The sequence below is a fragment of the Halomonas cupida genome (assembly GCF_900142755.1).
GTDB classification, from domain to species: Bacteria; Pseudomonadota; Gammaproteobacteria; order Pseudomonadales; family Halomonadaceae; genus Halomonas; species Halomonas cupida.
In genome coordinates this window covers 342,105-383,301 of sequence record NZ_FRCA01000005.1, presented here as the reverse complement: position 1 = coordinate 383,301, position 41,197 = coordinate 342,105, and the positions used below count along the sequence as shown (strand labels likewise).

Genomic DNA, 41,197 nt, shown 5'->3' with positions numbered 1-41,197 from the left:
CGGGCACGCGGCAGGCCGGATTCCAGCATGCCACGCTCGATCAATTCATCACCGATGGCCTCGATCTCGCTGGCCACGGTCTCGAGGAAGGTGGCGCGCTCCTCCAGGCCGGTTTCGCGATAGCGATCGAACGCCTGCCAGGCCAGTTCACAGGCCTGCTCGACCTCCGCCTGGCTGCCACTGGGGTAGCCCGGTTCCAGCGTCTCGCCGGTGGCCGGATTGATGCCGTGGATGGAGCGGCCAGAGGCCAGTACCGCCTGGCTGCCGATCAGTTGCTTGCCTTCAAGTTGCACGTTGTCGCTCCGCTTGCTTGTTGTTGAATTCGATGGTTGCTGAATTCGGTTATCGTGAAATCACAGGATATGTGAGGCGGGAACAGTCCCCGCCAGCCGATAGATGCGTACGGCGTTGTCATGCAGGATCGCCTGGCGAGCGTCCGGTGCAGCATCGGCGATGGCTTGTTCGACCATCGCCAGCCAAGTGGCGTAACTGACATTGAGGCCAGTCACCGGGAAGTTGCTGGCGAAGATGCAGCGCTCGGCACCGAAGATATCGATGGCCTCGGCCAGCACATCGATATTGCGCTGCTCATGCCAGGCGGCCATGGGGCTGCCCAGCTCCGAGAGTTTGACCGCGACATTGGGATTGGCAGCCAGCGCGCGCATGCCCTCGCGCCAGCGTGCCAGGCCAGGTTCGCTGCGATCCCAGGGCAGACCGGTATGGTTGAGGATCACCCGCAGCGCCGGTGTCCCCTCCAGCACTCTGGCGGCATCCGCGAGGTGCCAGGCAGGCACGCGCAGGTCCCAGCTCAAGTCGCGCTCCTCAAGCATGCGCAGGCCACGAATCCAGCCCGTATCCTGCAACGAGCCGCTGGCCCCCAGAGTACTTTGGTACTGATCTGGTCGAGCGGCGGTTACCGGCTTGGCACGTACACCACGAAACAACGCTGAGCGCATCTGGCGCTCGAGCTGCGCCTCGCAGGCCGGATCGGCGAAAGCCGCCCAGCCCACCAGTGCGCAGGGCAATTCCTGCTGCTGCGCCAGCCGAGTCAGCCATTCGGTCTCGACTTCCGGTTCGCCGCGCGCCGATTCGGCTTCACAGTGCACCGTGCCGGCCAGCCGATAACCGGCCGGAATCTGGTGACGTAGATCGGACGGCAGGAACGGCTGGCGAATCCGGCTGTAGTCACCGAGGAAGAAATGGCCATCCACGTCATCTTCCAGCCACGGATATTGCACACTGCCATCCAGCGCCCAGAAGTGATGATGGCTATCGATCAGCACTTGTTCACTCATCACGATGTCCTCAGCCCGCCAGCCAATAAAGCGGTGCGGTAATGATCTGTGGGAAGGCCACGAACAGCAGCAACAATACAAGATAGGCCAGCATGAACGGCATCACACCGGAGACGGCCTTCTCGAACTTGAGCTGGCCAACGCTGGTGATGACATTGAGCACATTGCCCACCGGCGGCGTGATCAGGCCGATCGCACAGTTGAGCACGAACATGATGCCGAAATAGACCGGATCGATACCGGCGATCTTCACAATGGGCATCAGGATCGGCGTCAGCACCAGGATGGTCGGCGTCAGATCCATGACCATGCCGACAATCAACACGATGGCCATGATCGCCAGCATCAGCAGGCGGGGGTTATCGGCCAGCGGTGCCAGCATGTCCGCCACCAGCATCGGCAACTGGGCAATGCTGATCAGCCAGGAGGCAACACTGGCCGCCGCCACCAGAAACATGACGATGGCCGTGTTGCGTGCCGCCTGCACGAGGACGTCATAGAGTCCGGAGAGGTCCAGCTCACGGTAGATCAGTGTGGAGATGATGATGGCATAGACCGCCGCGACCACACCGGCCTCGGTAGGAGTGAACACCCCGGTCTTGATCCCGCCGATGATGATCACCGGCAGCAGCATGGCCCAGAAGCTCTTGCGCAGTGCGCGCAGACGCTCGGCGCCGGTGGCCTTCTTCGCCACCACCAGATCTTCCTTACGGGTGATCAGCATCCAGATCACCACCAGGGTCACGCCCATGATCAGGCCCGGTACGATACCGGCAAGGAACAGCTTGCTGATCGAGATGCTGCCCGCGACACCGATGATGATCAGCGGAATCGAGGGTGGAATGATCGGCGCGATAATGCCGCCGGCGGCCATCAACCCCGCCGAGCGGCCCTGGGGATATCCCGCCTCACGCATCATCGGCAGCAGCATAGAGCCCAGCGCAGCGGTATCGGCCACCGCCGAGCCGGACAGGCTGGCCATGACGATGGCGGCGAAGATGGCGACAAAGCCCAACCCGCCCTTGCGATGCCCCACCAGACTCATGGCCAGCATGACGATGCGCTTCGACAACCCGCCCCGTGACATGACCTCCCCGGCGACAAGGAAGAACGGTATCGCCAGCAGGGTATAGCTGTCGGCGCCATTGACCAGGTTCTGGGCGAGGATCTGCGAATCGAACAACCCCAGATGCAGCATCAGCACCACGGCGCTGACCAGCAACGCAAAGGCAATCGGCAGACTCAGGCCAATCGAGGCCAGCAGTGAGGTAAGAAACAGACCAATGGTCATGACGAAACCTCCTGTGCTCGCTCTTGAGACGGATCTTGAGACCGGGGCTGCCTGAGCAGATGCCGTGGTGCCAGCAGGCGAAACACCAACAGGATCGACATCAGTACACCGGCGATCAGTCCGGCGAGATAGAACACGCCCACCGGCACACCACTGATCGGCGACAGATTATTCCAGTTGAGCAGGGTCTGAGCGTAGCTGCCCTTGACCAGCATCAGGCAGCAGCCCAGCATCACCAGCGTCACCAGGCGCCCCAGCAACGCCTGCACCGGGGCCGGTAGACGATCGGAAAAGGTGGTGACGCTGAGGTGCTCATGGCGCATCAACCCCACCACCGTGCCGATAAAGGTGACCCAGACAAACAGGAATCGCGATAGCTCGACACTGACCGAGATACCGCTGTTGAACCCGTAGCGCAGCACCACATTGGTGAAGACCAGCGCAATCATGGCAACCAACGCCAACACCATCAGCAGATTCAGGACTCGCTCGGTCTGGCGCGACAGACAGCCAAGGGCTGCCTGAATCGAACCTTTCCGCGGATGTGACGGGCTATGCGGCGAGCTGGACATGGAATTATCCTCCGGGGCGGATCAGCGGCTTTCGGCCAGCGCGGCATCAAAGGCACTCAGCGTCGCCTCGCTGATCTCGGCACGATGCTCCTCGATCACCGGCATCAGCCGCTCACGCATCAGCTGGCGTTCTTCCAGCGGTACCTCATTGATGCTCATCTGGTCCTGCAGACGGGCCAGCAGAGTATCGTTGAGTTCACGGCTGACCTGGCGCTGATAGAGCGCGGCCTCCCGCGATACGTCACGCACCAGTTGCTGCTGCTCCTCGCTGAGGCTATCGATGAAGCGCTTCGAGGCAATCAGTACCTGAGCGTCATAGGCGTGGCCAGTCTGGGACAGATAGCGCTGGACCTCGTAGAAGCGCTTGCTGTCGATCACCGTGAAGGGGTTTTCCTGACCATCCACGGTGCGGGTTTCCAGCGCGGTGAACAGTTCATTGACCGGCATCGGGATGGCGTTGGCCCCCAGGCCGTTGAACATGTCGATATACAGCTCGTTCTGCATGGTGCGAATCTTCAACCCGTCGATATCATCGGCGGTTTCCACTGGGTGACGGCTGTTGGTGATATGCCGGAAACCGTTGTCCCAGTAGTCCAGACCGACGATGCCCTTGTCGGCGAGGCTGTCGAGCAGTGTGCGACCCGCCAGGCCATCCAGCACAGCGTCAACCTGGGTTGCATTGTCGAACTGGAACGGCAGACTGATCACGCTGAAATCCGGGTTGAGACTGGCCAGGGTGGCGGTGGATGGCACATTGAATTCCAGGGTGCCGGCCTGCAGCATCGACGCCAGATTGACGTCGTTGCCGAGCACGCCATTGCCGAACACCTGGACCTCGATCTCGCCGTTGCTCTGCTCGGTCAGCAGCTCGGCAAACTTGCGTGCGCCCAGCGTCTGCGGATGGCTATCCGGCAGGCTGGTGGCGATCCGCGCAGTGATGGCGGCCAGCGCATCGGCACTGGCCAGCGCCAAACCCAGGGCCAGTACCGTTGCCGGTAGGGTACGAAATACGTTCATCAGGCATGACTCCTTATTCTTCTGATTATTCAGGTCCTGCGTTGAGACAACACCAGGGGAACCGTGGCACTTTCTCGGGTCATGGTGCTGCTCGTTGCCGACTCTTTTCATAGCGAGTAGCAGCGCATGGCGTTATCGCACAACAGCGCCAGACGCTCCTCCCGGGAGAGCCCTGCACTGAGCTCCTTGAAGGCGCTGAACAGCGCATCGAGATCGGTCACCAGGCTATCCACCGGAAAATTGCTGGCAAACATGCAACGCTCCGTGCCCATCACCTCGAAGGCGGTGTGAATCAGTGCACGGTTGTCTTCGATGCGCCAGGACTCACCCGCCATGCCGATTCCCGACAACTTGAGCATCAGTTGGGGAAAGGCCGCGACCCGGCGCAACTGAGCCTCCCAGCCACGCAGGGTTTCAGGGTCGCGATCTCCCGGCACACCGGCATGGTTGATCACCACCGGCACCTCGGGATGACGTTCGAGCAATGGCACCAGTTCATGCAGGTGCCACCAGGGCACCTGCAACTCGAAAATCAACCCATGGCGCGCCAGTGCCGCATAGCCCCGCTGGTAGTTCGGGCAACCCAGGGAGCCCGGTAGTGCCTCGGCCCGGTCGGGGCGATACTCGCTGCGCGGCAGGCTGGCGGGCTTGTGACGTACCCCCTTGACCATCGGCCACATACTCAGCCGTGCCAGTTGCGCCTCGACGTCCTGACGGTCCAGCCAGGCCTGAGCCACCATGGCGTTGGGCCAGCCATCCCGTTGGTGCAATTCATGAATCCAGCGCGCCTCGGCTATCGCCTCCCCGGTCTGCCACTCCGCTTCCATGTAGACACAGCCCATGACCCGGTGCTCACCACACAACTGCCGGTATTCTTCAGGCAGAAAAGGGCGACGAATCGCGCTGTAGTCTCCATAGCGAAAGGCGATCATCGGCTCATCGCACAACCAGGGATGGTAGTTGGCCACGGGATCCCAGAAATGCAGGTGTGCATCGATAATCGGTAGATCCCGATCATCACCGCTGTCGAGAAAGCGCTGACGCCACGACTCGAGTTCGAGTTCGAGTGCCATTGAAGATCCCTCCCTCCCGCCTATTGCGCCGCGGGCCGCGCCGCTTCGATGGCCTCGATCAACTCGGTGCCGTATTTCTCGGCGAAGCTGGCCTGAACCGGCTCGGCGACGATCTCGCGCATCGAGGCACGATCGGGGGCCTCAACCACCTGCATGCCCTGTTCCTTGAGGAACTCGAGATCACCGGTCAGACGGTCGGCGAGTTCCGTACGCTCGAACTGGGCGGCCTCGATGGCGGCATCCACCAGCAATTGCTGCTGCTCAGCGCTCAAGCTGTCGAACTTCGCCTTGTTCATCACCAGAGGCGCGGCCGTGTAGGCATGAGCGGTCAGCGACAGGTGATCCTGTACCTCGTAGAAATTGGCCGAACGAATCAGGCTGACCGGATTCTCCTGGCCATCGACGGTGCGGGTTTCCAGCGAGGTGAACAGCTCGGTGAATGGCATCGGTGTCGGGTTGGCGCCCAACGCCTCGAAGGCGGCGATATGCGCTGGATTGGGCGTGGTGCGCAACTTCAGGCCCTCGATATCGGCCGCGCTCTCGACGGGGTGGCGGGAGTTGGTCAGGTTACGGAAACCGATCTCCCAGAACGCCAGCCCCTTGAGCTCATGCTCACCGAGCCGGTCGAGCAGCGACTGGCCGATCTCGCCATCCAGCACGGCATAGGCGTGGTCGTAGTCATCGAACAGAAACGGCAGGTCCAGCACATTGAGCTCACCCACCAGGCCGGTGAAATAGGGATTGCCGGTCAGCACGATATCCACCTGGCCACCCCGAGCATTGGCCACCTGGGCGCTGTCGCTGCCCAACTGACCATTGGGGAACACTCGTACCTGCAACTCACCGTCGCTACGTTCGTTGACCAGCTCGGCAAAGTGCTCCGCCGCCAGGTGCTGGGCATCCTCCACCGGATGGGTATGGGCGAAATTCAGAGTGGTGGCCGCCATGGCCGTCAACGGCATGGCGGCCAGGACCGCGGTCAGGGCCGCGAAACGGGTTGCACGATTGATGACATCAAAGGGGATACCATTCAGACGGATTACCTCAAGGGGCTTTCTCATTGTTGTTACCTCGATCATCAGGGGTTCCCCGGCCGATCTGGCCGAGGAGATCATGGGTACACGGATTGTCCTTACAGCACCCCCATGGGGCGCTGCACTTTCACCTCTTCTTCCTGAATCAATGGATTACGTAATGCACGGCCCAGGGCCGGCAGTTCGATCTCGAAACGATCTCCGGGCTGCACCCGAACCTGATCGGCAAAGCTCAGCGTCGCCGTGCCGAAGAAATGTACGTGGACATCGCCCGGGCGGCAGAAACCGGCGTACTTGAAGTGATGGTGCTCGAGATTGGCGATGCTGTGGGACATGTTGTCCTCACCGGTCAGGAAAGGTTTCTCCCACAGCGTCTCGCCGTTGCGAGTAATGCGGCTGGTGCCTTCCAGGTGTGCGGGTAGATCGCCGATCAACAGTTCCGGGCCATAGCTGCACTGACGCAGTTTGGAGTGGGCCAGCCACAGGTAGTTCTGCCGCTCGATGACATGATCGGAGAACTCATTGCCTACGGCAAAACCCACCCGCCACGTCAGGCCATCCGCCCCTACCAGGTAGAGGCCCACCAGTTCCGGCTCCTCACCGGCATCCTCGGCAAAGGCAGGTGCCGACAGCGGAGCTTCTGGCGCCACGACCCAATCGCCATCGCCCTTGTAGAACCACTCGGGCTGCACCCCGGTCTCACCGGGGCCTGGCCGTCCCGCCTCGACGCCCATATTGAACATGCGCATCGAGTCGGTCAGCTCTGAGTCATCGGCCTTCTGAGGCTTGTCCTTCTGAACCCCAGCCTTCAGAGCCTTGGCATGCATCGCCGAACGGGTATCGGCACTGCCCAGATGGGTCAGCCCGGTTCCGGTGATCAGGCAATGCGCCGGATCGGGATGGGTAAGTGGCGGCAGCAAACGCCCTTCGTCGATCAGCGGCTGATAGTCGATCAACTCCTCATCGAGACGCACCTCGACCACCGCCGACAGCTTCTGGCCACTATCGATGGCAATCCGTGCCAGCGCATAGACACCGCCCTCGATACGAATGGGTCTGACCGCATCATTGCTCTCGACCAGAGCCGCCCGCAGCCGCCCTTCATCCAGGTATTGAATCAGTCGCATGGCCGCCTCACTCGATGATGTTGAACTGGTCGAAGTACTGCTCGTTGAGCTCGAGACCCAGCCCCGGCACATCGTCATCGAGGTCGAGGAAGCCATCCACCGGCTCCGGGTCGCCCTTGAACAGGTAGTAGAACAGCTCGTTGCCGATCTCGACGTCATGCACCGGGAAGAACTCGGACATCGGTGAGGCCAGCGAGGCCATGGTCAGATGATAGTTGTGCATCTGCCCGGCGTGGGGGATGACCGGCACGCTGAATGACTCGGCGATGGCATTGATCTTGCGCGCCGCCGTGATGCCACCGACCCGGTTGGTGTCGTACTGCACTACCGATACCGCGCGCTGCTCGAGCAACTGACGGAAACCGTAGTGGGTGAACTCGTGCTCGCCGCCGGAAATCGGGATGCTGGTCAGCTTGTTGAGCTCGACATAGCCATCGATGTCGTCGGCGATCACTGGCTCCTCCAGCCACCGCGGCTGGAAGCGCTCCAGTTTGGGCAGGATGCGTTTAGCGTATTCCAGGTTCCAGCCCATATAGCACTCGAGCATCAGGTCGATATCCTCGCCGATGACCTCACGCACTGCCGCCACGCTGTTGAGGTTCTCGCGGACGCCCTGGGCACCATCCCTGGGGCCGTAGCCGAAGCGCATCTTCATCGCCTTGAAGCCCTGGTCGAGGTAGGACTGAGCCTCGCGCTGCATCTCGTTCAGGTCGGTGCGATAGAGCTTGGAGGCGTAGCAGGGAATCTTCTCCTTGGTACGCCCGCCGAGCAGCTTGAATACCGGCTTGCCCAGTGCCTTGCCCATCACATCCCAGATCGCGATATCGACACCGGAGATCGCCGCCATGCCGATGCCCTTGCGGCCCCAGGCATGGGTCGAGCGATACATGCGCTGCCACAGATACTCGTAATCGAACGGGTCCTGACCAATCACCAGCGGCGCCAGATACTGATCGATGATCGCCTTGGCAATCCGTGGCGCCAGCGCCACATTACCCAACCCGACGATGCCGGTATCGGTCTCGACCTCCACCGTGGTCCAGCCGTGGAAACGGAAGGTTCCCATGGAGTCCCCTCGGTCCCACAGCTCATCCATGGCGTTGGAGCAGAAATGCGCCTGCGGTGCCACGGTGTGCCCCTTCCACTCGAAAACACGAGCGCGAACGTTGCTGATCTTCATTGCTGTCTTGTCCTTGTATGCCCGTTCAGATGCCTGAAATCAGAGGGAACGCTTTCCTCTGAGGGTGTCTACAAAATCAGCGAACGAAGGCAAGACAAGGCGAAATTGAGCGAAAGAGCGCAGTTTACATGGAGTAAATGAGCATCTTGAGCTCGAGTTCAACACCGTATTGCCAAGTGCAGGCATTTTGTAGACATCCCTCTTCAGTGAGAACACATGGCCTTGACCAGATTGAAGGCATTGCGTGTCGGCGTCAGGTTGGCCTTGTTCTGTCCGGCGATGTCATAGGCCGTGCCGTGGGCCGGAGACCCCACAGGTACCGGCAGGCCGCCGAGAATGGTGACGCCCTCATGGAAGCCGAGCATCTTGATCGCAATCTGCCCCTGGTCGTGGAACATGGTGACCACCGCGTCCAGCTCGCCGTCGCGGGCCTTGAGGAAGATGGTATCGGCGGGGAAGGGACCGACAATCGAATACCCCTGGGCACGACACTTCTCTACCGCCGGCGCGATGATGTCGATTTCCTCACGACCGCAGGTACCGCCCTCTCCGGCATGGGGGTTGAAACCCGCTACCGCCACCCGCGGCTCGGCAAAACCAGCCTTTCTCAGGGTGTCGTGGATCAGCGTGGCCGCGGAGATGATGCGCTCCTCAGTGATGTAGGTATGCGCGTCCTTGAGCGGCACATGCGATGAGATACGCGAGGTCCATAGGGTTCCCAGGGTGTTGAACTCACTGAAGAAGTCCGTCACTCCCAGCTTGTTGACGAACCAGTGCAGCTCATCCTCGTGGCCCAGCCCGCCCAGCTTCATGGCGTACTTGTTGAGTGGCCCGAAGCAGATACCATCAACCTCACCGGCCTTGTAGCCCTCGATGCAGCGATCCAGCACCGCCAGCACGGAAGCGCCGCCATGCTCGTTGGCCTCGGCATAGGCCGTCTGCTCACGGGCCACGGTATCCATCTCGAGGAATACCGGGGAGTCATGCTCACGCACCTCGGCAAAGCTGGTCACCTCGGGCAGGTCGAGGTTGACGCCGACCACACGCTGGCCTTCTTCCCACAGCCAGCGGTCGCCGATCAGTACGGTATGGGTATCGGCGAAGACCTCGTTCTCGGCGAACAGCTTGGCAATCAGTTCGGGCCCGATACCACCGGGGTCGCCCAGGGTAACCGCAATGACCGGCTTGTTCTGGCTCATTGAGTTTTCGCTCATCTTGTTGTTGCTCATGAAATTCTCCTTATCCGTAGAAGGCGTGGACCAGACTCATCGGGATCGCCGGCACATAGGTGACCAGCATCAGCACCAGGAACAGTACGAAGATCATCGGCAGGTTGACCTTGGTGACTTCCCACATATCGGTCTTGGCAATCGAGCAGGCAGTCGCCAGCACCGAGGCTACCGGCGGGGTCTGCTGGCCAATGGCCAGGTTGAGAGTCAGGATCAGGCCGAAGTGGATCGGGTCGATGCCGATCTGAGTAACCAGCGGCATGACGATCGGTACCACCAGGATGATGGCCGCTGCGCCATGCAGGAACATGCCCAGCAGCAACAGCAGGATGTTGAGCAGTGCCAGCACCGCAACCGGATCACTGGTGATGGCAGTGATTTCCTGCGCCAGTTGCTGTGGCAGTTGCATCTCGGTGAGGAATAGCCCCAACACCGCAGAAGTGGCCACCAGCAGCATGACCACTGCGGTCTGGATGACGCCTTCAATGACCGCGCGGTAGAGGATCTTTAGATTGAGCTCGCGATAGACCAGTCCACCGATGACCAGTGCGGCGAGGACCGCAATACCCGCCCCCTCAGTGGCAGTAACGAAGCCACCGAAGATCCCGCCGAGAATGATCACCGGCAGCAGCAGCGCCCACATGGCCTCGCGGAACGCCTTTCCGAGGCGTGACAGCGAGAAGGCTTCCTCACGCGGCAGGTTGTACTTCACCGCATAGTAGTAACAGGCACCGGCGAGACCCACACCGCCCAGAATGCCGGGGATGATGCCTGCCACGAACAGCTTGACGATGGAAGTATCAGCGATGGCGCCATACAGGATCATCGACAGCGACGGCGGAATGATGATCGCCAGCGAGGCCGACGATGAGGTGATCGCCGCCGAGAAGTTGGGGTTGTACTTGCGCCGTTTCATCTCCGGAATCAATACCGACCCGGTGGCTGCCACATCGGCCACCGCCGAACCAGAGATCTCGGCGAAGAACATCGATACCCCGACGTTGACCATTGCCAGGCCGCCGCGAACGAAGCCAACCATGGCGGAAACCAGGTTGATCAGGCGAATCGAGATCCCCGAGGTATTCATCAGCGCACCGGCGAAGATGAACAAGGGAATCGCAATCAACGGAAACTTGGTGGCACCGTTGAACAGTGTCAGCGGCACATTGACCAGGGCATCAGCCCCCATGTAGAAGAATGCCCCCACCACACCCACGGTACCGATGGCCACGGCGATAGGGACATTGATCAGTACCAGAGCAAAGAGCGCAGCAATTACGACCAGCAGTGTCATGAGCGATGCTCCTTGAGATCCGCTTCGGCGGTACGAATCGCCTCTTCGATGGCTTCTTCCTCGCTGTCGACACCCGCACGCATCTTGCGCCAGGCCATCGGCATGCTGAACAGCTCACAGAGGATGAACAGCACCGCGCTGATCGGGATCACCGACTGGGTAACGTCCAGCCCGATGGAAGGCAGCGCCACCAGAGAATCCCAGGCCAGTACCTCGAGAACCCTGTAGCCATACCAGGCAACCACGCTGAAGAAGCCGATGACAATGACTTCCGAGAACAGGAACAGCGCACTGCGGATGGCGGGAGGAGACTTGGCAACGATTCCCGGAAAACCCATATGGGCACGCTTGAGTGTTGCCAGACAGGCGCCGTAGAAGCTCAGCCAGGCCAGGTTGATCGACGCTACCTCGTCATACCAGGGCAGCGAACCACCAAAGGTCCGCATCGCTACTGCACCCAGCACGATGACTGTGAGCGCCAACAGCAGGCCTACGGTGAAGGTTTCCAGCAATCGTTCGAGGATTCGGCGCAATTGATCCATTGCCTTCATCACATCGCCCTCGGTATCGGTTGTCGCAGAGGGCGCCTGCGCGGCGCCCACGTGAGAAGCCATCTCGCCTTACTCCTCAGCCAACGACATCGCGAGGTCAATCAGATCCTGACCACCGTCGACCTGCTCGGCGTAGGCTTCATAGACCGGCCGGCTAGCCTCGACGAAGGCCGCACGATCCACCTCATTGACGACCATGCCACCTTCTTCAAGGGTGGAAACCAGCTCATTGTCCAGCTCCAGGCCCTTGGCCAGTGCCCACTGCTGGGTCTCGGCGGCGACTTCCTCGATGGCGGTGCGCACGTCTTCCGGCATGGATTCCCAGCCACTGGCACTGGCCGACAGCCAGATCGGTGAGTAGACGTGGTTGGATAGCGACAGGTAATCCTGTACTTCCTGGAACTTGGCGCCGTTGATATTGGACAGCGGGTTTTCCTGGCCATCGACCACCCCGGTCTGCAGGGCCACGAAAACCTCGGAGAACGCCATCGGTGTAGGGTTGGCGCCCCAGGTGTTGAACATCAGCGTGCGCCATTCGCTCTGCGGGGTGCGGATCTTGAGTCCATCAAGGTCCGCCGGGACGTTGACGGCACGCTCATTGTTGGTGATCTGGCGGAAGCCATTCTCCCAGGTAGACACCAGATGCAGCCCCTGCTCTTCGGCATCCTCAGCCAGATCGGTCTTGACGATCTGCTCATCGATACGCAGCAGGTGATCACGATCCTTGACCAGGAAAGGCAGATCGAACAGGGCAAAACTCGGCGATACCGACGACATGATCGAAGAGATGCCCGCCAGGTCGACGGTGCCCAGACGCAGTTTCTGCAACAGCTGGCGCTCATCACCGATCTGACCGCTGTGGTAATACTCTACCTGATGCTCGTCACCCAGCCGCTCCTGCAGCAGGTCGGCAAAATGCTGGGAAGTCTGACCCTGCAGACTGTTCGGTGCTCCACCAATGGCAAACACGATCTCATCAGCCTGTGCTGCGCCAGCAGCAAGGCTCATGACGAGGGCGGATAGAGCAAGAGTGTGGCGTTTCATCGGGTCTCTCCCGTGGCGTTGTTGTGTTGTTGCTTAACGCTTTTTTCTAATTGAGTCTCTGCATCTGCTAAACTGGTCTAGTGGTTGGCCTACCGGACCAGTTACGACATGAATCTAGAAACATATGGGAGACCTCGTCAACGACAAGCGTTAGAATTGCGACCTTTGTCTAAAAGATTTGATTAAACGCTAGGAACGCGACGACTTCTGGTCTAGCGTATAGACCAGTACGTAGAGGAACCCTGACATGGAATCCACGGCCTTTGCCTTCGAGAAGACTCTCCAGAACAAGACCAAGAAAGACATCCTGGCAGACCGGCTGGTAAGCATGATCACCGATGGCCTGCTGCGTGACGGCGACGTTCTGCCCAGTGAGCGCGACCTGGCACAGCTTTTCGGCGTCAGCCGAGAAACCGTCAGAGGCGCGATTTCACAGGTCAGCGGCTATGGCCTGATCAATGTTTCCCAAGGCGCAAAGAGCCGTATCTGCGCCACGGAAAGCGAGCTCGGTGCCTACCGCAAGCGCAACATGCAGGACGACAGCTGCTTCGCCAATCGCTTCGACATCGAGTCGGTATTCGAGAGCCGCTTCGTGGTTGAAGGTGCCATTGCACGGCGAGCGGCGATGAATATCGACGATGAAGGCATTCAAGCGCTGGAAAACATGCTGGAGGCCCAGGCCGGCATGTTCGACGCCCCGGTGCTCCACTTCCAGCTCTCGGATGAAAGCTTCCACAAGCTGATCTCGGAATACGCCCGCAACGATATCCTCGCCGGTTACTCAGAGGACCTCTTTGCCTTCGGGCTGAAGATTCGCCGTCTGATACTCCAGGAACCGGGCGGCGTCGAGCAGAGCTATCGCGAGCACTGCCATATTGTCGAGGCGCTCAAGCTGCGTGACCCCGATGCCGCCGAGCGCGCCATGCTGGCCCACCTCGACAGCATCTACCGCACCACCAGGGCCAGGCTCAGCCAGTCATGAGACCTGATCACGGCTAGCGGAGCGTGGATAAAGGCGGAAAGAACGGAAAGAACGGAAAGAAAAAGCGGGCCCCACTGGGGCCCGCTTTTCATCACTGATCCTCTGGTTACCGCTTATGGATCGTGTTGTCAGATAGCGCTCAAGGCTTACTCAGGAAGCGCATAGACCACCACCTGATCGCCGACCTGATCCTTGAGGATCGAGTTACCCCCGGCAACAAAGGCAACGTATTGACGGCCGTTGTACTCATACACCGCGGGATTGGACACCGCCGGTGCCTCGGCTTGATCCGACCACAGCTGCTCACCGGTCTCCAGCGAGTAGGCACGCAGCTTGGCATCCATCGAAGCACCGATGAACACAACACCACCTGCCGTGACCGCCGGACCACCGATAGTGGGCGACCCCCAGCTCTCGGGCATGAAGAAGCCATACTGCTGTGATGCACCGATCGGGCGACGCCACTTCACATCACCGGTATGCATGTCCAGCGCTACGATCTCGCCGAAGGGCGGCTCCCAGCAGGGCATGCCGAGCCAGTTCAATGCCACTTCCAGCTGCATGCCATAGGGGGCACCTTCCTGAGGCGCGAAGCCACTCTCGTTGCCTGAACCACTGTCGGCTTTATCGTAGTCCTCGCGGTTGTAGAGCTTGACGTACTGCACGATATGCGAGGTGTTGACGATCGCCGTCTGGCTCACGGGGTCAAAGGCCACACCACCCCACTGCACACCACCGGCACTATCGGGATAGGTCAGGGTTCCTGAGCCTTGAGTCGTGGGAGGCGTGTACATGCCCTCATAGACGAGATCGTCCATCAGCCTGGAGCACTGACCAAAGCTGGCCGCATCCGCCAGTCCCCAGACTTTCGGCTTTTCAGCCTGGTCCAGCAGCGGTGCGGGCCGCGTCGGGAACGGCTGGGTAGGCGCATAGACCTCGCCCTCAACCATGCCATCACCACCGGGTACCGGACGCTCCTCGATGGGCCACACATCCTCACCGGTCTCGCGGTTGACCACAAACAGGAAGCCCATCTTGGTCGCCTGAACCAGCGCCGGAATGTTCTCGCCATCCACGGTGATATCCATCAGTGTCGGCGCGGCGTTGATGTCATAGTCCCACACGTCATGGTGGACCCACTGACGCGACCACACCACTTCCCCAGTCTCGATATCCAGCGCGGTTGTCGAGGTCGCGTAGGGAGCTTCCTCGGTGCGGTTGCCGCCCCAGTAGTTCGGTGAGGGCGATGACACCGGCAGATAGACCAGGCCACGTTCCTCATCCGCCGACATATGCGTCCAGACGTTGGCGGTGCCACTCTTCTCGCGCAGCGATTCAGGCAGTGCATTGAAGGTCCACTCCAACTCGCCGGTACGTGCATTCAGCGAAAATACCGTCCCCGGAGTCGCCTGCTCGTAGGCCCAGTCCTTGCCCGCCCACCCCAGAATCAGGTGGTCGCCGACCACCGTGGGCGGCTGCAGCAGCGACAGGGGCCAGCGATTGTTGGTGGTATTCCATTGGTTGACGTCGAGCACTCCGCCATCCGCAAAACCCTCGCACAGTTCACCGCTATCCGCGTCCAGGGCAAAGAGCTGAGCATCCATGGTGCCCAGGTAGACGATCTTCTGGCAGGACTCACCCTCAATCGGCTCATCGGCGGCCCAGTAGGAGACACCGCGACTCTTCAACGCCGGTTGGGTCAGCGCCTCGAGGGTCGACTCGGTGTCGAAGCTCCACTTCTCCTCACCAGTGGCCGGATCCAGCGCCAGCACACGATAGAAGGGAGTACCAATGTACAGGGTGTCGTTGGCGAAGACCGGTGTCGCCGACCAGACCGAGGGTGGGAGATCCCCCGAGCCATCCGAGACATCACCGGTGTGGATTTCCCAGACCTTTTCCAGCTCGCCAACGTTATCGGCGTTGACCTGGTCGAGAGGGCTGTACTTCTGGGCATTGAGCTGACCGTGGAAGCTGTCCCAGGTCGGTGATTCAGGCACCAGGGGAATCGGCGGCCCGGCATTGCCCTGCCGTGAAGCGTCACTGGCCTGAGGAGCAGATTGATTCTGAGCCTCCGTCCGGTCCTGTGTCGCCGGCGAATCCTGGCTGGCGGGTTGATCCTGAGCCAACAGCGGAGCAGACGAAAGGGAAAGCACAAGCGCAGAAAGCGCACCGAGGCACGGCGCCATGGGGCGGCGAGTTGGCATGAGTCGGCTCCTCAAGAATAGCTGTGAAGTGAAGTGCGCCTGGCGCAGGCAATGTCGAGAATCCAGCCCACCAGGCCAAGTGCCATGGCGGCACTGATCCACCACTGATGGAGTAGCAGTCCGGCGAAGGCTGTGCCGAACAACCCCAGCAGAATCACGACACGCACGAGGTTTCGCGCCGCACCGCCCTGAAGCCGAGACAGGATCCAGGCCAACAGCGCCAGCACCAGACAGGCCACAATGGCCACCAGAGCACCGAGGGTGCCGGTCACCCCGGTCAACGGCGTGAACCAGGCATACAGTGCAACTCCTAGCCCCACAAGTGACGCGATGACGAGCAACAGCGCGCCCAATCGATTCGACCTACGTTGTGACATGACAATACTGACTCCCTGTAAGGCTGGATGAATACCATTCTTTCCTGATTTAGACTCAGGTCGAATAGCACGCTAAGCACTATTGTAGTAGCTCGCATGCCGAATATCAGCCACAAGTGCTACCCCGCCCCCGCATTGAGCGAAAAATCGACGGTGATGACCAATGGAGTCACCATCTGCGGATGGCAACTCTCGGATAACAGGGACAGGATGGGGTGGGAGCGCGGGTTATCGAGTCTCGCGGCTCGTCCATATGTCTGGACGGAAATATAAGCCCGGCAAGCTCTTGCGCTGGGTTAGCCGCAGCACAGAGATGTGCCGCCACCGGCCATCAGGCCGACGCGAGTCCGCGCCAATCAATTCGAACTGGATGGTCGATTTGATTGCCATGTAATGGGTTCAGCCAAGATCCCCGAAGCGGGCCTGCAACAGGCTGAGGACGACCACCGGAGCGGTTTCGGTGCGCAGGATTCGGGGACCGAGGGTCAGCGCGGCGAATCCGGATTGCTCGGCGGCGTCCACTTCCCGCACCGAGAGGCCGCCTTCCGAGCCTATCAGTACGCAGGCGTTCGACACCGCTTCGGCTCGCTCGAGTGCCCCGGGGGTCCCCGGGTGCAATACCAGACGCAGCGACTCGTCCCGATCGGCCAGCCAGTCATTGAGCGGCACTGGCTCGTGAATCACCGGAACGGTGGCTCGGCCACACTGCTCACAGGCACTGACCGCTACGGCCTGCCAGTGAGCCAGCTTCTTCTCCTCGCGATCGCCCTTCAGCCGCACGTCGCCGTGTTCGGTGTACAACGGCGTAATCGCCGCCACACCCAGCTCAACGGCCTTCTGGATGGCGTAATCCATGCGATCTCCCTTGGAGATCGCCTGACCGAGGTGCACTGCCAACGGTGACTCGCCCTGGCCAGCCCGCACCACCTGAACTCGAGCGACGACGCGCTTGCGATCCACTTCACTCAGGGTGGCGGCGGCTTCCTGGCCCTGGCCATCGAACAACACCAGAGAGTCATCAGGCCTGAGGCGCAGCACCCGCCCGACATGACGAGCCGGCCCCTCGGGCAGAACGACGTCGCCGCCAGCGACAAGCGCGGCGGCGACGTGGATGCGAGGCCCGCTGAAAATAGCGTCAGACATCAGAAATCAAGGCCTGTCATCAGTGAGAGGTCGGTGCCTGCTGTTGCTCGGACTCGGGCTGCTCGGCCCCTTCATTGCGCTTCTTCTGCAGGTACAGCGCCTCGAAATTGACCGGGGCCAGCATCAGCGGCGGGAAGCCACCACGGTTGACCAGGTTGTCGATGCACTCACGGGCATAGGGGAACAGCACATTGGGGCAGAACGCGCCCAGAGTGTGATCCAACTGGTTGCCTTCGATGCCAGAGATACGGAACAGGCCGGCCTGCTGAATCTCGGCGAGGAAGCAGGTGGTGCCGCTTTCGGCGTGGGTAACCTGAGCGGTGAGCTTGATCACCACTTCGTACAGGTCGTCTGCCACCTTGTTGCTGGAGGTATCGATGTCCAGGCCGACCTTGGGCTTGAAGGGCTGGCCAAAGACCGCCGGAGAGTTCGGTGCCTCGAAGGAGATATCCTTGACGTAGATACGCTGCACCGCGAACTGGAGCTGCGGCTTTTCCTGCTGACCTGCCGCCTGGCCTTCGGCGTTGCCGTTATTGTCTTCCGCCATGAGACGATTCCTTATGTTCCAATGAATGTTGGAGCGCGGCTCCAATTTATTCAGCGATTTCTTGATGATGATAAAGGCACTGACGCTCAGCGCCTTCGGCAAAAAGCTCGTCCCTGCATAAAGGACATCACTTCTTGACGATCGGCAAGCTATCAGCCTGCCACTGGGTCATGCCACCGCGCATCTTGAGAGCGCGCTCGAACCCCGCCTTCTTCAGTTTGGCCTGAACGGCCCCTGAACTCTGGCCATGCTTGCAGACCACGATGATCGGCGTCGACTTGAACTTGTCGAGCTCGGCCATACGGCTATCGAGGTTGCTCTGGGGAATGTTGCGTGCGCCAGCGATATGCCCGGCCTTGAAGTCATTCTTGTCGCGAATGTCGAGGACGACGGCATCTTCACGGTTGACCAGTTGGGTCGCCTCGCTGGTCGTCACACCCCCGGCATTGGCGTTGCGCAGCTCGTAAATGAGCCATGCTGTCAGCACGGCAGCGAAGGCTGCTACCAACACTGGGTGGTTCTGCACAAATTCGAATAGCTGATCGATCATGGGGTCGGCTAACTCTTGTCGGGTGCTGAAATGAGGTCCGGTCAATACACCTGGCACGGTGGGCGCCCAGTATACACGAGCTTCGCCCTGCCTCGTGTGACGGTGTCGGTCGAGGATGGTGGACAGGATTGACGGTACCGGGCATGACGCCTGGCGCCGCCCTGCGATATGATGCCGCAAGGACAAGCGACTCGCGACCCCTGAACGACCCAGAGTTCTGAACAGAGGTTGTCGGCTCGTTGTGCGCGCACCAGCGTTAATCCACGACATCCGGAAACATTCCCGCGCAATCAGCGCCACTGTAGCCCCGGCAGCGAACACTTCCGCGGCGGCAGAGAAGGATGCCGGGCGTCATTATGACTAGAGGCAATTTCCGCATGACGGACACCGCGACTGCACCGCGCCCGGTGGCGCTGATCATCCTTGACGGCTATGGCCACAACGAGGACCCCACCGCCAACGCCATCGCTGCCGCCGACACCCCGAACATGGACCGCCTGTGGCTGGAGCGCCCGCACACCCTGATTCACACCGATGGTGGCCATGTTGGACTGCCTGACGGTCAGATGGGCAACTCCGAGGTCGGCCACATGAACCTCGGTGCCGGCCGCATCGTCTATCAGGACTTCACGCGGATCACCAAGGCCATCAAGGATGGCGAGCTGGATACCAATGCAGCGCTGACCGCACCCATCGACGCCGCCGTGGCCGCCGACAAGGCCGTTCACCTGCTGGGCCTGCTGTCCCCTGGTGGTGTCCACAGCCATGAAGACCATCTGCTGGCCGTGGCCGAGCTGGCCGCTCACCGTGGCGCCAAACGCATCTATCTGCATGGATTCCTGGATGGCCGTGACACCGCCCCCAAAAGTGCACGTCCGTCCATCGAGCGAGCCAATGCCAAGCTGGCCGAACTGGTCGGTGCCGAGAACGGCCATGTCGCCTCGATCATCGGCCGCTACTTCGCCATGGACCGTGACAACCGCTGGGATCGTGTGGAAAAGGCCTACCGTCTGATCACCGAAGGGCATGGCGAACATGTCGCCAGCTCCGCGGAGGAGGGCCTCGACGCCGCCTACGAGCGTGGCGAAAGCGATGAATTCGTCGGCGCCACCAGCGTGCGAGCGGCCGGCGATGCCATCACGGTCGAGGACGGCGATGCCCTGCTGTTCCTCAACTTCCGCGCCGACCGTGCCCGCGAGCTGGCACGCGCCTTCGTACTCGAGGAGTTCGATGGCTTCCAGCGTAAGGTGCACCCGACCCTGGCCGCCGATGGTCTGGTGATGCTGACCCAGTATGCCGCGGATATTCCAGCACCTTCAGCCTTCCCGCCGGTGGCACTGACCAACACCCTCGGTGAAATCATGGAGAAGCGCGGGCTGACCCAACTGCGTATTGCCGAAACCGAGAAATATGCCCACGTGACCTTCTTCTTTTCCGGCGGCCGTGAGCAGGAATACGAGGGCGAGACTCGCCTGCTGGTGCCCTCTCCCCAGGACGTCAAGACCTACGACGAAAAGCCCGAGATGAGCGCCTTCGAGCTCACCGACAAGCTGGTGGATGCCATCGACGGCGGCAGCTTCGACCTGATCATCTGCAACTACGCCAATGGCGACATGGTGGGTCACACCGGTGACTTCAATGCCGCAAAGGCCGCCATCGAGGCCGTCGACAAGTGCGTAGGTCGAGTGGTCGAGGCCATCGAGCGAGCCGGAGGCTCCTGTCTGGTGACTGCCGACCACGGCAATGCCGAGCAGATGGTCCACCCGGTCACCGGCAACCCCCAGACCGCCCACACCACCTTCCCGGTGCCGCTGGTCTATGTCGGTGCGCAGAATGCCCAGCTGCGTGATGGCGGCCGCCTATGCGACCTGGCCCCCACGCTGCTGACCATGATGCACCAGGACGTGCCGGAAGAGATGACCGGCGAGGTATTGATCACCCTGTCGTGAGCCGTTCCAGCCAGCCCTCTCATGCCGCTCGACACTACTCCGTTCCGGCCTCGCGCCGGTGCGGAGTAGTGTTGCGTCAGGTATTCATCGCCGGGCTCGGGCTGAGCCTGTGGCTGGGCGGCGCCCCCCAGCCGGAATCACGACCTTCGCCGCTGGCCATGAGCCAGACGCTGGCCGCACCCAGTGAGAGTGAAGCCCGCGCCCAGCTCGATGCCATCGGCGAACGTATCGAGCAGGCCAACCGCAGGCTCGAGGCAACGGACACTGTCCGCGACAACACCAGCGACGAGCTGGAAGCCATCGAGACCCAACTGGCCGAGACCAACCAGCAACTGGATGGAATCCAGGCAGAGCGGCGTCAGTTGAGCGAGGACATCGCCGAGCTCGAGCGGCGCCGGCAACTGATGGAGGACGAGCGCGATGCCCAGCGCGAGGCGCTCGGCAGGCAGCTCAATGCCCTCTACCGCCTTGGTCGCACGCCGCAGCTCAAGCTGCTGCTCAATCAGGATGATCCCGCTCGACTGGATCGTCTGCAGTCCTATCTCAATCACCTGGCGCAGGCCCGCAATGAGCGTATTGATATGCTGGCGGAACTGGATCGCCGCTTGACCGAGAACCGTCGCGAGCTCGATGGCCGCCAGCAGCGCCTCGACGAACTAGCCGCCGAGTTGCAGAGCCGCAGCCAGCAACTGGCAGAACAGACCCGGCAGCGCCAGGCAGTGCTGGCCGAACTGGATCAGCGCTATGACACCGAGGCCTCACGCCTCGAGGCACTCGATCAGGATCGCGCCCATGCCGAGCGCGTGCTGCGTGAAGTTCAGGAATCCATGGCGAGCCTTGACCAGCCATTGCCCTCGACCAATATCGAGCGCACCCGAGGAGATCTCCCCTGGCCTGTGCAGGGCGCCATGCTGTCGCGCTTTCATCAGGGGCGCGGTGTGCACCGCAACGGCATCCTGATCCAGGCGCCTGCGGGCACAGCGGTCAAGGCCGTGCACGCGGGTCGGGTCGTCTTCGCCGACTGGATGCGTGGCTTCGGCAACCTGCTGATCATTGACCATGGCGACCATGTCATGACCCTGTACGCACATCTGCAGCAGTTCGATGTCGGGGTCGGCAGCCGCATCGAAACCGGGCAGTCGCTGGGACGCGTCGGTGATAGTGGTGGCCGCCCGAGCCCGGGGCTCTATTTCGAGGTGCGCCGCGGTGGCAAGCCCATCAACCCGCAGAGCTGGATTGCACGGCGCTGATACCCCCGTGTAGACACGGAACTGAATCAGCCATTTTCATCGTCGGCAACGGCGGGCTATGCTGATGATCTTGTCCAACGCGCCGCGGAGACAGCATGACCAACCCTTTCGCCGCTATTTCGAGCCCATTGCAACGCCTCGGCATCGCCCTGAGCCTCGCTCTCGTCACCGCTGTACCCGGTGCTGCCATGGCACAGAGTACGCCGGATAACGACCTTCCTGTGGCCGAAATCCAGGCATTCTCCGAAGTGTTCGAACGCATCAAGCGCGCCTATGTCGAGGATGTCGACGACGCTACCCTGCTCAAGAACGCCATGCGTGGCATGCTCAGCGAACTCGACCCGCACTCCGCCTATCTCGACAGCGACGCCTACGAGAACCTGCGCGAGACTACCCAGGGCGAGTTCGGCGGTATCGGCATTGAAGTCGGTATGCAGGATGGCCAGTTGGTGGTCATTACGCCCATCGACGATACCCCCGCGAAGCGTGCGGGCCTGCAGGCCCGCGATACCATCCTGCGGATCAACGAGACTCCGACGGACCGCATGACTCTGCAGGATGCCGTGGATATGATGCGCGGCGAGCCCGGCACCGACATTCAGATTACCGTGGTCAGCGCTGGAGGCGGCACACCGCGCACCGTCACCCTGGTACGTGAAATCATCCGCACCGAAAGCGTCAAGAGCGAGATACTGGCCCCGGGTTATGGCTACCTGCGGGTCAGTCAGTTCCAGTCACGCACTGGCCAACAGGTGCTTGATGCACTGGATGACCTCCATGAGGACGGCCCGCTGTCCGGCCTGATTCTCGATCTGCGCAACAATCCCGGTGGCGTACTGCAATCCGCCGTTGATGTGGCCGACGCCTTCCTCAGCAGCGGCCTGATCGTCTACACCGAGGGTCGACTACCGGACAGCCAGATGAGTTTCTCGGCCACACCACGTACCGCCGAGCCCAATGTCCCACTGGTGGTGTTGATCAATGGCGGCAGCGCGTCCGCCGCCGAGATCGTTGCCGGTGCCCTTCAGGATCAGCGCCGTGCCGTGGTCATGGGCACCGAGAGCTTCGGCAAGGGCTCGGTTCAGCAGATCATGCCGCTGGGCAACGGCGAAGGGCTCAAGCTCACTACCGCGCTCTACTTCACACCCAATGGCCACTCGATCCAGGCCCAGGGCGTACAACCGGACGTGGAGGTCGTGCGCGGTCGCCTTGAAGTGGCCGAATCCAGCGGCCTACGGGTACGCGAGTCCGACCTGGCAGGCCACCTTGGCGATGAGGAAGAGGAGGCCTCCGGCGCCAGCAGTGCCCGCCTGGCCGAAGACTATCAGTTGGGCGAGGCGCTGAATCTGCTCAAGGCGTTGAATGTGATTGGCGCTCGCTATTAACATGGCAATCAAATAGCTCATCCTGATCGATTTGATTGTCGTCCGCACCACACTGGCGCAGATGCGCGGGTCTGCTGGTGTGGTGCGGTCTCGCGTCGGCCTGATGGCCGACGGCGACACATCCCTGTGCCGCCATTAACCCAACATGAAAGCATGCCGAGTTAATAAAAACAGTCCAGTAAACACAGTGGCCCGAGTCTTGCGACTCGGGCCACTGTGTTTTACGCCTGGTGGTCGAGACACCCGACGAGATTACCGACAACTATGTGGCAGACGACCACGCTGACCAGTCGCCTGCTGCATGATCAGACGCTTGAGCGGTCCCAGACGGTCGACGCCGGAAAGCCCCAGGTTGCGGGCCAGGGTCAGGGCCGGGTGTCGCGCGCCAAACAACATCCGGAAACCATCCATCAGCGCCAGCATCGAGGCGTTGTCACCACGTCGCCTACGCTGGTAGCGCGCCAACTGCCACTCCTCTCCCAACTCGCAGCCACGCTTGCGTGCCTGCAGGAGCTCCTCTGCCAGCACGGCGGCATCCAGCAGCCCGAGGTTCACCCCCTGGCCCGCCAGCGGGTGGATGCTGTGAGCCGCATCACCGATCAGCGCCAACCCGGGTTGGTAATAGCGCTGCGCATGGCGCTGGCTGAGCGGAAAGCACCAGGCCCGGTCCAACACTTCCACCTCTCCCAGGCGATGATCGAAGGCTCCGGCCAATTCCCCGGCCAACGCCTCCCGCTCCAACGCCTCGAGGCGCTCGGCCTCCTGCGGTGATGTCGACCATACGATCGAGCAATAGTGGCTGTCGCCCTCGATGGTCAGCGGCAGAAAGGCCAGTGGGCCGGTAGCGAGAAACGCCTGGCGGGCTGTTGCACCATGAGGCAGAGCCGTACGCACCGTGGTGACCAACGCATGATGGCCGGTATCCCGCTCGCTGATCTCGATCCCCGCCATCTGACGCAACGGTGAGCGAGCACCATCGGCAGCGACCACCAGCGACGCTGCCAGTTTCTCACCGTTATCCAGCACCACTTGCGGTGCGCCGGGATCACCACTCAATGACGCCACACGCTGTCCATAGTGTCGCGTAACGTTGGGCATCCTCGCCAGGCAGTGCTCCAATGCGGCCAGCACCACGTCATTCTCGACGATATGCCCCAATACCGGGACACCGGCCTGATCGGCTCGAAAGCCGATATCTCCCGAGCCCTCGCCATCCCATACCTGCATGGCGGTGTAGGGAGTCACTCGTCGGTCGCGGATCAAGGGCCAGGCGCCAAGGCCCTCCAGCAGACGCTGGGAGACAGGGGTCAAGGCGCTGACCCTGGGGGCCGGTTGACCAACTCCCACGTCAGCCAGCTCCAGCGCCTCCGGTCGCGGATCGACCATGGCGACGTTCAACCCCGCACGACCCAGCAGGGCCGCAAGGGCCGCACCGACCATGCCGATGCCGACGATCACCACGTCATGGTGGAGACTGTCCTGAGTATGTTCTGCATCCTGCACATCTTGCCTCATCTGTTGTCCGCCTCTGTTCCAACGATCCACGCCTACAACCGCGCGTCAGCGCAGCAGCGCAGCAGCGCAGTCAGTTCCGGTGAAGTCCGGGAGGGGGCAAATTCGATGATCTCGACCTCCACCAGCTGATGGATGCAGAACGGATCCCTGGCCACGATCTCTTCCAACGCTTCACGGCTCTCGGCTACGGCGAGAATCACCCCGCCAGTGCGTGGCACCTTGCGCCCGGAGGCAACAAAGACCCCGGCCGCATAGTAATGGTCAATGTACTCCATGTGAGCCGCCATATGCGGCTCGACTTCACTGGTGTCCCGCTTGTAGGTCAACGAGATGATGAACATGTCGAGAATCCTGTTTGTCGATATCCAGCGCTGGATTAGAGCCTGCCGAGAGGCCCTGGGGTTTGTCTCAAAAGTTGGCGAGCGATGGTCAAGCAAGGCGAAATTGGGTGAAAAAGCGCAGTTTACTGATCGTAAATGAGCACTTTGAGGCCGATTTCAACACTGCATGACCGAGCGCAGACACTTTTCAGACAGAGCCTAACGCTCACTACCCATGGCGCGTCTCGCCAGAGTACGGCGCAGCGGCCCGATCAGATTCAGGCCGATCAATCCAGCAGCTCGTGCATGGGAGAGCCATGGTTGGTCAATCCTGAACAACCGGATCAACCCATCACTGAAGCGGATCACATTACGCCGGTCATCGTCACGACGTCGCTCGAAATCCTGCAGTGTTGCGGCACTCCCCGGTGACTCCCCTGTACGCAGTCCAGCCTCGATGGCTTCCACCAGATCCATCACACTGCGCAGTGCGAGATTGAAGCCCTGCCCGGCCACCGGGTGCAGGGCGTGGGCCGCATTACCGAGCACCGCCAGGCCCGGCCGCACCGATTCATGGGCTCGAACCAGCGACAGCGGATAGGCATGCCGACTGCCAACCTTGAGAAAGGCGCCCGCACGGTCACCAAATGCCTGCTGCAGTTCACCGAGGAAGGCCTTGTCCGGCAGGGCCAGGCGGCGTTGCTCATCTCCGGCGGGGTGCGTCCAGATCAACTCCATGGCTTGACCAGGCAACGGCAACAACGCGATCGGCCCCTGGGAAGTGAAGCGTTCGAAGGCCATGCCCTGATGCGGCCGACTGACACCGATATTGGCGATCAGTGCGACCTGGTCGTAGGGATTGGCCTCACTGGTGATCCCCAGCGCTTCCTTGAGTCCCGAGCGCCCCCCATCGGCAAGTACCGTCAAGCCAGCATCCAGCACCTCGCCGGTGGACAATGTCAGGCGGTGACCTCCAGCTATCGGGACGATGCCCTCGACGCTCGCTGGACAGTGCCACTCCAGGGGCAACGTCGCCAGATGTCGGTGGAGCACCTGCCCCATCCACGCATTGGGGATTACGTAACCCAGGGCATCTACCCCAAGCTCTTCCGCACGCAACCGAGTGGCTCCCAGCCGGCCACGCTCACTGACATGAATCAGCGAGATGGGGCTCGCTTCACGAGCCATCTCCGACCACACACCCAGCGCCTCGAAGTGTGCCGCCGAACCAGTGGCGATAGCGCTGGCCCGTGCATCGAAGCTCGGCTGCCAGGCTTGCGAAGCGGTTTGCTCGTCCAGCTCAGGGAGGTCCAATGCGGTCGCCTCGATAACGGCTACACTGAGCCCATGACCTGCGATCAATCGCGCCAGAGCTGCACCGAGGCTGGCACCGACCAGACCACCGCCAATGATCGCCACGTCCACAGGGCGCGCCCTGTGGATATCTGATGCTTCCGTCTGCGGCGCCGCACCTTGCTGCTGCCCCATTATCGTATCCTGTAAAATCTTTACGTAATGGAAGATTTATTAGCAAGCTAACAGATTGTTTGGTGAACAATCATGCTTCCAATATCTCCACCAGCTCTGAACACTGACCACCTTGAACACGAGGTGATCAGTGCACCGAGCCGGGGGGCTCTTCCACCTTTTCCACCTGAGGGTGACCCGGGTGTTGCTCGGTATACAGCAACATGGCTGCCATCCGGGCATGTTCGGTCAATGCGAACAGGTCATTCTCGTTCTCGGCGCTGTCATCGATATCCGTTTCCATTGCCGCCAACCCCGGCAAGTCGTCAATCGCTTCACGCAGTGCTGCCGACCATGCCTTGCGCGGCTCATCCCCGGCATCCTCGATGACCTCGAGAAAGCCCAGCGTCCACTCCTTGAGGCCCTGAGCATGCTCGGCAAGCGAAAACAGCTCATCCGGCAGCATGGGTTCGAAGTTCAGTTCACTGCTGGACAGAGCATCCAGCGTCTGACGGCGCCAGCCCAGCAGGCGTTCGGCACTCGCTTCATCACGGGGTTGCTCGACCCCAAGACTGATGCAGACCTCTTCCAGCCAGGCTTCGGCACTCAGGTCATGCAGCGCCAGGCCGGCACACAGGCGACCATCAAGAAAGGCTGGCGATTGCATACTGCCGTGCAGCAAAAATACGTCGGCAATGGAGGAAAAATCCTGGCGTTCACTGATCAGTGACATGGTATCTCTCGCTGGAGCCCCAGCACGGCGGGGCGGTATGACATTGACCACCTGCTCGGAGCTCTCTTATAGTGACTGGCATTCATTGAGGTTGATGGCAAACTATTGCGCTGACGTTTGTCAGCACCCTCGTTATAGTAAATGGTAACGCATTGCCAACCGCTCGCGCTGCGTTCCTGCTCTTGAGCCGTTGATTGATGTTTTCGCAGCCCGCCCCGGAGCCAGCCATGACCGATACCACTCGGCACAAGACAGAAATTTCCCTTCTCGAGCGCACCTATACCTTCGCCTGCTCGGCTGAGGAGAAGGACAAGCTGGAACGCGCCGGACGTTATCTGGATCGCGCATTGCAGGGCATTCAGGCCCAGGGCAAGGTCAGTGACCGCGAGAAGATCACCATCATGGCGGCACTCAACCTGGCCAACGAACTGCTCGAACTGCGCGATGAGAAACAGGCAGGAGAGCAGAGCGTCAACGCGTTGAGTGAACGTCTCGAGAAGGCGCTCTCCAACGCCCCACAGCGTAGCTGAGCCCCGACCAGCTCTATGTCCCCGGTTTTCCCTTGAGTTTGTCTTTGGGCCTGCCCGTCGGTCTGGTAGAATGCAGAGGTTCCCTGGGGTGTGCGCCAGTCGTTTATCGTCCCTCGAGCCTATGAGCATTACCCAGGGGGCCATATGCTAGCCAGGCCCGTGTGCAAGTCCGTGCGACGGAAAGCCTGACGGCCTGGCTGCGGCCACCCACCTTGAACCAATGGGTTCAAGGGCCAGAACGACAGCGGCATTCTGGGGAACTCCTGTCATGAGTAACACCTGCGCATCAGGCGAGATCGGAATAACCGATACCACCTTGACCCGTGCTCAGTTGCGTCGTCTGCTGCGCCAGCGTCGACGTCAGCTCAGTCCGGGTGAACAGCGCCAGGCCAGTCAGCGGCTGTGTCGTCAGCTGCGCGGCCTTCCCGAGATGCTCTCGGCCCGACATGTTGCGCTCTACCTCCCCAACGATGGTGAAATCGATCCCGTCCCTCTGCTTGACTGGCTTCGCCAGCGCAACGCCAACGCCTATCTTCCCGTACTGCGCCCTCTGGCCGACAATGCGCTCTGGTTCGTGCGCTATGACGCCCGCACTCCGATGATCCGCAACCGTTTCGGTATTCCCGAACCGGACAGCCGCTTCGGAGCCCTCCGGGCACGACGCATGCCGACCTGGGCATTGGATGTGATTCTACTGCCGCTGGTCGGCTTCGACGATCAGGGACAGCGCATCGGTATGGGAGGCGGCTTCTATGATCGCACTCTGGCCTTTACACATCCGCAGAATGGCCCGAGCAGGCCGCGCCCGAGACTGATCGGGCTCGCTCACGAAGTTCAACACGTCGAATCACTTCCCGTCGCCAGCTGGGATGTTCCACTCGACGCCATCGTGAGTGATGAGAGAGTTATCAGAGCTCGACGTTGAGGCCCAAATGCAATCCGGCCGTCACAAGGGACGACCGGATAATGTCATTGTCATGGAGAACACTGTTCGTAAATCGTCGTCGGATTTGCCGTCTTCCTTATCCGCGATAACCCTGCGATGTCGTGGTCTGCAAATGGTGTCAGCCACCATCTCAGCCCCTTCACCACTGGAGGCAGATCAGGACTAACCACCCACCAGAGCTTGTGCGTAACCGGTCGCTACAACGCCGATACCGAAGACCAGTACCAGTGCCGCAACAAGGTCAGGCTTGCGATTCATTTATTTGCTCCCTTGTATGGCTGAACAAGCCACGATGGCTTTATTCAGATTACCGACATTGAATTCATGACATTGCAATAACTGAGTCAGACTATAGGCAGACACCTGCTCTATGACAAATGCCACAATCGAAAACGGCAAGGCAAAACAGCGTCAGCTCAGGTGTTTCCATGTGAGTCAGTGCTTGCACGCGCAGGATACCCCCGTTCTCGACAAGATGCTACGCTCCGCAGCAGTCTCGCACTTTTTCTTCAGACATCTTCTTCAGACCTCCCGGCTGCGCAGCACTGCTGAAGATACTTCACCAATGCCTGATGAGCCTCTTTCTTCATCAACAGTCACGTATTTTATTAACATGGTAATCAAATAGCTCATCCTGATCGATTTGATTTTCGTCCGCAGTATAGGGCGCCGACACAGGATCCAATGCTTCCTGATAGGGAAAGCAATAGCTGCACGAAATGGCACAGAAATAACTGGCTTGACGTAAGGAAGAGCCGTGTCAGAAGTGGCACAACGACACAGCTCTATCGATCGGTCGGATTCAAGCCATGAACAGGCGATAGGCGGGATTATCGCTTTCCTTCCAGTAGCGGTAGCCAATCTCGTCGAAGTATTCCTCGACGTGACTGCGATCGCCATTGGGCAGCTGCATACCGACCAGTACACGGCCATAGGCCGCACCATGGTTTCGGTAGTGGAACAGGGAGATGTTCCAGTCCTGCGGCAGATGGGTCAGGAAGTTCATCAACGCGCCGGGGCGCTCAGGGAACTCGAAGCGATAGACCTCTTCGTCGAAGTGCGACTGCGGCCGGCCACCCCCAAGGTGGCGAATATGCAACTTGGCCAGCTCATTGTCGGTAAGGTCCTCCACCGGATAGCCGGCCTCGATCAGTTTCTCGATCACCGACTGACGGTCCTCGCCACCCGGCTTGACCTGGATACCGACGAAGATATGCGCCTGATCGGCATCGGCGTAGCGATAGTTGAACTCCGTTACCATCCGTTTACCGATGGTACGACAGAATTTCTTGAAGCTGCCGGGGCGCTCGGGAATGGTCACGGCGAGAATCGCCTCGCGCTGTTCGCCCAGTTCGGTACGTTCAGCGATGTGCTGCAGACGATCGAAATTGGTGTTGGCACCGGAATTGACACAGATGAGTGTCTGATTCTCCACGCCGGTCTGCTGAATATATTTCTTGAGGCCTGCCAGTGACAACGCACCAGAGGTTTCCGACACCGCACGGGTATCATCGAAGATGTCCTTTACTGCCGCACACATCTCGTCGGTGTTGACGGTGATGACATCATCGACCAGGTCGCGGCACAGCTTGAACGGCACCTTGCCGATCTGCGCCACCGCCACTCCTTCTGCGAACACACCCACCTGGTCCAGCACCACTCGCTTGCCGGCCTTCAACGCCGCCTTGAGACAGGCACTGTCTTCGGACTCGACACCGATGACCTTGATGTCCGGGCGCAGGTACTTGATGTAGGCCGCCATTCCGGCAATCAGTCCGCCGCCACCGACCGGGACGAACACCGCATCAATCGGGCCACTGTGTTGGCGCAGGATCTCCATCGCCACGGTGCCCTGACCCGCCACGACATCGATATCATCAAACGGCGGAATATAGGTGTAGCCGTGTTCCTTGACCAGTTCTTCGGCATGCTCGGCAGCAGCGGCAAAGGCATCTCCCTTGAGGATGACCCGGGCCCCCCAGCCACGTACCGCCGCCACCTTGATCTCGGGGGTGATGCGCGGCATGACGATGATTGCCTTGACGCCCATCTGCCTGGCCGCCATGGCCAGGCCCTGGGCATGGTTCCCCGCCGAAGCAGCGATCACGCCACGGCTTTTCTGCTCATCACTGAGCTGCGCCATCTTGTTGTAGGCGCCACGAATCTTGAACGAATGAACCGGTTGAAGATCCTCGCGCTTGATCAGAATCTGATTGTTGAAGCGACGGGACAACATGGGCGCCGGAGAGATCGGCGTTTCCCGGGCGGCATCATAGACCCGGGCCTGGAGAATCTTCTTGACGGTAGCTTCTAGCATTCGGGGCGTCCAGCGAGGTAGGAAGAGCAACAAAAGCCCCTATTGGTAGCATCGACTTACCCTGGTCGTCCAGCCATAACCCCCTGGGTTCGTCTATAATGGGCGCCCGCAACACCTGTTTGACTACCCATTTTCACTGCGAGCTCACCATGACCCAGGACGAACTCAAGGACGCCGTTGCCGCCGCCGCCATCGAAGAGGTCCGCCCCATGCTGGGCAAGGACATCGTGATCGGTATCGGTACCGGATCAACCGCCAACTTCTTCATCGACCGGCTGGCGGAACTGCGAGGTGATTTCCGCGGAGCTGTCGCCAGCAGTGAAGCCAGTGCCCAGCGCCTCAAGGGACACGGCATCGATGTATTCGAGCTCAATGAAGTCGGCACCATGCCTGTTTATATCGATGGCGCAGACGAAGTGAACGCTCACTTACATTTGATCAAGGGCGGAGGAGCTGCGCTGACCCGTGAAAAGATCGTGGCTGCCTGCTGCAAGACCTTCATCTGCATTGCCGACGCTTCCAAGCGAGTCGAGACACTGGGCGACTTCCCCTTGCCGATCGAGGTGATCCCCATGGCGCGCTCCTACGTGGCCAGAGAACTGGTCAAGCTCGGCGCTGATCCGGTCTACCGCCAGGGCGTCATCACCGACAACGGCAATCAGATTCTGGATTGCTATGAGTTCATGATCGAGGACCCGGAGGCCATGGAGGCGCGTCTCAACGCCATCGTCGGCGTTGTCACCAATGGTCTGTTTGCCGCACGCCCCGCCGATATCCTGCTGCTGGGTAGCGCGGAGGGTGTCAGCCGTCGCCTGCCGAAAAAGTGAGGGCCTCATCTGCAACGGAACCTTGCACGGCTGGCTCGACGCTTCTCATGAAACGTAAGGTCATCAACAGGAGTGCAGGAGACTGAGAGGTGAGCGAATGCTCACTCACCGTGGGGAATAGATCGTCTCGAGACCGAGAAGGGTGGCCGTCAACGCCCCCCGGTGGGTCTCGATGACGGCGAGTCCCGCCTCGCTCAGACGCAGGCATTGCTCCTTGTCTTCCAGCAAGGCAATCAGCCTCTCGGCCAGTTCGTCGCCATCGGCTACCTCAACCAGGGCGCCTGCATCGCGCAGCACCTCGGCAACATCCAGGAAATTGTCCAACGCTGGACCGGTCACCACCGGTATGCCCATGACGGCCGGCTCGAGTAGATTGTGGCCGCCGACCGGAACCAGACTGCCACCGACAAACGCCACATCCGCCGTGCCATAAAGCGCCTGGAGCTCGCCGATGGTATCGCCGAGATAAACCTCGGCACGCGCACTGGGAACCCGGCCGCGTGAGCGGCGTACTGTCGCCAGACCGGATGCCTCGCACAGCTCAGCGACCTCATCGAAGCGCTGCGGATGACGTGGCACCAGCACCAGCAAGGCATCCGCGAAGCGGTCACGAACCTGCCGGTGTGCCTGCAGCACCAATTCATCCTCTCCACCATGGGTGGAGCCCGCCACCCAGACCGGCCGATGGCCGATGGCCGCATGCAACTCTCGCCCCATGCGTCGCGACCCGTCATCCACGGCGATATCGAATTTCATCGACCCCACCACGCTGATGCGCTCGGCGGGCATACCCAGCTCACGGAAGCGCTCCGCATCGGCCTCGGATTTGGCCGCCAGCCAATCGACATGGGCCAGACTCTGTGCCATCAACCAACTGACACGCCGATAACCATGAAAGGCTCGAGGCGACAACCGGCCATTGACCACGGCGACAGGAACCCGGCGACGAGCGCAGGCATGCAGCAGGTTGGGCCACAGTTCCGTCTCGAAGAAGATGGCCATCCGTGGTGCCAGTCGTTCGATAAACCGCCGCGCCGCCCCCGGAAAATCGAGAGCCAGAAACACATGACTCAACGGTGCCGCGGCCTCGACCTCGGCAACATCGTCCATCAGTGCCGCCACCCGCTCCGCGCCCGTGGCAGTCATGGTCGATACCACCACTGCGTGATCGGAATACTTGAGCCGCAGCTCACGAATCAGTGGGCGTGCCGCCAGCACCTCACCCACTGAAGCGCAGTGCAGCCACAAGCGCGGCCGGTCATCCTCCGGCAGATTGAGACACCCAAGACGCTCGGCCCGGGAACGGCCCGGCAGGTGCTCACGCCATACCCGCTGCCAGATGAGCGGCGACAACACCATCACCGCTGCCGACCAGGCGTGCCGTGTCCATCCGTGTCGGGCCGTCATCAGCTCTCGCGATCAAGAATGGTGGAAATCATGGCGGTGGTGGATACGCCATCCTCGAAGCCCAGCACCTTCACCTCTCCGCCGGCCTTGATCACCGCTTCACCGCCGGCAATGTTCTCGGGAAGGTAATCGCCGCCCTTGACCAGTACATCAGGCAATACGGTCTCGATCAGGCGAGCCGGAGTGTCCTCGCTGAAGGGCACGACCCAGTCGACGGAGCCCAGTCCTGCCAGTACCTGCATACGACGCTGCACCGTGTTGATCGGGCGCTTTGGGCCCTTGAGGCGGCCGATCGAGGCATCGTCGTTGACCGCCACGATCAGGCGATCACCCAGCTTGCTCGCCTGTTCCAGATAAGCCACATGCCCGGCATGCAGGATGTCGAAACAGCCGTTGGTCATCACCACCTTTTCTCCTCGCGCCTGAGCGGCACGCACCGCCAGCGCCAGCGCCAGCGGATCCTCATCGATGATGCCGAACTCCGCCAGTTTGTCGCCATGCAGGGCGGTGTAGAGTTCAGCAATCGACAGGGTGGCAGTTCCCGGCTTGGCTACCACCAGCCCAGCCGCCAGATTGGACAGGGTCATCGCTTCAGCGAAGCCGTGTCCCGCTGCCAGCGCCAGACCAAGCACGGCGATCACGGTGTCGCCCGCCCCGGTCACATCATAGACTTCACGGGCACGGGTGGGCATGTGCAGAGGATCGTGCCCCTCACGGATCAATGTCATACCCTTCTCGCTGCGGGTGATCAGCAGCGCTTCAAGCTCCAGGTCCGCACGCAGCGCCTCGCCCTTGCGTGCCAACTCTTCGTCATTGGCACAATGGCCCACTACGGCCTCGAACTCGGCGAGGTTCGGCGTAATCACGCTTGCACCACGATAACGGCTGAAATCGGTGCCCTTGGGATCGACCAGCACACGTTTGCCGGTGCCACGGACATGTCCAATGACCCATTCGATATTGGCCAGAGTCCCCTTGCCGTAGTCCGAGAGAATGACCAGATCCGACTGACTGACGGCATCCGCCAGCTGTGGTGCCAGGCCACGGGTATCGATCTTGTCGAGCCCATCCTCGAAATCAAGCCGGATGAGCTGCTGGTTGCGGCTCATCACTCGAAGCTTGGTGATCGTCGGTATGCCGGGCGTACGGTGAAAGTAAGTACTTACCCCCACCTCATCAAGGCGCTGCTCGAGGCGGTCGGCGTTATCGTCATCTCCCACCAGTCCGGCCAGCGAAGCCCGGGCACCCAGCGAGGCAATGTTCAGCGCCACGTTGGCGGCACCACCCGGGCGATCCTCACACTCCTCGACCCGCACCACCGGAACCGGGGCCTCGGGCGAAATGCGCGAGGTACCGCCATGCCAGTAGCGGTCGAGCATGACATCGCCGACCGTCAGCACGCGAGAGCGCTCCAGCGCCGTGAAATCAAGCTTCATCAGGGGACTCCCTTTCGAGGTCGGAATGGGGATTGGCGGTGGACTCCAGCAATCGATCGAGATTGTCGATGACATCCTCGGCGCGAATCAATGACATGGCATCGGGGTGGCGCACACGCCGCCCCCAGCTGACGTCCGCAGGGTCCTCGTGCAGGTATTCACGCACCGCATCGGGATAGCGATTGACCACATGCTCGCGCCACAGGTAGGGCGCCGCACGGTCCGGATTGGTGGTGGAATACAGCCCCACCACCGGTGTGTTCATTGCATTGGCCATGTGCACCGGGCCGGAGTCAGGGCCAATCACTGCCCGCGCACCGTCGATCAGCGCCAGCAACCCCTTGAGTGACGTGCCGCCGATGGCATCGATCACCACGTCGGACTGGCACAGGAGGCGAATGCGCTCTCCCATTTCCCGCTCCTGAGTGCTACCTCCCCCAGTCATCACGGTCTTCAACCCATATTGGGTCCAGGCGTGCTCGACCACCGCCGCATAGCCTTCCGCCGACCAATTGCGGAAGTTACGCAGGCGGGGGTTGGCGCAGGGGCTGATCAGTACATAACCTGCGCCCTGCGTCACCCTCCCGGCCTCATCACGGGCAGCCTCGGGAATCGGCAGTTGCCAGTCCAGCGAGCAGTCCTTCACTCCCAATAGTCGGGCGAAGTCCATGAACGACTCCAGCACATGGGCGCGGGGACGGGGTTCGATCTGTCGGTGGGTAAACCAGTACTGACGGTCCTTGGCTCGCTGACGATCAAAACCGACGCGCACATCGGCCTTGAGCCCCAGTGACAAGACACTGGCGCGCAACGCCTGCTGCATGTGCAGCAGAACATCAAAGCGCTCATTGGCCAACTGACGCCAGAGTTCGCGCATCCCGGCCAGCCCGCTGGACTTGTCGTAGACGATGAACTCGACCCCTGAGAGGCCGGCCAGTAGACTGTGTTCGCCCTTGCCGATGATCCAGGTAATGCGGGCCTCGGGCCATTGGCGCTGCAGAGCGCGCACCGTGGGCACCAGATTGCAGACATCGCCCAGGGCGGAGAGCCGCAGCACACCAATGTGCTTGGGACGAGCGGGCAGAGGATGCTTCATGCGTTTGGCAACGTATCAATCCGGAAAGGTGAGCATTCTATACGATGCCACCAGTTTATGTGACGCCGAGCACGGGCCACAAATCGGCGCCGAGTTGCTCGACCCTGAGCACTGGCAACGCCAGGGCCTTGTTGTTGGCCAGGCCCCCGGTCGTGGACAGAGCCTGTTTCTCGATGCCGGCGAACATCAGTGGGTGCTGCGGCCCTATCGGCGTGGCGGGCTGATTGCTCGACTGTCGACGGACCACTATATCTGGATCGGGCTCCAGCGCACCCGTGCGTTCCGTGAGATGCGTCTGACGGCATCGCTCCACCAAGCCGGGCTGCCGGTACCACGCCCGATCCTGGCCGGCGTTGAGCACCACGGGCTGACCTACCGCGCCGCCCTGATCACCCAGCGCCTGCCACAGACCATCGCGCTGGCCGAGCATTTGACGAAAGAATACCTGACCAATGCTGACACAGGCAGTTCCCCGCTCGAGGATCCGCTGCTCAGGGAAGTCGGCCGCGTGATCCGCCGCTTCCACGATCATGGCCTCGACCATGTCGACCTCAATGCACGCAATCTGCTGGTCGATGATCAGCAGCGTATCTGGTTGATTGACCTCGACCGCTGCCGTCTACGCTCACCGGGCACCTGGCGCCAGGCCAACCTGGCACGCCTGTCACGCTCCTTCCAGCGGTTCTGCGAGAACACAGCAACAGCAGCGATGGCCATGCAGGCCGTCCAACTCGGATATGACAGCATCAGCAACGATAGTGACCATTCACTTACGACATGACCTCGCTCGTCATCTCCAACACCCTGACTCGGGTTGTGGTCATGCAGAACACCATCAGTATGGTCGAACCAGTGCCGCCCTCCCGGTCATTGTTGATCGAGTACATCCTGATAGACGTCGACCAGGGCGGCAATATGCGTCGACATACGAAAGTAAGTAAATACTCGCTCACTCGCATTGTCGCCCAGTGAGGCACGCAGGTTTGCATCACCGACCAGTTCCAGCATGGCGTTGGCCCACTCTCGAGGAGTCTCGGGGTCGGCCAGGCGTCCACTGTGAGTATTGATCAGTTCTGGAATCGCGCCACTGGCCGAGCCGATCACCGCCTTGCCGGCAGCCATGGCCTCGACCACCGTCAACCCGAAAGCTTCATTGCGTGACGGCACACACACCACATCGAGCACCTCGAACAGGCGAGCCAGGTCCCGTCGAAAGCCGGTAAAGGTGATGTGCTCGGCAAGCCCCTGCTGCTCGACCAACTGCTGCAGTTCGACGACATACTCCTCGCGACTGCCCTCCTCCGCTGTCAGCCCACCGATCACTACTGCGTGAGCGTTCAATTCGGGATGCTCCTTTACCAGATACGCGAAGGCTTCGACAAACACTCGCTGTCCCTTGCCCGGCGTCAGGCGTCCCGCCACTCCGAGGGTGACGGCATCCCATGGAATGCCCAGACTGGTGCGCAGGGCACGGCGCTCGGCAGCATCCAGGCGTGGGGCCAGAGCGGCGGGGTCGATGCCCAGATACAGACGCTGAATACGCTCGGCAGGTAGTGGAAAGGCCTTGAGATTGCGCTTGCGAGTCGCCTCACTGATCGACAGCAGGCGACTCACATGGCCATAGGCCCAGCGATGGTAAAGGTCCTTCTTGGGCCGGGTAACCCCCATATGGTCGGTAAAGATGACCCGGAGATCGGCATTCAGGGTGGCCAGCAAGGCAGCAAGACGCAGATCACTCGACTTGTGGCAATGCAGCAGACGGATGTCTCGCTCACGCAACCAGCCGAGGATCTGGCGCAGCTGCCACAAGGCAGCGCCACGCGTACGCACGGTCAAGGGCTCGATCCCGGCGTCGCGCATACTGCTGGCCACCCGGGAACCGGTGAGGGCCAGCCCGGACACTTGCCACCCCTGTGCTTCCAGCTCCGGTATAATCCGGGACGGATACATTTCCAGGCCACCCCAGCCCTCCGACAGGCAGATCTGCATGACGGAAGGTTTCAAGTGCGGGGGTTTCACGTACGAGGGTTTCATGCGTCCATGACTCAAGCTGGTCTCCTCTTGCGTTACGATATGAAGCTCGATGGCCTTGAAACACGTGAGCCTGTTGAATGCCACACCAGTCGCCCGGACGACGTTTGCCCATGACATCAGCCACTCCCAACGCGCCGCGTCTGCTGGTGGTGCGTAATGACAAGCTAGGCGATTTCATGCTCGCCTGGCCAGCCCTTGCAACGCTCAAGGCAGCATCCCCCCAGCCGCATGTCAGCGTGCTGGTACCGGGTTATACCGCCGCCATGGCCAATGCCTGCCCCTGGATCGACGAGGTCATCATTGACCCGGGCGACAGTGCTTCTCGCAAGGCACAGTGCCAATTGCTGGGCATGATCCGCGAGCGGCACTTCGATGCCCTGCTGACGCTTTTCTCCACCCGACGTATCGGCTGGCTGGGCTGGCGTGCCGGCATTCGATTGCGCCTGGCTCCGGCCACCAAGTGGGCGCAGGTATTCTACAACCAACGCATCACCCAGCGCCGCTCACACTCGGCGAAACCCGAGTATCGCTACAATCAGGAACTGGCCGAGGCAATGATCGGCAGGCTCGGTCTGAAGCCGGCCACCGTTGCTCCGCCCTACTGGCCCGAGGCCGCTGCCGGGCGCCCGGAACAGCGTCAGCGACTGGCCGCGCAACTTCCCCTTTCCACCGACCGTCTCTGGTGCTTCCTGCATCCCGGCAGCGGTGGTTCCGCCGTCAATCTCAGCCTTGATGCCTATGCGCACCTGGTCGAGGGCGTGGACCGTCACATGCTCGAGATCGGGCAACCGAGCCCGCACTGGATCATTACCGCCGGTCCCGGAGAAGAACAGCATGCCGACTCGCTGGTCGATACGCTGGTCAACCAGGGAAGCAGCGCCTTCCGGCAACCTCCTCAACCAGGGCTGGAAGGCTTCGCTCGTAGCCTGGCCGCGGCTGATGCCTTCATTGCAGGCTCGACCGGCCCGCTGCATGTGGCCGGCTGCCTCAACCTGCTCACCATCGGCTTCTATCCGGCACGACGCTCGGCCACTCCCCTGCGCTGGCAGACCTGCAACAGCGAGGATCGCCGTCTGGCCTTTCACCCGCCACAGGGAGCGGGTGAAACCGATATGACCACCATCGACCTCGAAACCGCTGCAGCAAGCATTGCCGAACGGCTCAGCATGGTCGAGACTTCCAGCCAATCCGATTGCTCTGGCGAGGCCTCATGACCGCAATTACCGGAATCATCATCACGCTCAATGAGCAGGACAATGTCGAGGATGCCATCGCCTCGCTACGGCCGGTGTGCGATGAGATCATCGTTGTCGACTCCGGTAGCGAGGATGATACGGTGGCACTCGCTGAAGCCGCCGGGGCCAGAGTGATTCATCAGCCCTATCTCGGCGATGGGCCACAGAAGGCCTTTGCCGTACCTCAGGCCCGCAATGACTGGATTCTTGCTCTGGACGCGGATGAACGTCTGGATACCGATGCGGTCACGGCAATCGGCAATCTGCCCCTCGACGATCCGAGCAAGGCCTACCGTTTTCGGCGACGCAATTTTGCCGGTCGTCACTGGATTCGTGCCGCTGGGTTCTATCCCGATGCCGTCACTCGGTTGTATAACCGCACCACCTCCGGTTACCTACCCAAGAAGGCACACTCCTCCGTCGAGGCGCCGGAGGTGGTCGATATCCACGCCCATCTGAGCCACTTCACCTATCGCGACCTATCCCACTGGATTACCCGTATCGACCAGTTGTCCAGCCGTGATGCCTGGGCGATGAAGGAACGTGGCATGACCGCATCGTCGTGGCGGCCAGGTGTGCACGCGTTGACGGCACTGTTTCGCAAGCTGATCCTCAAGGGCGGACTGCTGCAGGGGCAGGATGGCATGACGGTGGCCATGACCACGGCGTTTCACGCCTACATGAAATATGCAAAGCTGAACGAACTGTACGAAAACGCACAAGTCGAACGTGATACGGAAACCCGGCGCTGATCAGCACCAGGCTTGACGCCTGTTGCTGCAGCAGGTGGCTTGCGTTTCGACTTCCAGGGAGGGAGACCGAGGACTGCAGTCCTCGGTTCGGTAGGCCAAGGCGAGATAACCATGCGATTGTTGGATCTGATACCCGGTAGCTGGCTGCGCTGGGCAGTGCTCACGCTGCTCGGTGTCGCCATTGGCCATACCCTGGTCATGGCGACTCGTCTGACAGTCTGGAGCATGGCGCCGGTCGTGGTGGTGTGGCTGCTGATCGGCTGGTACTGGCGCTGGGGAGCGGCTCCATCAGTCTCGCCTCACCGGGTCTTTCCCTGGGCACTGATTCCGTTGGTGTTCTGGGGCATCTTCGACTACCTGGCCAACAGTTTCGGCAAGGTCGATATGGGCGCGGTATTCTTCCACCTTCAGGCAGGAATGTCTGAACACGGGGGCACCGAACGCACCATCGCCGCAGTCTTCCATATCCTGCTCACTGCTCTGGTCCTGATCGCCTACAGTTGGCTAGTGCACCGTGACAGTCGCTGGCAGCGCGGAGACCGTTACCTTGCCATTGTGCTGCTGGTGGCCAACCCGATGTTCTACAGCATGGGCCAGCGTGGCGCGGCGGTAGTGGCCGACCCTGGCGCCTGGCTGGAACGTCGTTACGTTGAGCCGGTCATTCTCGAGGCGCCCGCCCAGCCCCCCAACCTGCTGGTCCTCTATCTGGAAAGCCTTGAACGTACCTATGGCGACCGTGAACGCTTCGGCGATGCCTATGCCGATATCGCCGCCCTGGAGCCCGAGGCCGTGGTGTTCGACAACGTTCGTCAGATCGACAATACCGGCTGGACCATGGCCGGGATGATCGCCAGTCAGTGCGGTACACCGCTGATGCCGGCAGGTCTGCTGCATGACAGCCAGTTCGAGCCACTGCATCACGTGGTGCCGGGCGCCCGCTGCCTCGGTGATCTGCTCAAGGAACAAGGCTACCGTCTGACCTTCATGGGCGGTGCCAGCACCCAGTTTGCCGGCAAGGGGCTGTTCTACAGCGACCATGGCTTCGATCGAGTGCTGGGACGAGAGCATCTCACCGAACGCCTTGAAGATCCGGAGTACCTCAACAGCTGGGGGCTTTTTGACGACAGCCTGTACCGGATGGTCACCGAGGAGGTCCGCCAGTTGGACCGCCAGCCCGGCCCCTGGGCAATGGTATCGCTCAACCTTGCTGCCCATGCTCCTGTCGGTTATCCGGCGCAGTCCTGTATTGATGAGTTCGGTGACTACGACGGTGTCGATATTCTCTATTCGGTCAGGTGCTCCGCCTGGTTGGCCCGTAACCTGATCGAGCGCCTCAAGGGCGAAGGGCTGCTCGACAATACCCTGGTAGTGGTCGCCAGTGACCACCTGACCATGCGGGTTTCCGAGTGGGATGCACTGAATGCCAGCGAGCGCACCAATACGCTGATGATGATGGGCAATGGCCTGACACCTCGATATATCCACCGT

39 protein-coding genes and 1 other RNA gene (1 of these 40 running past the window's edge) are annotated in these 41,197 nt (G+C 61.0%); 12 read left to right on the top strand and 28 right to left on the bottom strand.

The features are described from left to right. The 13 genes from BUE38_RS11960 to BUE38_RS11900 all read right to left on the bottom strand — a co-directional run. Positions 1–293: aldehyde dehydrogenase family protein (locus BUE38_RS11960; RefSeq protein ID WP_143166292.1), on the bottom strand; the 293-nt coding region annotated here is incomplete at its 3' end. Between the two features lie 60 nt (positions 294–353). Beyond that, positions 354–1,295: an amidohydrolase family protein gene (locus tag BUE38_RS11955; protein ID WP_073435418.1), complete on the bottom strand. Its 942-nt coding sequence runs from the start codon at positions 1,293–1,295 to the stop codon at positions 354–356. Between the two features lie 10 nt (positions 1,296–1,305). Next, the gene (locus BUE38_RS11950) at positions 1,306–2,586 is read right to left on the bottom strand and encodes a TRAP transporter large permease subunit (protein ID WP_073435417.1); all 1,281 of its coding nucleotides are present in this window, start codon (positions 2,584–2,586) and stop codon (positions 1,306–1,308) included. Then, complete coding sequence (locus tag BUE38_RS11945; RefSeq protein WP_200802177.1) at positions 2,583–3,158, bottom strand: TRAP transporter small permease; 576 nt, start codon at positions 3,156–3,158, stop codon at positions 2,583–2,585. Before BUE38_RS11945 ends, BUE38_RS11950 begins: the two co-directional genes overlap by 4 nt. A 21-nt stretch (positions 3,159–3,179) precedes the next feature. Further along, positions 3,180–4,175: a TRAP transporter substrate-binding protein gene (locus BUE38_RS11940; RefSeq protein ID WP_073435416.1), complete on the bottom strand. Its 996-nt coding sequence runs from the start codon at positions 4,173–4,175 to the stop codon at positions 3,180–3,182. Positions 4,176–4,282: 107 nt separating this feature from the next. Continuing rightward, positions 4,283–5,248 carry an amidohydrolase family protein gene (locus tag BUE38_RS11935; RefSeq protein ID WP_073435415.1) on the bottom strand — a complete coding sequence of 322 codons (966 nt, stop codon included), beginning with the start codon at positions 5,246–5,248 and terminating at the stop codon, positions 4,283–4,285. Between the two features lie 20 nt (positions 5,249–5,268). After that, positions 5,269–6,309 (bottom strand): TRAP transporter substrate-binding protein, encoded by a 1,041-nt coding sequence (locus BUE38_RS11930; protein ID WP_084541909.1) that lies wholly within the window; start codon positions 6,307–6,309, stop codon positions 5,269–5,271. Positions 6,310–6,380: 71 nt separating this feature from the next. Further along, entirely contained in the window at positions 6,381–7,409 is a 1,029-nt protein-coding gene (araD1, locus tag BUE38_RS11925) for an AraD1 family protein (protein ID WP_073435414.1), read from the bottom strand. A 7-nt stretch (positions 7,410–7,416) separates the two neighbouring features. Then, positions 7,417–8,589 (bottom strand): L-rhamnonate dehydratase, encoded by a 1,173-nt coding sequence (locus BUE38_RS11920; protein WP_073435413.1) that lies wholly within the window; start codon positions 8,587–8,589, stop codon positions 7,417–7,419. Between the two features lie 203 nt (positions 8,590–8,792). After that, positions 8,793–9,818, bottom strand: a complete 1,026-nt coding sequence (locus BUE38_RS11915) for a 4-hydroxythreonine-4-phosphate dehydrogenase PdxA (protein WP_234986924.1) — start codon at positions 9,816–9,818, stop codon at positions 8,793–8,795. 10 nt (positions 9,819–9,828) lie between these two features. Further along, positions 9,829–11,112 (bottom strand): TRAP transporter large permease, encoded by a 1,284-nt coding sequence (locus tag BUE38_RS11910; protein ID WP_073435412.1) that lies wholly within the window; start codon positions 11,110–11,112, stop codon positions 9,829–9,831. Further along, a complete protein-coding gene (locus tag BUE38_RS11905) occupies positions 11,109–11,726 on the bottom strand; it encodes a TRAP transporter small permease (protein ID WP_200802176.1) in 618 nt (205 codons plus the stop codon). The genes BUE38_RS11910 and BUE38_RS11905 overlap by 4 nt, the downstream gene beginning before the upstream one ends. A 6-nt stretch (positions 11,727–11,732) precedes the next feature. Further along, a complete protein-coding gene (locus tag BUE38_RS11900; protein WP_073435411.1) occupies positions 11,733–12,707 on the bottom strand; it encodes a TRAP transporter substrate-binding protein in 975 nt (324 codons plus the stop codon). Positions 12,708–12,954: 247 nt separating this feature from the next. Here BUE38_RS11900 and BUE38_RS11895 point away from each other — a divergent pair, with 247 nt between their 5' ends. After that, positions 12,955–13,689 carry a FadR/GntR family transcriptional regulator gene (locus tag BUE38_RS11895; RefSeq protein WP_073435410.1) on the top strand — a complete coding sequence of 245 codons (735 nt, stop codon included), beginning with the start codon at positions 12,955–12,957 and terminating at the stop codon, positions 13,687–13,689. A 146-nt stretch (positions 13,690–13,835) separates the two neighbouring features. On the opposite strand, the gene BUE38_RS11890 is transcribed toward BUE38_RS11895, so the two are convergent. From BUE38_RS11890 to BUE38_RS11870, 5 genes are all read right to left on the bottom strand, one after another. Next, positions 13,836–15,893 carry a pyrroloquinoline quinone-dependent dehydrogenase gene (locus tag BUE38_RS11890; protein WP_073435409.1) on the bottom strand — a complete coding sequence of 686 codons (2,058 nt, stop codon included), beginning with the start codon at positions 15,891–15,893 and terminating at the stop codon, positions 13,836–13,838. Positions 15,894–15,904: 11 nt separating this feature from the next. Next, the gene (locus BUE38_RS11885) at positions 15,905–16,270 is read right to left on the bottom strand and encodes a hypothetical protein (protein WP_073435408.1); all 366 of its coding nucleotides are present in this window, start codon (positions 16,268–16,270) and stop codon (positions 15,905–15,907) included. Between the two features lie 399 nt (positions 16,271–16,669). Then, entirely contained in the window at positions 16,670–17,413 is a 744-nt protein-coding gene (locus BUE38_RS11880; RefSeq protein ID WP_073435407.1) for a 16S rRNA (uracil(1498)-N(3))-methyltransferase, read from the bottom strand. A 19-nt stretch (positions 17,414–17,432) separates the two neighbouring features. Then, on the bottom strand, positions 17,433–17,960 hold the full coding sequence (gene secB / locus BUE38_RS11875) for a protein-export chaperone SecB (protein WP_073435406.1): 528 nt from the start codon (positions 17,958–17,960) through the stop codon (positions 17,433–17,435). Positions 17,961–18,087: 127 nt separating this feature from the next. Next, on the bottom strand, positions 18,088–18,510 hold the full coding sequence (locus tag BUE38_RS11870) for a rhodanese-like domain-containing protein (RefSeq protein ID WP_073435405.1): 423 nt from the start codon (positions 18,508–18,510) through the stop codon (positions 18,088–18,090). Between the two features lie 377 nt (positions 18,511–18,887). On the opposite strand from BUE38_RS11870, the gene gpmI reads away from it, so the two are divergent. The 3 genes from gpmI (at position 18,888) to BUE38_RS11855 (ending at position 23,094) form a co-directional block, all read left to right on the top strand. Further along, entirely contained in the window at positions 18,888–20,459 is a 1,572-nt protein-coding gene (gpmI, locus tag BUE38_RS11865) for a 2,3-bisphosphoglycerate-independent phosphoglycerate mutase (RefSeq protein ID WP_073435404.1), read from the top strand. A gap of 68 nt (positions 20,460–20,527) precedes the next feature. Next, positions 20,528–21,709, top strand: coding sequence for a murein hydrolase activator EnvC family protein (locus tag BUE38_RS11860; RefSeq protein WP_371860410.1), 1,182 nt, complete (start codon positions 20,528–20,530; stop codon positions 21,707–21,709). A 95-nt stretch (positions 21,710–21,804) separates the two neighbouring features. Beyond that, positions 21,805–23,094: a S41 family peptidase gene (locus BUE38_RS11855; RefSeq protein ID WP_073435403.1), complete on the top strand. Its 1,290-nt coding sequence runs from the start codon at positions 21,805–21,807 to the stop codon at positions 23,092–23,094. On the opposite strand, the gene BUE38_RS22955 is transcribed toward BUE38_RS11855, so the two are convergent. The 5 genes from BUE38_RS22955 to BUE38_RS11835 all read right to left on the bottom strand — a co-directional run bounded on the left by BUE38_RS22955 (position 23,060) and on the right by BUE38_RS11835 (position 27,129). Further along, positions 23,060–23,230 (bottom strand): hypothetical protein, encoded by a 171-nt coding sequence (locus BUE38_RS22955; RefSeq protein ID WP_159438882.1) that lies wholly within the window; start codon positions 23,228–23,230, stop codon positions 23,060–23,062. The genes BUE38_RS11855 and BUE38_RS22955 overlap by 35 nt on opposite strands. A gap of 116 nt (positions 23,231–23,346) precedes the next feature. After that, a complete protein-coding gene (locus BUE38_RS11850; RefSeq protein WP_073435402.1) occupies positions 23,347–24,609 on the bottom strand; it encodes a UbiH/UbiF/VisC/COQ6 family ubiquinone biosynthesis hydroxylase in 1,263 nt (420 codons plus the stop codon). A gap of 32 nt (positions 24,610–24,641) precedes the next feature. Next, positions 24,642–24,950: a YciI family protein gene (locus tag BUE38_RS11845; protein ID WP_073435401.1), complete on the bottom strand. Its 309-nt coding sequence runs from the start codon at positions 24,948–24,950 to the stop codon at positions 24,642–24,644. 198 nt (positions 24,951–25,148) lie between these two features. Then, complete coding sequence (gene ubiH / locus BUE38_RS11840; protein ID WP_073435400.1) at positions 25,149–26,417, bottom strand: 2-octaprenyl-6-methoxyphenyl hydroxylase; 1,269 nt, start codon at positions 26,415–26,417, stop codon at positions 25,149–25,151. A gap of 127 nt (positions 26,418–26,544) precedes the next feature. Continuing rightward, the gene (locus BUE38_RS11835) at positions 26,545–27,129 is read right to left on the bottom strand and encodes a UPF0149 family protein (RefSeq protein WP_073435399.1); all 585 of its coding nucleotides are present in this window, start codon (positions 27,127–27,129) and stop codon (positions 26,545–26,547) included. A 227-nt stretch (positions 27,130–27,356) separates the two neighbouring features. On the opposite strand from BUE38_RS11835, the gene BUE38_RS11830 reads away from it, so the two are divergent. From BUE38_RS11830 to BUE38_RS11820, 3 genes are all read left to right on the top strand, one after another. Further along, on the top strand, positions 27,357–27,659 hold the full coding sequence (locus tag BUE38_RS11830; RefSeq protein ID WP_073435398.1) for a cell division protein ZapA: 303 nt from the start codon (positions 27,357–27,359) through the stop codon (positions 27,657–27,659). 77 nt (positions 27,660–27,736) lie between these two features. Then, positions 27,737–27,922: non-coding RNA, 6S RNA (ssrS, locus tag BUE38_RS11825), on the top strand. A gap of 5 nt (positions 27,923–27,927) precedes the next feature. Continuing rightward, positions 27,928–28,584, top strand: a complete 657-nt coding sequence (locus tag BUE38_RS11820; RefSeq protein WP_084541899.1) for a 5-formyltetrahydrofolate cyclo-ligase — start codon at positions 27,928–27,930, stop codon at positions 28,582–28,584. An 823-nt stretch (positions 28,585–29,407) separates the two neighbouring features. Here BUE38_RS11820 and ilvA read toward each other — a convergent pair. Continuing rightward, positions 29,408–30,922 carry a threonine ammonia-lyase, biosynthetic gene (gene ilvA, locus BUE38_RS11815; protein WP_073435397.1) on the bottom strand — a complete coding sequence of 505 codons (1,515 nt, stop codon included), beginning with the start codon at positions 30,920–30,922 and terminating at the stop codon, positions 29,408–29,410. Between the two features lie 149 nt (positions 30,923–31,071). Here ilvA and rpiA point away from each other — a divergent pair, with 149 nt between their 5' ends. Further along, positions 31,072–31,749, top strand: coding sequence for a ribose-5-phosphate isomerase RpiA (gene rpiA / locus BUE38_RS11810; RefSeq protein WP_073435458.1), 678 nt, complete (start codon positions 31,072–31,074; stop codon positions 31,747–31,749). A gap of 105 nt (positions 31,750–31,854) precedes the next feature. Here the strand turns inward: rpiA and waaA are convergent, their stop codons facing one another. The 3 genes from waaA to BUE38_RS11795 are packed head-to-tail and all read right to left on the bottom strand — an operon-like array spanning position 31,855 to position 35,688. Continuing rightward, on the bottom strand, positions 31,855–33,156 hold the full coding sequence (gene waaA, locus BUE38_RS11805) for a lipid IV(A) 3-deoxy-D-manno-octulosonic acid transferase (protein WP_073435396.1): 1,302 nt from the start codon (positions 33,154–33,156) through the stop codon (positions 31,855–31,857). Beyond that, positions 33,156–34,592, bottom strand: a complete 1,437-nt coding sequence (gene hldE, locus BUE38_RS11800) for a bifunctional D-glycero-beta-D-manno-heptose-7-phosphate kinase/D-glycero-beta-D-manno-heptose 1-phosphate adenylyltransferase HldE (protein WP_073435395.1) — start codon at positions 34,590–34,592, stop codon at positions 33,156–33,158. The genes waaA and hldE overlap by 1 nt, the downstream gene beginning before the upstream one ends. Beyond that, on the bottom strand, positions 34,582–35,688 hold the full coding sequence (locus tag BUE38_RS11795; protein WP_073435394.1) for a glycosyltransferase family 9 protein: 1,107 nt from the start codon (positions 35,686–35,688) through the stop codon (positions 34,582–34,584). The genes hldE and BUE38_RS11795 overlap by 11 nt, the downstream gene beginning before the upstream one ends. Between BUE38_RS11795 and BUE38_RS11790 the strand changes: the two genes are divergently transcribed. Then, a complete protein-coding gene (locus BUE38_RS11790; RefSeq protein ID WP_073435393.1) occupies positions 35,687–36,469 on the top strand; it encodes a 3-deoxy-D-manno-octulosonic acid kinase in 783 nt (260 codons plus the stop codon). The two genes, BUE38_RS11795 and BUE38_RS11790, sit on opposite strands and share 2 nt — an antisense overlap. Before the next feature lie 86 nt (positions 36,470–36,555). Here BUE38_RS11790 and BUE38_RS11785 read toward each other — a convergent pair whose 3' ends face one another. Next, entirely contained in the window at positions 36,556–37,677 is a 1,122-nt protein-coding gene (locus BUE38_RS11785) for a glycosyltransferase family 4 protein (RefSeq protein ID WP_073435392.1), read from the bottom strand. Positions 37,678–37,832: 155 nt separating this feature from the next. Here BUE38_RS11785 and BUE38_RS11780 point away from each other — a divergent pair, with 155 nt between their 5' ends. The 3 genes from BUE38_RS11780 to BUE38_RS11770 all read left to right on the top strand — a co-directional run. Further along, complete coding sequence (locus BUE38_RS11780) at positions 37,833–38,936, top strand: glycosyltransferase family 9 protein (RefSeq protein ID WP_073435457.1); 1,104 nt, start codon at positions 37,833–37,835, stop codon at positions 38,934–38,936. Then, positions 38,933–39,709, top strand: a complete 777-nt coding sequence (locus BUE38_RS11775; protein ID WP_073435391.1) for a glycosyltransferase family 2 protein — start codon at positions 38,933–38,935, stop codon at positions 39,707–39,709. Before BUE38_RS11780 ends, BUE38_RS11775 begins: the two co-directional genes overlap by 4 nt. 111 nt (positions 39,710–39,820) lie before the next feature. Continuing rightward, positions 39,821–41,197, top strand: partial view of a sulfatase-like hydrolase/transferase gene (locus tag BUE38_RS11770; protein ID WP_073435390.1) — the 5' portion only. Its footprint extends 264 nt past the window's final position; only the first 1,377 of its 1,641 coding nucleotides appear in the window; it begins with the start codon at positions 39,821–39,823; its stop codon lies beyond the right edge, outside the window.

Excerpts from the sequence above, each read along its gene's own strand:
- BUE38_RS11900 (WP_073435411.1), bottom strand. The coding sequence starts at position 12,707 with ATGAAACGCCACACTCTTGCTCTATCCGCCCTCGTCATGAGCCTTGCT.
- BUE38_RS11835 (WP_073435399.1), bottom strand. The coding sequence starts at position 27,129 with ATGTCACTGATCAGTGAACGCCAGGATTTTTCCTCCATTGCCGACGTA.
- gpmI (WP_073435404.1), top strand. The coding sequence starts at position 18,888 with ATGACGGACACCGCGACTGCACCGCGCCCGGTGGCGCTGATCATCCTT.
- BUE38_RS11775 (WP_073435391.1), top strand. The coding sequence starts at position 38,933 with ATGACCGCAATTACCGGAATCATCATCACGCTCAATGAGCAGGACAAT.
- BUE38_RS11785 (WP_073435392.1), bottom strand. The coding sequence starts at position 37,677 with ATGCAGATCTGCCTGTCGGAGGGCTGGGGTGGCCTGGAAATGTATCCG.
- waaA (WP_073435396.1), bottom strand. The coding sequence starts at position 33,156 with ATGACGGCCCGACACGGATGGACACGGCACGCCTGGTCGGCAGCGGTG.
- BUE38_RS11880 (WP_073435407.1), bottom strand. The coding sequence starts at position 17,413 with ATGTCTGACGCTATTTTCAGCGGGCCTCGCATCCACGTCGCCGCCGCG.
- BUE38_RS11940 (WP_073435416.1), bottom strand. The coding sequence starts at position 4,175 with ATGAACGTATTTCGTACCCTACCGGCAACGGTACTGGCCCTGGGTTTG.
- BUE38_RS22955 (WP_159438882.1), bottom strand. The coding sequence starts at position 23,230 with ATGGCGGCACAGGGATGTGTCGCCGTCGGCCATCAGGCCGACGCGAGA.
- BUE38_RS11895 (WP_073435410.1), top strand. The coding sequence starts at position 12,955 with ATGGAATCCACGGCCTTTGCCTTCGAGAAGACTCTCCAGAACAAGACC.
- BUE38_RS11950 (WP_073435417.1), bottom strand. The coding sequence starts at position 2,586 with ATGACCATTGGTCTGTTTCTTACCTCACTGCTGGCCTCGATTGGCCTG.
- BUE38_RS11905 (WP_200802176.1), bottom strand. The coding sequence starts at position 11,726 with ATGGCTTCTCACGTGGGCGCCGCGCAGGCGCCCTCTGCGACAACCGAT.
- BUE38_RS11945 (WP_200802177.1), bottom strand. The coding sequence starts at position 3,158 with ATGTCCAGCTCGCCGCATAGCCCGTCACATCCGCGGAAAGGTTCGATT.
- BUE38_RS11935 (WP_073435415.1), bottom strand. The coding sequence starts at position 5,248 with ATGGCACTCGAACTCGAACTCGAGTCGTGGCGTCAGCGCTTTCTCGAC.
- BUE38_RS11795 (WP_073435394.1), bottom strand. The coding sequence starts at position 35,688 with ATGAAGCATCCTCTGCCCGCTCGTCCCAAGCACATTGGTGTGCTGCGG.
- BUE38_RS11780 (WP_073435457.1), top strand. The coding sequence starts at position 37,833 with ATGACATCAGCCACTCCCAACGCGCCGCGTCTGCTGGTGGTGCGTAAT.
- BUE38_RS11915 (WP_234986924.1), bottom strand. The coding sequence starts at position 9,818 with ATGAGCAACAACAAGATGAGCGAAAACTCAATGAGCCAGAACAAGCCG.
- secB (WP_073435406.1), bottom strand. The coding sequence starts at position 17,960 with ATGGCGGAAGACAATAACGGCAACGCCGAAGGCCAGGCGGCAGGTCAG.
- BUE38_RS11930 (WP_084541909.1), bottom strand. The coding sequence starts at position 6,309 with ATGAGAAAGCCCCTTGAGGTAATCCGTCTGAATGGTATCCCCTTTGAT.
- BUE38_RS11830 (WP_073435398.1), top strand. The coding sequence starts at position 27,357 with ATGACCGATACCACTCGGCACAAGACAGAAATTTCCCTTCTCGAGCGC.
- BUE38_RS11870 (WP_073435405.1), bottom strand. The coding sequence starts at position 18,510 with ATGATCGATCAGCTATTCGAATTTGTGCAGAACCACCCAGTGTTGGTA.
- BUE38_RS11845 (WP_073435401.1), bottom strand. The coding sequence starts at position 24,950 with ATGTTCATCATCTCGTTGACCTACAAGCGGGACACCAGTGAAGTCGAG.
- rpiA (WP_073435458.1), top strand. The coding sequence starts at position 31,072 with ATGACCCAGGACGAACTCAAGGACGCCGTTGCCGCCGCCGCCATCGAA.
- BUE38_RS11790 (WP_073435393.1), top strand. The coding sequence starts at position 35,687 with ATGCGTTTGGCAACGTATCAATCCGGAAAGGTGAGCATTCTATACGAT.
- hldE (WP_073435395.1), bottom strand. The coding sequence starts at position 34,592 with ATGAAGCTTGATTTCACGGCGCTGGAGCGCTCTCGCGTGCTGACGGTC.
- BUE38_RS11955 (WP_073435418.1), bottom strand. The coding sequence starts at position 1,295 with ATGAGTGAACAAGTGCTGATCGATAGCCATCATCACTTCTGGGCGCTG.
- BUE38_RS11855 (WP_073435403.1), top strand. The coding sequence starts at position 21,805 with ATGACCAACCCTTTCGCCGCTATTTCGAGCCCATTGCAACGCCTCGGC.
- BUE38_RS11885 (WP_073435408.1), bottom strand. The coding sequence starts at position 16,270 with ATGTCACAACGTAGGTCGAATCGATTGGGCGCGCTGTTGCTCGTCATC.
- BUE38_RS11920 (WP_073435413.1), bottom strand. The coding sequence starts at position 8,589 with ATGAAGATCAGCAACGTTCGCGCTCGTGTTTTCGAGTGGAAGGGGCAC.
- BUE38_RS11820 (WP_084541899.1), top strand. The coding sequence starts at position 27,928 with ATGAGTAACACCTGCGCATCAGGCGAGATCGGAATAACCGATACCACC.
- BUE38_RS11910 (WP_073435412.1), bottom strand. The coding sequence starts at position 11,112 with ATGACACTGCTGGTCGTAATTGCTGCGCTCTTTGCTCTGGTACTGATC.
- BUE38_RS11850 (WP_073435402.1), bottom strand. The coding sequence starts at position 24,609 with ATGAGGCAAGATGTGCAGGATGCAGAACATACTCAGGACAGTCTCCAC.
- ubiH (WP_073435400.1), bottom strand. The coding sequence starts at position 26,417 with ATGGGGCAGCAGCAAGGTGCGGCGCCGCAGACGGAAGCATCAGATATC.
- ilvA (WP_073435397.1), bottom strand. The coding sequence starts at position 30,922 with ATGCTAGAAGCTACCGTCAAGAAGATTCTCCAGGCCCGGGTCTATGAT.
- BUE38_RS11890 (WP_073435409.1), bottom strand. The coding sequence starts at position 15,893 with ATGCCAACTCGCCGCCCCATGGCGCCGTGCCTCGGTGCGCTTTCTGCG.
- araD1 (WP_073435414.1), bottom strand. The coding sequence starts at position 7,409 with ATGCGACTGATTCAATACCTGGATGAAGGGCGGCTGCGGGCGGCTCTG.